General features: G+C 60.4%; 35 protein-coding genes and 4 pseudogenes (1 of these 39 only partly in view). 19 read left to right on the top strand and 20 right to left on the bottom strand.

Annotated features, from left to right (window positions below; translation table 11 throughout):
* From SxD43FB_RS11030 to SxD43FB_RS11005, 6 genes and pseudogenes are all read right to left on the bottom strand, one after another.
* Positions 1-519, bottom strand: a pseudogene (locus SxD43FB_RS11030) (IS21 family transposase); the annotation flags it as partial.
* A 213-nt stretch (positions 520-732) separates the two neighbouring features.
* Positions 733-1,542, bottom strand: a pseudogene (locus SxD43FB_RS11025) (PHP domain-containing protein); the annotation flags it as partial.
* A complete protein-coding gene (locus SxD43FB_RS11020; RefSeq protein WP_096062206.1) occupies positions 1,542-3,374 on the bottom strand; it encodes a DUF6504 family protein in 1,833 nt (610 codons plus the stop codon). The gene SxD43FB_RS11020 and the pseudogene SxD43FB_RS11025, both read right to left, overlap by 1 nt.
* On the bottom strand, positions 3,292-4,068 hold the full coding sequence (locus tag SxD43FB_RS11015) for a protein ImuA (RefSeq protein WP_096062205.1): 777 nt from the start codon (positions 4,066-4,068) through the stop codon (positions 3,292-3,294). Before SxD43FB_RS11015 ends, SxD43FB_RS11020 begins: the two co-directional genes overlap by 83 nt.
* Before the next feature lie 77 nt (positions 4,069-4,145).
* Complete coding sequence (locus SxD43FB_RS11010; RefSeq protein ID WP_096062204.1) at positions 4,146-4,583, bottom strand: DUF1810 domain-containing protein; 438 nt, start codon at positions 4,581-4,583, stop codon at positions 4,146-4,148.
* Positions 4,583-5,200 (bottom strand): SOS response-associated peptidase, encoded by a 618-nt coding sequence (locus tag SxD43FB_RS11005; RefSeq protein WP_096062203.1) that lies wholly within the window; start codon positions 5,198-5,200, stop codon positions 4,583-4,585. The genes SxD43FB_RS11010 and SxD43FB_RS11005 overlap by 1 nt, the downstream gene beginning before the upstream one ends.
* Before the next feature lie 155 nt (positions 5,201-5,355).
* Between SxD43FB_RS11005 and SxD43FB_RS11000 the strand changes: the two genes are divergently transcribed.
* The 3 genes from SxD43FB_RS11000 (at position 5,356) to SxD43FB_RS10990 (ending at position 6,933) form a co-directional block, all read left to right on the top strand.
* On the top strand, positions 5,356-5,781 hold the full coding sequence (locus tag SxD43FB_RS11000; protein WP_096062228.1) for an SOS response-associated peptidase family protein: 426 nt from the start codon (positions 5,356-5,358) through the stop codon (positions 5,779-5,781).
* 9 nt (positions 5,782-5,790) lie between these two features.
* Positions 5,791-6,405: an alpha-ketoglutarate-dependent dioxygenase AlkB gene (locus SxD43FB_RS10995; RefSeq protein ID WP_255245679.1), complete on the top strand. Its 615-nt coding sequence runs from the start codon at positions 5,791-5,793 to the stop codon at positions 6,403-6,405.
* Between the two features lie 180 nt (positions 6,406-6,585).
* The gene (locus tag SxD43FB_RS10990) at positions 6,586-6,933 is read left to right on the top strand and encodes a phasin family protein (RefSeq protein WP_096062201.1); all 348 of its coding nucleotides are present in this window, start codon (positions 6,586-6,588) and stop codon (positions 6,931-6,933) included.
* A 46-nt stretch (positions 6,934-6,979) separates the two neighbouring features.
* Here the strand turns inward: SxD43FB_RS10990 and SxD43FB_RS10985 are convergent, their stop codons facing one another.
* On the bottom strand, positions 6,980-7,588 hold the full coding sequence (locus SxD43FB_RS10985; protein ID WP_096062200.1) for a murein L,D-transpeptidase catalytic domain family protein: 609 nt from the start codon (positions 7,586-7,588) through the stop codon (positions 6,980-6,982).
* Between the two features lie 280 nt (positions 7,589-7,868).
* Here SxD43FB_RS10985 and SxD43FB_RS10980 point away from each other — a divergent pair, with 280 nt between their 5' ends.
* Positions 7,869-8,834, top strand: coding sequence for a L,D-transpeptidase (locus tag SxD43FB_RS10980; protein ID WP_255245678.1), 966 nt, complete (start codon positions 7,869-7,871; stop codon positions 8,832-8,834).
* A gap of 40 nt (positions 8,835-8,874) precedes the next feature.
* Positions 8,875-10,392, top strand: a complete 1,518-nt coding sequence (locus SxD43FB_RS10975; protein WP_096062226.1) for an acetyl-CoA hydrolase/transferase family protein — start codon at positions 8,875-8,877, stop codon at positions 10,390-10,392.
* Between the two features lie 44 nt (positions 10,393-10,436).
* On the opposite strand, the gene SxD43FB_RS10970 is transcribed toward SxD43FB_RS10975, so the two are convergent.
* From SxD43FB_RS10970 to SxD43FB_RS10955, 5 genes are all read right to left on the bottom strand, one after another.
* Positions 10,437-11,558: an AI-2E family transporter gene (locus tag SxD43FB_RS10970; RefSeq protein WP_096062199.1), complete on the bottom strand. Its 1,122-nt coding sequence runs from the start codon at positions 11,556-11,558 to the stop codon at positions 10,437-10,439.
* The gene (locus SxD43FB_RS10965) at positions 11,555-14,122 is read right to left on the bottom strand and encodes a cation-translocating P-type ATPase (RefSeq protein ID WP_096062198.1); all 2,568 of its coding nucleotides are present in this window, start codon (positions 14,120-14,122) and stop codon (positions 11,555-11,557) included. The genes SxD43FB_RS10970 and SxD43FB_RS10965 overlap by 4 nt, the downstream gene beginning before the upstream one ends.
* Positions 14,123-14,172: 50 nt before the next feature.
* Positions 14,173-14,301 carry a hypothetical protein gene (locus tag SxD43FB_RS25895; RefSeq protein ID WP_255245677.1) on the bottom strand — a complete coding sequence of 43 codons (129 nt, stop codon included), beginning with the start codon at positions 14,299-14,301 and terminating at the stop codon, positions 14,173-14,175.
* On the bottom strand, positions 14,301-16,208 hold the full coding sequence (dnaK, locus tag SxD43FB_RS10960; RefSeq protein WP_096062197.1) for a molecular chaperone DnaK: 1,908 nt from the start codon (positions 16,206-16,208) through the stop codon (positions 14,301-14,303). Before dnaK ends, SxD43FB_RS25895 begins: the two co-directional genes overlap by 1 nt.
* An 88-nt stretch (positions 16,209-16,296) precedes the next feature.
* Positions 16,297-16,884 (bottom strand): nucleotide exchange factor GrpE, encoded by a 588-nt coding sequence (locus tag SxD43FB_RS10955; RefSeq protein ID WP_096062196.1) that lies wholly within the window; start codon positions 16,882-16,884, stop codon positions 16,297-16,299.
* Between the two features lie 631 nt (positions 16,885-17,515).
* On the opposite strand from SxD43FB_RS10955, the gene SxD43FB_RS10945 reads away from it, so the two are divergent.
* The 4 genes from SxD43FB_RS10945 (at position 17,516) to SxD43FB_RS10930 (ending at position 20,013) form a co-directional block, all read left to right on the top strand.
* The gene (locus SxD43FB_RS10945; protein ID WP_096062194.1) at positions 17,516-18,160 is read left to right on the top strand and encodes an NAD(P)/FAD-dependent oxidoreductase; all 645 of its coding nucleotides are present in this window, start codon (positions 17,516-17,518) and stop codon (positions 18,158-18,160) included.
* Between the two features lie 221 nt (positions 18,161-18,381).
* The gene (locus SxD43FB_RS10940; protein WP_096062193.1) at positions 18,382-18,642 is read left to right on the top strand and encodes an FAD-dependent oxidoreductase; all 261 of its coding nucleotides are present in this window, start codon (positions 18,382-18,384) and stop codon (positions 18,640-18,642) included.
* A gap of 79 nt (positions 18,643-18,721) precedes the next feature.
* Positions 18,722-19,642, top strand: coding sequence for a DnaJ C-terminal domain-containing protein (locus SxD43FB_RS10935; RefSeq protein WP_096062192.1), 921 nt, complete (start codon positions 18,722-18,724; stop codon positions 19,640-19,642).
* On the top strand, positions 19,639-20,013 hold the full coding sequence (locus SxD43FB_RS10930) for a chaperone modulator CbpM (protein WP_096062191.1): 375 nt from the start codon (positions 19,639-19,641) through the stop codon (positions 20,011-20,013). The genes SxD43FB_RS10935 and SxD43FB_RS10930 overlap by 4 nt, the downstream gene beginning before the upstream one ends.
* Positions 20,014-20,059: 46 nt before the next feature.
* Here the strand turns inward: SxD43FB_RS10930 and SxD43FB_RS10925 are convergent, their stop codons facing one another.
* From SxD43FB_RS10925 to lptB, 4 genes and pseudogenes are all read right to left on the bottom strand, one after another.
* On the bottom strand, positions 20,060-20,707 hold the full coding sequence (locus tag SxD43FB_RS10925) for a YoaK family protein (RefSeq protein ID WP_096062190.1): 648 nt from the start codon (positions 20,705-20,707) through the stop codon (positions 20,060-20,062).
* 92 nt (positions 20,708-20,799) lie between these two features.
* A pseudogene (locus SxD43FB_RS10920) lies at positions 20,800-22,428 on the bottom strand (Na+/H+ antiporter).
* A 193-nt stretch (positions 22,429-22,621) separates the two neighbouring features.
* A pseudogene (locus tag SxD43FB_RS10915) lies at positions 22,622-24,730 on the bottom strand (copper-translocating P-type ATPase); the annotation flags it as partial.
* A 163-nt stretch (positions 24,731-24,893) separates the two neighbouring features.
* Complete coding sequence (gene lptB, locus SxD43FB_RS10910; RefSeq protein ID WP_096062188.1) at positions 24,894-25,607, bottom strand: LPS export ABC transporter ATP-binding protein; 714 nt, start codon at positions 25,605-25,607, stop codon at positions 24,894-24,896.
* 411 nt (positions 25,608-26,018) lie between these two features.
* Between lptB and tpiA the strand changes: the two genes are divergently transcribed.
* On the top strand, positions 26,019-26,825 hold the full coding sequence (tpiA, locus tag SxD43FB_RS10905) for a triose-phosphate isomerase (protein WP_096062187.1): 807 nt from the start codon (positions 26,019-26,021) through the stop codon (positions 26,823-26,825).
* A gap of 12 nt (positions 26,826-26,837) precedes the next feature.
* Positions 26,838-27,113, top strand: a complete 276-nt coding sequence (locus tag SxD43FB_RS10900; RefSeq protein ID WP_141249494.1) for a hypothetical protein — start codon at positions 26,838-26,840, stop codon at positions 27,111-27,113.
* A gap of 33 nt (positions 27,114-27,146) precedes the next feature.
* Here SxD43FB_RS10900 and SxD43FB_RS10895 read toward each other — a convergent pair whose 3' ends face one another.
* Entirely contained in the window at positions 27,147-28,148 is a 1,002-nt protein-coding gene (locus tag SxD43FB_RS10895; RefSeq protein ID WP_217988788.1) for a type I phosphomannose isomerase catalytic subunit, read from the bottom strand.
* A gap of 337 nt (positions 28,149-28,485) precedes the next feature.
* Here SxD43FB_RS10895 and SxD43FB_RS10890 point away from each other — a divergent pair, with 337 nt between their 5' ends.
* The 6 genes from SxD43FB_RS10890 (at position 28,486) to SxD43FB_RS10870 (ending at position 33,360) form a co-directional block, all read left to right on the top strand.
* Positions 28,486-29,013: a GNAT family N-acetyltransferase gene (locus SxD43FB_RS10890; RefSeq protein WP_096062185.1), complete on the top strand. Its 528-nt coding sequence runs from the start codon at positions 28,486-28,488 to the stop codon at positions 29,011-29,013.
* 147 nt (positions 29,014-29,160) lie between these two features.
* Positions 29,161-29,448: a co-chaperone GroES gene (gene groES, locus SxD43FB_RS10885; RefSeq protein ID WP_096062184.1), complete on the top strand. Its 288-nt coding sequence runs from the start codon at positions 29,161-29,163 to the stop codon at positions 29,446-29,448.
* Between the two features lie 94 nt (positions 29,449-29,542).
* Positions 29,543-31,177, top strand: a complete 1,635-nt coding sequence (gene groL / locus SxD43FB_RS10880; protein WP_096062224.1) for a chaperonin GroEL — start codon at positions 29,543-29,545, stop codon at positions 31,175-31,177.
* A gap of 140 nt (positions 31,178-31,317) precedes the next feature.
* Positions 31,318-31,893: a chemotaxis protein CheB gene (locus tag SxD43FB_RS10875; RefSeq protein ID WP_096062183.1), complete on the top strand. Its 576-nt coding sequence runs from the start codon at positions 31,318-31,320 to the stop codon at positions 31,891-31,893.
* 189 nt (positions 31,894-32,082) lie between these two features.
* Positions 32,083-32,319, top strand: a complete 237-nt coding sequence (locus SxD43FB_RS24740) for a hypothetical protein (protein WP_141249493.1) — start codon at positions 32,083-32,085, stop codon at positions 32,317-32,319.
* 114 nt (positions 32,320-32,433) lie between these two features.
* Positions 32,434-33,360, top strand: coding sequence for an aldo/keto reductase (locus tag SxD43FB_RS10870; protein ID WP_096062223.1), 927 nt, complete (start codon positions 32,434-32,436; stop codon positions 33,358-33,360).
* Positions 33,361-33,379: 19 nt separating this feature from the next.
* Here the strand turns inward: SxD43FB_RS10870 and SxD43FB_RS10865 are convergent, their stop codons facing one another.
* Positions 33,380-35,044 carry an oleate hydratase gene (locus SxD43FB_RS10865; protein ID WP_096062182.1) on the bottom strand — a complete coding sequence of 555 codons (1,665 nt, stop codon included), beginning with the start codon at positions 35,042-35,044 and terminating at the stop codon, positions 33,380-33,382.
* 176 nt (positions 35,045-35,220) lie between these two features.
* Positions 35,221-39,711: a chemotaxis protein CheB gene (locus tag SxD43FB_RS10860; protein WP_255245676.1), complete on the bottom strand. Its 4,491-nt coding sequence runs from the start codon at positions 39,709-39,711 to the stop codon at positions 35,221-35,223.
* 246 nt (positions 39,712-39,957) lie between these two features.
* On the opposite strand from SxD43FB_RS10860, the gene dps reads away from it, so the two are divergent.
* Together dps and SxD43FB_RS10850 are read left to right on the top strand one after the other, a co-directional pair.
* A complete protein-coding gene (gene dps / locus SxD43FB_RS10855) occupies positions 39,958-40,437 on the top strand; it encodes a DNA starvation/stationary phase protection protein Dps (RefSeq protein WP_096062180.1) in 480 nt (159 codons plus the stop codon).
* Between the two features lie 165 nt (positions 40,438-40,602).
* Positions 40,603-40,965, top strand: coding sequence for a response regulator (locus SxD43FB_RS10850; RefSeq protein WP_096062179.1), 363 nt, complete (start codon positions 40,603-40,605; stop codon positions 40,963-40,965).
* Positions 40,966-41,004: 39 nt separating this feature from the next.
* Here SxD43FB_RS10850 and mgtA read toward each other — a convergent pair whose 3' ends face one another.
* A protein-coding gene (gene mgtA / locus SxD43FB_RS10845) for a magnesium-translocating P-type ATPase (RefSeq protein ID WP_096062222.1) crosses the window boundary here: on the bottom strand, positions 41,005-43,115 show its 3' portion. It continues 505 nt past the right edge of the window; 2,111 of the gene's 2,616 nt are visible here — the last part of the coding sequence; the start codon falls outside the window, past its right edge; it ends in the stop codon at positions 41,005-41,007.

Genomic DNA, 43,115 nt, shown 5'->3' with positions numbered 1-43,115 from the left:
TTCTGCAAGCGCGACATAGCTCTCGCCGCCCAGAATGACATGGACGTGTTCGAAGCCCGACCATATCAGCCGAAAATGGTAGAGCCGATGATCGAGCGGCACGCCGACGATCGTTACGTGCTCATCGTTCATCTCGGTGAAGTCCGACAGGCCAAGCCGTCCCGGCTCATGCACCTGCCGGAAGATCACTTCCTGCTCGGGACCATGGATCGCCCGCCATGTTCGGATCCTTCGCTCCAATGTGCGCCGAATGCGCCCATCAAGCTCAGGGTGACGGCGACATATCTCCTCGAAAATTGCCACTGACCGCAAACCAGGCGCAGCCTGGAGCATGGGGACCACATCCTCGTCGAAGATCCCGGCTAACGGGTCCGGGCGTCGCCGCTCTCGCTGGACCTGCCTTTGCGAGGGAAGCCGAGGATCTCCCTCGATGCGATATGCGGTCGCCGTGCTGATACTGGCCTTTGCGGCGGCGATCGGAACGGCATGGGTATGTCGGAGCTTCATGTAGAGCCTCATCTGATGATCGTTGACGTGGCGGCCCGGCATGAACGACATCCCCTCTCGCGAAGTTATGCCTTTGAATACCTGACCGGCCGCAACCATCAGAAACGCCCCGGAAAGGGCGACATCGCCACCTGCTGATCCGGCTCCGGGCTACGCCCTACGCCGCATCAGCAGGTGGCGATTCTCATCTTGATTGACGCTGCTCTCTCATCCTGATTGTCGCGCGGCAGTGCGACCCGCGATCACCTGCTCATAGGGATATTGATACTGGATCTCGCCCAGATCGAACGCGCACTGGTCGGCAATATCGGCGCTTGCCTGGACCGCATCGGGAAAGGCGGCAAAGCGTCGCTCCATCTCCTGTGGTGGTTTAAGGTTGCGGTCCATGAACCGTTCGCGCCGAAAGCCCAGCGCGTCGATCGTCGTCTTCTCCCGGATGGCCGTCAGCACATCCTGCAGCGGCCGAGCCTCGGGCGCATGATAGAGGACATCGCCGGTCGCGACGCTGCGCACGCCAACGGCTCGTGCCAGACGGTCGAGGCCGTGTAAGCGGGCGGCGTCCCCAGGTCGCCGGCGGAGCGATAGCCCGAGATAGCCGCGCGATCCGAAGGTGTCGCGCAGATCCGCAAGCTGCACCGCGGTCAGCGCGTCGGGTTGGTCGGGAAGCAATATGGCGACGAGCCCCTGCGCATGCGCCGCGACATCGGCCCAGTCGAGGATGCAATGGCCTTTGCCGCCGCGCGCCTTGCCTTGGCTCAGCAGCCGCGTCAGGCGCGACCAGGCAAGCCGATCACTAGGATAAAGGAGCAGCGCCCGCCCGTCGGTGAGATCGACGCGGGTGCCCGCGATCATCCGGACGCCGGTCGCCTTCTGACCGGCCCATCCGCGCACCACGCCCGCCACGCTGCCCCGATCGACGAGGCCAAGCGCCCTATGCCCGAGGAGGCCGGCCGCCGCGAACAGCTCTTCGGGCGAGGAGGCGCCGCGCAGGAACGAAAAGTGGCTCGTGACCTGCAATTCGACATAGGTGGGCATCAGCCAAAAAAGCCGTGCATGTGCCAGGAGAGATCGCCGGTTGGCGCATCGACGCCATCGCCCCGCCGGAAGATCCAGAAGCGATCGCCGCTTGTCGTTTCCACCCGAAAATAATCCCGTACCGCCCAGAGCTCGCGCGCCGAGCGCCACCATTCGCCATGGATGCGCTCGGGCCCGTCGCCGCGGGCGACCTCGAAGGATGCTCCGCGCCACGCAAAGCGCCGGGGCGGGTGATCGGGTAAGAGCGCTATGACGTTCATAAGAGGCTCTGGCCGTAGCAGCAGACGCACCGGGCGCTTCCAGGCCGGCCATCCCATGGTGGGCCCAAGCGGCTGGGTTCGCAGCACGGCGCGTTCGGGCACGTCGCTTTCCACAGCCGTCAGGCGGAACAGGGCATTGGGCGCCACGCGTCCGGCCAGTTGGTCGATTAGCGATGCTACATCCCGAGCCTGGGGCCTATCGTCGAGCGCCGCCTCGATCGGTGTTGGGAGCAGGGTCTCGACGCGCGGCGCCCCCAGGGTCATCCGCTCTATGCCAAGGCCAGGATCGATCCGCTCGACGCGCATGCCAAGCATGCGCTTCAGATGTACGGCGTCCCGCGTCGCCCGCGCGGTGCCGAGCCCTATATTCTGCCGGACGCCGTCAACCCGCTCGCAGCCGAGCGCGAGCGCGCGGGCTCCCAGCATCCGCGTTTGCAGTTGACCCACCAGGTCGTCGACGAGATCGCCAATAACCTGATTGAGCGTTTCGGCCGTACCAATCGGTTCCAGCAGCCGTCGTTCCGCCTTGGGCTCCTCAAACGGTATGACCGGAACGATAGGCTCAGCGACGATGCCGCGCGCCTGGTCAAGCCGCAGGACGGTTTGAAGACCCAGGCGCTTGGCCAGCGGGCCGCGCGGCATCGGATAGAGATCGGCGACGCGCTCGAGGCCAAATCGCGCAGCGGCAACGAGGGCAGGGGCGTCCAACCGCAGGCAGGCAAGCGGCATGCCAGCGATAGCCTCGGCTTCCTCACCGCTAGCCACGATAGTCATGGCGTCCTTCCCGTAACGGGCGAGCGCATGCGCCGCCCCGGGAGTCCCGGCAATGCCAATGCGGGCGGAAAAGCCCAGGCGACGCAGGAAGCCGAGCAGCCGCCGGCAGAAACGCGTCTCGCCTCCAAACAAATGGGTGGTGCCGGTGAGGTCGAGCCATAGCCCGTCCGGCGCACTGGGACTGGCCGTAGGGGTCCAATGCGCTACGGCGTGAAGGGCAAGGCGGTCGAGCACCGCCTGGTCCATCTCCGGTTCGGCGTCGCGGACCTCCAGGTCGGTTACGAGGGCGCGCGCATGGGCGCCGGCCATTCCGTGATGAAGGCCAAGATCCTGCGCTTGCGGACAGGCAGCGGTCACTACCTCGCGCTGGCCGACGCGGCGTACCAGGATCATCGGTTTTCCCCACAGGGTCGCCCAGCTGAGCGCCGACGGGGGCATGAGCCTCGTCACAGCGTCGTCCGGTCGTTCCTCATTGGCCTCTCCTGCCCTGAATGGCGGCTCCGCTGCTTCGCTTCGCCGTCCCATCTCCCGCATGGTGGGGCGCTGATGCGCGGGCCGCGCGTTGATCTCTGCCTGGCGCGACCGGCGATCCGGCGTGTTGTCGCGCGCCCAGCGCGCGCCCGGACGCCAGCCGCCGCCGCGTGGCACGGAGCATTCGCCGGGGTCGTCGTCGATCGCGACCGGCAGTCCCGATCTTCTTGCGCCTTTTGATTGCTCAGGCGGCGTGACTATTCGCTCGAGCCGGCGCAGGCGCTCGATCGCGAGCTGCGGCAGATAGAGCGAGGCGACCCGTGTCATCGCACGCCTCCAGTTCGAGGGAAAAAGGATTGCCACCGCGCTGGCGCACCAGCGCGACCGACCAGCGCGATCGGCCGACGCCCGGATAGGGCATGGGCTCGGAAGGTACGCATCCGATCCGCCAGCGGGTCATGGCAGCAGAGGGCTGATCGAGCGGGCAGCGTCCGCGGGTGCGGTGCCGACGGTAGAGCAGCATCGGTGTCTGTCCGTCCGACGCGGCGAGCTGCAGGCGCCGCGTCGCGGTCTGGTCCGCAGCTTTCACCTCGGCGATGACGCAGGCGAGCGCGCCTCCTCGAAGGCTGTCTTCCGCCACCGCCAGGACGTCCGCATCGGTGCGGCCCTGTGCATAGTCGATGCGGCCAGGGCCAAGCCCCACCTGTTCGAGACCCGGCGCATAGAGATCAAAGCGCGTGACCGCCCAGACGACGGTCGAGCCAGGCATCGCTGCAAATCGGGCGGCTATGCCTGCCGCAAACAGGGTGGCCGCTGCGTCGTCACTCAAGCTTTCTGACGCGGCCGCGATTTCGTGAAGACCTCCGCCGTCCAGCCCTTGATCGGCGAGCCGTTCATCGAGCGGGGCTACTCCGAACGTCAGCACCGGGCCACGCTCCGCGCGGTGCTGCGCGAGCTCGGCCCGCAAAGCGGCCAAGCGATCGGGACGGGTCCGATCCAGAGAAGAGGGTATCAGGGACATGGGATTGCATTGACTCGTATGTTCCCTTTATGTTCCAACGGAAGCGGGCGTTCGTCAAGCGGAATGAATCGCCTGTCTCACGATGAAGCAGCTTGACTAGAGAGCATCTGCAGCGTCGCTTCGTCGCGCTCGCCTTTGAACCAGCGGTTGATCGCAGCGGCAAAGAGCGGCGCGGGGTCAGCTGCCTCGAACAGCGTGAGCGATGAATGGAGTTTCTGGGCGTCGATCTCGCCAAACACTGAAACGGAGTCGGTCTTGGCAAGGTCCTGCAGCGCCGTAACGCATTCGAAGTAGCGAGCGCCGAGCAAGGGATGTTCGAGATATGCGCGAGCTTCTTCGATGGAGGTGACGCCGTAGAACAGGGCGGTCGCACTACGACCGAGGCCCGCCAGCTGCGGAAATATGAACCACATCCAGTGCGATCGCTTGGCGCCGCGCCGAATCTCGGCAAGCACTGTCGCGTAGACTGGCGCCTGCGCTTCGATGAAGCGCGCAAGTCCGGCAGTTTGTGACATCAAAGCAGCGCTGCCTGGGCCGGCGGCGCCCCGTAGACTTGCGTCACCGGCAAACTACCGGTCGGCAGCCAGCGCAGCATGTCAGCGGCCTTCACGGCGGGATCGAGCCAGTCGGCCCAGCGATCGCGGGGGAGGGGGATGATCTGGCGGTGATGATAGGGGGCGACGTCGGCGCCAGCGTCCATGGTCAACATCGTGAAAGCCTCCCCTTCGGGCGCCTCGCGCCAGATGCCTGCGATGCAGAACCAGCGATGGTCGGCCATTGTGAACAGCCATTTGTCGAGCCGCATCTGCTTGGGATCGGCGGGATCTGTGAACTCGTAAAAGCCATCGGCCAGGATCAGGCAGCGATGCGAGGCGAAATCCCGGCCTTCGGATCGGAAATTATAGACCGGAAGACCCTTTTGTCCGGCCCAGCTCCAGCGACGGTTGACGAGCTCGCCCATTCCGCGCGCGCCTTCCACGCTGCGCACAATCGGCGCGACATCGGTAATCTTGATGTCCTCGCGCGCTGGGACATTGGGCGTGCCCTCGGGCATCTTAATCTTGATCTTGAGATCCTCAAAATCCTCGACGATCGCAGCGATATCGACCAGCAGCCTGTAGTCATTGCACATGGGAAAGCGCCTCATCGGACAGGCTTGCCTGCCCCTCATGTTCGTTATATGTTCTCATCATGGACTCGACACCCACAGTCTTTGATACGGACGCTGCGCTCGGCAGCCGGCGCGCCATCATCCGGCGAAATCCGGTCGATATGCAAGAGGTGGAGATGATCGAGGCGGCCTGGGGTTCCAATCCGCAGTTCAGCGACGGCGTCAGCTTCCGGTTTGTGCGCTCCGAAGACCGGGCCTTCCCGAGCCATCGCTGCCTGATCGCGGCATCTGAGTTTCATATCCGCAATGGTGACCGGCAGTTCCGGGTTTGCCTCGACGGCGGCAATTTCTTCTATCTCGCGGGCCTTTGGGAACCCGCCATGGGCGATTGGCCGGTGAGCTACCGGATCGTGACGGTGGATGCGAACCCTGAGGTCATGCGCTACCAGGAGCGGCATGGCGCGATCATCCACCGCCGACAGGTCATGCAGTGGCTGGACCGACAAGTGCCGGAGGCCGATCTGCTGGTAACGCCGCCCGCGCATCTGTTCACGGTCACCGAGATTGACGCTAAGCCGGTCCAGACGGCGCTGGCGCTGTAGGCGAAGTCCATGAGCATGGTCACGCAACGCTTGGAGGGTGGTCAAGTCGATTTGTTCGGTGCGCCACCATCGCCTGGACTTTTGCCGGGGCTTAGCTTCGAGCAGGCTTTTCTCTCCGAAGCGGAAGAATGTGCGCTCATCGACCATATCGGCAACGTTCCACTCAGCCCTTTCCGGTTCCAACAATGGACCGGTCATCGCCTCACCCACAGCTATGGCTGGAGTTATGATTTTCAGAACGGGGCTTTTGCGCGGGCCGAACCGATACCGGAATGGCTGTCTCTTATAAAGGAGCGAGCCGCCCGGTTTGCCGGGCTTGACCCCGACGATCTCGTGCAGGCGCTGGTCATCCGCTATGATCCGGGTGCCGGGATAGGCTGGCACAAGGATCGCCCGGTCTTCGATGATGTCGTGGGTATCTCGCTGGGCATCCCGGCCGTGCTGCGATTTCGGCGAAGGACGGCAGAGGGCTTCTCGCGTTTCCTAGCACCGCTCGCGCCGCGGTCCATTTATCATCTGAGCGGTGAGGCGCGGCATGACTGGGAGCACAGCATTGTCGCAATGGAGTCCACGCGCTGGTCGATAACCTTCCGATCCTTGCAGAAGGGAAAGGATTGGCGGTAAAAAAGGAGATGGTGCCGCACGAAAGCATTTGACCGGCCGTTCAAAAGCCACCGGACGTAGGTAGATTCCGAACCTGCGTGGTGACTGTAGGGCGTGATAATTACTTTCCCAGCATCCTGACGTTTGGCCCTTGGCAATGCCGACTGTTCCACCGAAGCGCCAAAATTCAAAGGATATATCATGGCCAGCTCAACCGTTGATCGACTTGTCGCGGATGAAATCTCTGAGCTGGAAACCATAGTTCCCGTCCGCGCGGCTGCGATCGCCGGACTGACGGAATTAGCCGAGGCCTATAAGTCCATTGGGTCCGAAAATATCGAAGCCATGAGCAGGTCGGTCCGCGCATTATCCGCTATAAAAAGCCCGTCCGATTTCTTTGGGCTCCAGCAGAAATTGATGACCGAGGGAACGGCTTCTGCAGTCCGTAATGGCGTAAAGTTGGCGGGGCTAACGACCTCACTTTTTACTTCGATGATGTCGCCGGTGCAGGCAAGGACGTTGTCCATCCTGGGTGCTGTGCCCCGTTAGGGCTTATTTAGAACCGGCTTTGAGAGCAGCGCTTTGCCGCAGGTGGCTAGGCCTTGTCGGCATAGAGCAACCGGCCAGGTCCCAGCTGAGCCAGAACGTCGCCAAGGCTTTCGTTCGACACCGCAAAACACCCCTCACTGCGTCCTAATTTCCCTGTGCTGCGGGCAACTTCCGCCGTCACGTACCTGGCGGCATGAACCACGATGGCCCGAGATTGCGCGTTGCTGTTGTCAGGATCCAGTCCCATCAGCTTCATGGAGTGCCCATGCCCCCCATTGTAGAGGGGACCAGTAGCGTAAGCGCCATCCGACGAGGCATAGGAACCCGGGTCATTGGAAAACCGCTTAACCCATCCTGTATGGGCCGGATCGGAACCGCGACCGTGCGCGACAAGATGTGCTGACGTTCTCCCATCGATCATATCGACAATGAATAGACGGGGATCGCTGGAGGGACGCGAGAAGTCCGCGATGCCAATACGATCGACGTGGAAGAAAATATTGCGATGCCGCATCAACGTTGCGTGTGCACGTGCCAATAGGCCTTTGCTCAAACGATCCGGGGTTTCTGCTATTGCCCATGCGGGTGACGCTGCCGTCAGCAGCAGAGCAGCGCCAGATTGCACAAGGAAGCGACGCGAAATTATGTGGGTCATGATTGCCACATAATAATTGTTTATGAACGTCAGATTGATAGTCGGATTACACTAAATATATTTATAATATGGTTTAAGTAGCCAAACCGGTGAATGAATAATTCATTCCGGATGTGTTGTCTGAAATTCCGGGAAAAATATCTGGTGGAATAGGTATAATCCGAGGATATGTTCGGTTGAAATACCAGTGCATCTGGATGCTGAGCCATTTTACTTCGGAAAATAGCGCAGACCAGAATGACGCTCCGTTTCATCACATGCGCATCGTTAGGGTTTCCCATTGAAAAACGCCAAGATCCTCCTCCTCGCCATGGCTCTGAGCCTTGGCAGCGCGATCCCGTTGCATGCGCAAACGGTGCCTGTAGCGGTTGATGGAGCCATCGAACAACTCAAGACCGGCGAATTTTTCTGGGCTCCCGAGGTTGCTCCAGAGGGCCCCGTCAGCATCATTGTCAGCCTGAAGATCCAGCGCGCCTATGCCTATCGTAACGGCGTATTGATCGGAGTATCCACGGTCTCGACCGGGAAACCAGGCCATGAGACCCCAACGGGCTTATTCGTCATTCTGCAAAAGGATATAAATCACAAGTCCAATCTCTATGAGAGCGCGCCCATGCCCTACATGCAACGACTCACATGGGACGGGATCGCGATGCATGCAGGCAACTTGCCAGGCTACCCTTCATCGCATGGCTGCATCCGGCTCCCCGTCGCCTTCGCCAAGCTGTTGTTTGGCATCACCAAGCTAGGACTCACCGTCGTCATCACGGATGACCCGATCGAACCTGAAACAATCTCCACACCCGCGATCCTCGAAAGCGGCGCGACCGACGGCCATGCGTCGCCCGATAGCTACAAATGGGAGCCGGAAAAGTCGCCCTCAGGCCCGGTTTCGGTCGTCATCAGCGGGCGAGACAAGCGACTGGTCGTGTTACGAAATGGCCTTGAGATCGGATCGGGCACTGTTCGTATCGATGGACCCGTTGCGGCCACGGAAGCCTTCACCTTGCGCGCGATCGGCCCGGAAGGTCCGCACTGGATGCGCTTGCCCTTGCCCGGCGCACAAACCAAAGGAACGGGCGAGATGACCGGCAGCGAGCATGGCCGCGTCCATATGTCGGATGATTTTCGCAAGCTTATTATCTCGGTGCTTCAACCCGGGGCAACCTTGCTGGTCACGCGGGATTCCTTGCGGAGCGGTGGGACGGGCAAGCGGATGACGGTTATTGTCGCTGGCACCAACTAATTCGAAGCGCTTTGCCTATGCAGGAAGACAAGACCATATGATTTCCGGAAGCCGCATAAAATCAACGCTCCTGCAGTCGCGGATTATGGGAGCCGACGACGCGGCCGCTTTCATCACGTCGGGAAGCACGGTCGGCATGAGCGGCTTTACAGGATCGGGCTATCCAAAATCAGTGCCGCTGGCACTGGCGGCAAGAATCGAAGCTGAACATGCGGCCGGTCGGCCTTTTCAGGTGCGCGTCTGGACCGGTGCTTCGACCGGCCCGGAACTGGACGGCGCGCTTGCCAAGGCTGACGGGATCGAGTTTCGCCTTCCCTATAATTCCGATCCTATCGCGCGCGACAAGATCAATCGCGGCGAGATGGAATATTTCGATATGCACCTGAGTCAGGTCGCTCCCATGGCGTGGCAGGGCTTTCTGGGGCCGCTCGATACCGCAGTCATCGAGGTTTCCGGTGTGCGGGCGGACGGTTCCTTAATTCCATCGTCCTCGGTTGGAAATAATAAGACCTGGCTGGATCGCGCCAGCAAGATCATCCTGGAGGTCAATCACTGGCAGAACCCGGCGCTGGAGGGTATGCACGACATCTATTATGGTACCGCCCTGCCGCCACACAGGGTTCCTATTCCCTTGATCCGGCCGGACGATCGCATCGGCGAGTGCTATTTTAGGTGCGATCCCGACAAGATCGTTGCAATTGTCGAAACCGATGCTCCAGATCGCAATCTGCCGTTCTCATCGCCCGATAGTGCTGCTGGCGCGATCGCAGGCTATCTCCTTGAGTTCTTCCACCATGAGGTCGCCCAGGGTCGCTTGCCGAGGTCCCTCCTCCCAATACAGTCAGGGGTGGGCAATATAGCCAATGCGGTCCTTACAGGGTTGGTCGATAGCCCGTTCACGGACATGACCTCTTATACCGAGGTGATCCAGGATGGCATGCTCGATCTGCTGGCATCGGGCAAGCTGCGCATGGCGTCGGCTACCGCCTTCTCGCTCAGCCCCGACGCGGCGGCCAGGCTGAACGAGAATATGGCCGAGTTTCGCGACAAGATGATTCTGCGCCCGCAGGAGATCAGCAATCATCCGGAGCTCATCCGCCGGCTCGGCTGCCTGGCGATGAACGGGCTGATAGAGGCCGACATCTATGGCAACGTCAATTCGACCCATGTGATGGGCTCGCGCATTCAGAACGGCATTGGAGGGTCGGGCGATTTTGCGCGGAACGCCTATGTTTCGATCTTTATGACGCCGTCCACAGCCAAAGGTGGTAGGATTTCCGCCATCGTTCCCCAGGCAAGCCATGTCGATCACATCACCCAGGATGTGCAGGTCATCGTGACCGAACAGGGACTGGCCGATCTACGGGGATTGTCTCCCAAACAGCGGGCGAAACTCATCATTGAGAATTGCGCACATCCAGATTATCGGCCGCTGCTTATCGATTATTATGAGCGCGCCCGCCTGGGATCGTACGGACAGCACTCTCCATCCCTCCCAGGAGAAGCTCTGTCCTGGCACCAGCGTTTCATGAGCACAGGATCCATGATGATCGCATAGCGACACCTTTCAGCGGCCGAGGGCTTGCGACGTGGCAGCGGGAGTCAGACTGGCGGCTCAACAATGCGAGGAGGAAGGATATCATTGCTCCCAGCTGGTGCTGAGATCTCCGGCTCTTCTGTAAATATCTGCCACACGGCCATGAACAGAGCTGCGATCACCGGGCCTATCACGAAACCGTTGAACCCCATGAGTTCAAATCCGCCCAGAGTGGAGATCAGCACGACATAGTCGGGCATTCGCGCGTCGCGGCCGACGAGGATCGGGCGGACCACATTATCGACGCTGCTGATGATGAAGAAGCCCAACAAACCTAGCACAACGCCTTGCCAGATGGCCCCGGTGGCAAGCAGATAAATGGTGACCGGAACCCAGATGAGTCCCGTACCGATCGCGGGAAACAGGGAGAAGACGCCCATCGCCACGCCCCATAGTAATGCGCCTGGAAATCTCATGGCCCAAAAAACGAGGCCTCCGATCGTGCCCTGAAGTACGGCAACGATTAGGCTCCCTTTGATGGTCGCCCGCACCACGGATATGAATTTGCCGACCAGAACTGATCGCTGACCCACGGTCAGAGGAATGGCACGCTCGATCCGCGCCGCCAGTCCGTGCCCGTCGCGCAGGAGGAAGAATGTGAGATAGAGCATCACACCAAGCGCCAGGAAAAATCCAAATGTGCCCTGACCAAGGCTCAGGATTTGTCCAGCCACCGTCTGAAAGCTGTTCGCAAATCCGGCGCTCAATTTGGAACGGAAGCCATCCAGATTGCCAAGGCCTATGTCTGCAAGCCAGCGGCTTGCCCAAGCGGGCAGATGGGTTTGTAATTCCGCGAAAAAGCGCGCGAGATCAATCTCTCCGGCGCGCAACCGCGCGTAGAAATTTGTCGCTTCGCGCAGCAGCGCAACCCCCAAAAGCATCGCTGGGACGACGACCAGGCTTGTGATGATGAGCAAAGTCGCCAACGCTGCGCCGTTCCGGCGTTGTGGCATGACGCGAAGCAAATATGCATTCAGTGGATCGAACAGAACGGCTGCGATCACCGCCCAGAGGATCGCCCCCGAAAATGGCGCGATCAACCACAAGAAGGCTAAGGTCGCGAAGATGACGAGCGAAAGGAGAAACCCACGAGCAAGGGCGAAACCCTGGTGAGAGAGTGTGCTCAAAGGGCTGCCGTCAGGACAGGTTTCATAGCAGGCGATTTCTTTGCCAGCACGCGCCTGACCACCGGTTTGCAGGCTTCCAGTATCAGCAGGAGTGCAAAACCGAGGCCGACGGCCAACGCCATATCGCTCCACCCGATCGAACCGAATTTGAGCAGGCCCTGCGCCCATGGAAAGGTCAGTATGAGCGCTGTCACGGTGACGATGGCGGCAACGACATAGCGCAGTGCGCGGTTGTGCCGTGTCAGGGCATCGCCCAGCGAGGCGTTGAACGATCGGTTTACAAGAATCAGCGCCAGGATCTCGCCAACGAGGGCGAAGAAGGTCAAAGCACGTATCTCTGTGGTCGGCATGCCAGACCACATGGAAAGCAAGAAAACGCCAGTTAACAGGCCAAAGGCAAGGCCACCTTGAAACACGCTCCACACTATCATCGGGAACGAAAACAGCGCTTCGTTCGGATCGCGTGGGGGATGTTGCATGACATCGGCTTCCTCGCCCTCGGCTTCGAACACCAGCGCGCAGACGGGGTCGATCACCATTTCGAGCAATGCGATATGAATAGGCCCGAGCAGGATCGGAAGACCAAAGAACAAGGGCAGCAGGGCAAGTCCAGCGATCGGAACATGCACCGCGAAGATGAAGGCCATGGCCTTGCGGATATTGTCGTAGATACGGCGACCCAATCGCACCGACTGCACGATGGCGCCAAAATCATCATCAAGCAAAACCATTGCCGAGGCTTCGCGTGCCACATCTGTGCCGCGCTTTCCCATCGCTATGCCGATATGGGCTGCCTTGAGCGAAGGGGCGTCGTTGACGCCATCGCCGGTCATTGCGACGATCTCGCCGCGCGCCTTGAAGGCCTGCACGATACGCAGTTTCTGCTCTGGCATGATGCGCGCGAATACGGTGACTGTCTTCAGGCGTGCCGCCAGTTGCGCATCGTCGAGCGCTTCGAGATCGCTCCCGGTCAGGAGATCGCCCTTGGCAATGCCTGCCTGAGTGGCAATCGACCGGGCGGTAGCGGCATAGTCACCCGTAATCATCACGACCCGGATGCCGGCGCTGCGGCATTGCGCGATGGCATCCGGGACGCTCGCGCGGAGCGGATCAGCAAGGCCGATCAGTCCGGCTAGCGCATAGTCATAACCCCGCTGTGAATGCGACCAGTCGCGATCCGGCGCCGTCGCGGTCGCCACGGCAAGAACGCGTATGCCTCGCTCCGCCATTGCCTCGACAGCCGCCGTCATCGCGGCAAGTGCCTCATGGGATAGATGGCAGAGACCTGCAATCGCTTCTGGCGCTCCTTTGGCACAGACATTCAGCCTGCCGCTCTCCTCCCATATGTTCGACATAGCCAAGAGTTCTGGCCGCAGGGCGAAGGCGTGGACCAATGTCATGTCCGGTTGGTCGGTCGCGGCAATAGCGGCTTGGGCGCTATGCAGCGCGATATCCATCGCGTCTGTTGGTTCGATGGCGCTTGCGAGCGCGGCGACCTTCAGGAGGGCACGGAAATCCTCCGGAACGGCGGTGTCATCCGCCATTCGCCTGGCACCGCCGGATGGAAGCCAGAGGTCGGAGACTGACATGCGGTTCTCCGTCAAAGTGCCGGTCTTGTCGGTGCAGAGGATCGTTGCCGAACCAAGGGTCTCGATCGCTGCGGTTCTCCTGGTAAGCACGCCTACCTTCCCGATCCGCCATGCGCCCATCGCAAGGAAGACGGTAAGGACAACGGGAAACTCCTCGGGCAACAGCGACATGCCTATTGCGATCCCGGCAAGCACTGCCTCGATCCAGCTGCCTCGAAAGAGCCCGAAGAGCAGTACGACCAACAGCGCGACCAAGAGTCCACCAACAGCGCACCAGGCAACAATGCGCGTCGTTTCGCGGCGCAGGCGCGGCGTTTCGGTGTCCAGCGTCGCAAGCGACTGACCGATCCTGCCAATCTCGCTATTAGGGCCGGTAGCGATGACTCTCGCTATTCCACTGCCGCGTGCGATCAAAGATCCTGAAAAAACGTAGGGTTGGCCCTCGCCGCCGGGACGACGGCGCTCGTCGATCACCTTGCCCGTCGTCGCCAACTTGCCAACTGCCAAAGACTCGCCTGTCAGCAGGGACTCGTCGGCTTGGAGGTCGGCCGCCTCGATCAGGACTGCATCAGCGGCGACCCTGTCGCCGACCTCGAGGACGATCAGGTCATCGCAAACCACTTCCCGGCCGGCGACGCGAAGGCGCACGCCGTCTCGGATGACGAGGGCCCGCGGTGCAGAAAGGTCGCGTAAAGTCTCCAGGACATGCTCGGTCCGGTTCTCCTGGATGATCGTGACGGCGATCGAGAAGGTCGCAAAACCAAGGAGTATGAGCGCTTCGGTCAGACTGCCCAGCAGCAGATACGCAATCCCTCCCGCCATCAGAAGAGCCAGCATCGGTTCGCGAAGCACCCCGATGGCAATGCGGAAAATCGAGCGTTGCCCGGTGCGGGGCAGTTCGTTGCCGCCTTGGCTGGTCAAGCGGTCGACTGCTTCCCGCGCGGTGAGACCGGATAGTCGGTCGTCACTGCTCATTGCGGTATCGCCAGGCTTAGTGCGACTGAGCGATCTGCCAAGCGCTGCTGTCACGAGTAGGGCGACGCCCTGTCGCGCACCTCGCCTCTCGCGAAGATAAAGACAGGACGGGAAGCTTCGATGATGCCGTCCTTGTCGCGCGGCGCTGACGGCACAAGGATCATGAGAGCAGCCTTCATCACCTCTTCTCGCCGCTCACATCCTCGAATTCCGCATCGACGGCATGTTCGTTGGACGGACCCGTAGATGTCTCACCGGCGGTCGCCCCCGAGGGGTGCGCTGCCTGCGCCTTATGGACAGCCTCCTCGATCCGCCCAGCGATGTCAGAGAGACGCTGTGTTGCCTGAACCAGGCCAGCTTCCTGCCCGGCCTCTACCGCCGATCGCACCACCTCGAGCGCGCTGCGGGCGTCGGTCTGATCGGCGGCGGCGACGGCGTCTCCGTGTCGGGCCAGAGACTGTTCCACCTGGTGAATCAATGTGTCCGAATGGTTCTTCGCTTCGACAAAGCTGCGCCGTACCTTGTCAGCGCCTGCGTTTGCTTCGGCCTCCTTCACCATTCGCTCGATATCGGCATCACCAAGGCCGCCATTCGCCTGGATTTGAATCTGTTGTTCCTTGCCAGTGGCCTTGTCCTTCGCCTGGACGGATACGAGGCCATTGGCATCTATGTCGAAAGTCACCTCGATCTGCGGCATGCCGCGCGGAGCGGGCTGGATGCCTGTCAGGTCGAAATTGCCCAGCGCCTTGTTGTCCGCCGCCATTTCCCTCTCGCCCTGATAGACCTTGATCGTCACCGCCGCCTGGTTCTCGTCTGCTGTCGAGAATGTCTGGCTTTTCTTGCTGGGAATGGTGGTGTTGCGGTCGATCAGGCGCGTAAAGACACCGCCAAGCGTTTCGATGCCGAGGCTGAGCGGTGTAACGTCGAGCAGGAGTACGTCTTTGACGTCCCCGCGTAAAATCGCCCCCTGTACCGCAGCGCCGATCGCCACGACTTCATCTGGATTGACGTTGCGCGCAGGCTCCTTGCCAAAAAATTCGCGAACGACATCGATGACCTTGGGCATCCGCGTCATGCCGCCGACAAGGACGACCTCATCGATATCGGTGGCCGTCACGCCAGCATCTTTGAGGGCGGCCTTGCAAGGCTCCATCGTGCGCTTGATCAGGTCGTCGACCAGCGTTTCCAGCTTTGCCCGCGTCATCCTGATCAGAAGATGCTTTGGTCCCGATGCGTCGGCCGTGATGAAGGGAAGATTGATCTCTGTCTCCTTGGTCGAAGACAGTTCAATCTTGGCTTTTTCCGCAGCCTCTTTGAGGCGCTGCAAGGCCAACTTGTCGGTTCGAAGGTCGATGCCCTGATCTTTCTGAAACTCGGAAGCGAGAAAATCGATCACGCGTGCGTCGAAGTCCTCACCGCCCAGGAACGTGTCGCCATTGGTACTTTTAACCTCGAAAACGCCGTCACCGATTTCGAGGATGGAGATGTCAAAAGTGCCGCCGCCCAGATCATATACCGCGATCCGGCCGCTGGTCTTTTTGTCGAGACCATAAGCGAGCGCCGCTGCCGTCGGCTCATTGATGATCCGCAGCACTTCAAGGCCGGCGATACGTCCGGCATCTTTGGTCGCCTGACGTTGGGCGTCATTAAAATAGGCGGGGACCGTGATCACCGCCTGCGTGACGGTTTCGCCCAGATAGGCTTCGGCCGTTTCCTTCATCTTGCCCAGAATGAATGCGCTTATCTGCGAGGGAGGATATTTCTGATCGCGCGCTTCGACCCATGCGTCGCCATTGTCGCCGCAGACGATGCCATAAGGAACGAGAGCCTTGTCTTTCGTTGCGACCGGATCGTCATAGCGGCGACCCATTAGCCGCTTTACGGCATAGATCGTGTTGGTGGGATTGGTGATGGACTGGCGTTTCGCGGCCTGACCCACTAGCCGCTCGCCCTGCTCGGCAAATGCTACAATGCTGGGCGTCGTGCGGGCTCCTTCGCTGTTTTCGATCACGCGCGCCTCCTTACCGTCCATGATGGCGACGCAGGAATTGGTCGTACCCAGATCGATACCGATGACTTTGCTCATGCTGCTATTCCTTTTGAAGAACCGGTGCGAAGGGAGCGACGCGCTAGAAGAGGGGAGAGTGGAGAGAGGTGAACGAGGCGGGGCCGCCTCATGACGGCGGTCGATGCTCATGCGTGGCTGCTTTGGCGATGATGACCATTGCGGCTCGCAGAAGACGTCCGTTCAATGTCCAAGTCGGGGACAGAGTTTGCAGAATGGTACCGGGCGCTTCGTTGTCGACGCCCTGCTCGGCCACTGCTTGATGAAAATTTGGATCAAATGCAGCGCCGATCGGATCCAGGCGCTTGATCCCGTGTCGCTCGAGCAAGGCGATGAAGCCGCGCTCGGTTTCGACCAGTCCGGCTCTTACGCCCGCGATATTGTCAGGCTCCTGATCAGAAACCTGTGGGAGCCTGTCGAGCGCGCGCCGCAGATTCTCCGCGGTCTCGACAACGTCGAGCGCGAATTTCTCAATGGCATAGCGGCGACCATCGTCGACATCCCGTTTCGCGCGGGTGCGGATATTGGCGTTATCAGCTTCTGATCGGACCCATCGCTCTCGCATCTCCGCCAGTGAGGCTTCGAGGGTAAAGATTTTCGCGTGGCGGGGATCGGCACTGCTGGGGTCAAATATTGGCTCGATCGGAGCCGTTGTGCGATCTCCAACATGATCGATATCGTCGCTGGCGCTGGTCATGGTTTTATTCCTGCAAAGGCCGTCGGGGCGAGGCGGGCAGGCATGAGTGAACCTGTGCGCAATCTATAGTGGAACGGAATATGTCGGCGGCAGGGTCGGAAACTACGCAGCATCCCAGGACAGCTCGAAAAGCGCCCGCCAACGGTTCGAAGTCCGCCGTTTTACCCGTCTCGACCGGCACCAAGTCTTCGGCCGCCAATAGTCCAAGCATCCGCTTAGTGAGCCAGGAATAGGTAGTTTCCGTCGCTACCGGGCATTGCGCTCGCACCGGTAGATGCTGGAGATCGCCCTGGCCGCCTAGACGGCGAGGGTGGCGGATATCCTAGTCAGGAACGGACTTTCCCCGATCGGCAATATTGTGGACTGCCTAATCATTGGCGGCGGCCCGGCTGGGCTTACGGCTGCAATTTATCTGGGGCGCTTCAGACGCAGTGTCGCTCTCGTGGACGGCGGCTGGAGCCGCGCGGAATGGATAACTTTGAGCCATAATCTGGCTGGGTTCCCCGATGGTATCAGTGGGCCGCTCTTCCTCGAGCATATGCGCCAACAGGCAGGGCTCTACGGATGCAAAGTCTAACCGGGCTATATCGATCATCTTCAACGCGACAGTGGGGGAGGCTTCTCTGCGCATATGAACGATGTCTCGATATCGGCGCGATCGGTCATCCTCGCAACTGGGGTCGTTGAAAACAAACCAACCGTGCCGCACCTAGCCGATGCCGTGAAACGCGGCGTCATCCGCACCTGCCCGATCTGCGATGGGTATGAGAGCATGGACAAGCGCATAGCGGTACTAGGGAATAGCGCGCACGCCGCGGCTGAGGCGCTGTTCTTGCGAACCTACACCAGTGCATTGTCGCTTCTGCTAGTCGGACAAAACATTCTTCTATCTACAGATACCCAAGCGGCCCTTGCCGAAGCGGGCATCGACATACGACATGTGGGCGCTGGATCTGTGCAATTGCAGGCCGACGGCGCCACCGCCTTCTGCGCTGAGGATGGCGCAACCTACAGGTTCGATATCCTCTACACAGCCTTTGGCACCAGCTCGCAGACCAAATTGGCAAGAGCGCTTGGTGCTGACATGGACATGGCTGGCCGGCTCTTTGTGAGCGAGCATCAGGAAACCTCCGTTAAAGGCCTGTATGCCGCAGGCGACCTCGTCCGGGGGCTGAACCAGATTAGCGTCGCCTGCGGCGAGGCAGCGATCGCCGCCACGACCGTGCACAACGCATTGCCAAGAGTGCCCGCAGCCGAAAAGTCGGTGGCCTCCTGATGACTTGCGCGAAACAGCCGTATCGCAAGAGGCTCTTTTGCTCGTCTCTATCTGTTCGATTACTTCGGGCATCGGCACGTTCCGCCGACCCTAGGTAATTTCCGATCCTTCCGAACCGTGCCTGATGACCGCATCTTTGGCGATCAGGCCGTCGATATTGTGGCTGGCGCCGATCATCGCCGTTGCCCGCACAAAGGCCCCAGACAAAAAATGGAGACGACATGATCAATGTATCCGCTTCATGGGACAAAACAGTCGATGTCATCGTCATCGGATATAGTTTTGCCGGCGCGATAGCTGCGATCACCGCCTCGGATGCCGGCGCCAGGATACTGCTTATCGAGAAGGCGCCCGAACAGCACAAGGGCGGTAACAGCCGGGTCTGGGCCAACGTCGCAAGCGAGAAAACCGCGGTCCTTGCGTGGAATCCCAAACCTGGTTCAGGCTCATCTCGGCCTGGAGGCCATCAGGCTGTTTGCTGAGCACACCCGACTTGTAGTGCGCAAGACGGCCGAGTGCCGAGCCACCCCGACGACTGCAAGCGATGAAGGATGAGAATGCGTGGACAACCCTTACAAGACCTTGGGCGTCGCGCACGATGCCAGTCAGGATGCCATCCGCCAAGCCTATCGGAAACTTGCCAAGAAGCACCATCCCGATCTCAATCCGGGGGATGCAAAAGCCGAAGAGCAGTTCAAAAAGGTTGCAGCCGCCAATGGCCTGCTGTCCGACCCCGAGAAGCGTGGGCAGTTCGATCGCGGTGAGATCGATGCGGCGGGGCAGGAGCGCGCGCAGCGTCCGTCATACAGGGATCATGCCGATGGTGATCCTGGTCGCCGCTATAGCCCTGGTGCCCAGGAATCATGGGATTCCGGTGATTTCAGCGACATCTTCGGGTCGATATTCAGGAACGGCAGACGGCCCGGTGGCGCCTTCCGTTCAGCCGGCAACGATGAGCGCTACTCGCTCACGACAGACTTTCTCGAGGCAATCAACGGCGCAACGCGCAGGATCAATCTGCCCGATGGTCGTATGCTCGATGTAAAGATCCCCGCCGGGACTGTCGATGGGCTGGTGATGCGACTGCGCGGGCAGGGCGGTGCTGGTATAAATGGTGGGGCAGCAGGCGATGCCCTCATCGAAATTCATGTCGCACCCCATCCTTTCTTCGAGCGAAGCGGCCAGGACATCAAAATCGTTCTGCCCGTGTCCCTTGCCGAAGCTGTCCTGGGCGGTCCTGTCGAGGTCAAGACGCCGCGGGGCCCTGTCAAGCTGCAGGTGCCGGCAGGTTCGGACAGTGGAACGGAGCTGAGGTTGCGTGGCCGGGGCGTGCCGCAATCCAAGGGGCATGCGGCAGGCGATCTCTACGCTACTCTACGCGTCATGATCGGCAAGCCTGATGCAGCGCTCACCAACTTCCTGAGGGATTGGAAGCCAGAGAACTCTGTTAATCCAAGGGCCAAGATGGAGACTGCGGCATGATGAGCTTCGACGTCCTGGTGACCAGGATCGACGGGTTGGACCCCGATGATCTTTCACGCTGGATCACGAACAAATGGGTTCGGCCCAAAAGCCAAAGCGGGCATTATGTCTTTGAGGAGATCGATGTTGCGCGCGTCCATCTGATCTACGAATTGCGCGAGGATCTGGACGTCAACGAGGCGGCTTTGCCGGTCGTGCTGTCCCTTCTCGACCAGCTGTACGGCCTGCGGCGCCACGTCCGTGCCATAGGCGATGCGATCGAGCAAATCGCATCGGAGGATATGCGGCGTGCCTTAACCGCGCATCTCGCAAGTCAGCAGCGCAGGAAGACCGACGAGAAGGAAGCGGATGATATTGCCGCTCGTTCGTAAACAATCGTCCAGCGTTCGATGCAGCCCTAGCCATCTTGCGACCGGGTCAGGCCTTCTCCACCTCTGACGGTGTTTGCGGGGCGAGGAGCGAGAGCAGCATAGCGAAGGCCGCCCCAACCCAGAGGCCGTTCATGCCGATATGGTGGTAGCCAATGGCGCCCGCCACGCCGCCCAAGACGAGGCCAAGCCACAGGAGAAGATAGGGGAGCCATCCCAGCCGGTTGCCCCCCAGCAGAGCGTCGGCGATACGCTGTCCGACCTTGACCAACGTTCCGGTCATATAGGTCACCCCGACGCTGACCTCGCCGTCTCGCTGAAAAACGGTATTGGCGCATCCCATGGCGACTGCCATCGCGTGAACGGCCCATCCGTCGAGGGCGACGCGATTGCAGCCTGCGGCGAGCGCGAGGAGAACGGAAACGGTCAGGAGAACAGTAGCCTTGCGTCGGCGTGCATGCAGGGTGGATAGCAAAGAACCGACTATCACGCCGCCGACAAAGGCACCGATGAGCGATGCCGCGAGCAGTACAGGATGAGATTGCGTCGCGATGCCTACGGCGAGGCGTGTCGAGTTCCCGCTCATGAACGAGACGAAGAGGCCGCCGAGCTTCAGGAAGCCGATCGCGTCGATGAACCCCGCGAGCATCGCCAGACAGATCGCCAAAATGCGCGGTCGTCGACTGTAGCGGATCATGCCTTGCTCACGACGGCGAACGCGGATCGATAGCGGCCGAGCGGTCGGTGCCGAGCTTCCGCCACGAAATGACTGGGACAGGATTGCGCAGTTCATCCGGCATAGCGCGTCTCCAGTAGATCCAGTTCACGGATCATTTTTTTCGCTAGCTCGCTCCCTAGCATGTGCGAGCGTACCATATTGAACACTTCGGCGCGCTCGGCCTTCAGGGCTGCAAGTCGCATGTCGCGTTCGATCCGCTCGGAACGGCGGCCCGACGCATTATCCTCGGCATTTCCCTGGCGGTTTTCGATGCGCTGCCGATAGGACGACATGATCTTGGACGCGACCTCGACATAGAGATCGGCGTCGCCCCGCCCTTCGGCGAGATCATGTTGCACTCGCTCAATCTCGGCGATGGCGGCCTGGGCTGCTCGGATACGGGCCGTGTCTTCCTCGGCCTGGTGCGAGGGCTCGGCCGGCATTTGGAGCCCGCTGAGCAGCCATGGCAGCGCAATGCTAGCCGCGACGAGAGAGGTGATAATGACGCCCATCGCTAGGAAAATCGCCAGATCCCGCGCCGGGAATGGCGCTCCATCGGGCATGGTAAGAGGAAGGGTTAGCACGCCTGCCAGGGTGATCGCGCCCCGCACGCCAGCAAAGGACATGGCGCCCACGATGCGCCAGTTCGGTGTCGACTGCCGCTCCTTCTGTCGAAACAGCGTGAGATGGAAGGAAACCCACACCCAGGCGAACCGGAGCGCTGCCAAGCCGATGGTGATCGCCAGCACATAGGTTATGAGCCATGAAGGGTGGTGATGGCCTGTCTGGCGGACCGTCTCGGACGCACCCGAGATAATCATGGGGAGTTGCTCGCCCAGGAGGACGAAGATGATGCCGTTCGCCGCGAACTGGATGACGTCCCAGACGGTGCTGCGACGGATCCGGGTGATGGCCAGGGCCTGACCCCCGCCTTCGACGAAGCCCATTGTCAGGCCGGCGGCAACCGCCGCCAGAATGCCTGAGCAATGGAGGCGTTCCGCCACGAGATAAGCGCCAAACGGTATCAGCAGGCTGATGAGTATCTGCGATCCGCTATCCTCTCACAGCCGCCGGCTGATCCAGTTCTTGGCGCGCGCGATCAACCAGGTCAGTCCGGCTCCTACCGCCACACCGCCTAAGGCCATCCACAAGAAATTGAGAGCGGCGGCCTGCAGTGAGAAAACGCCCGTGAGAGCGGCAGCGATGGCAAAGCGCAGGCAGACCAGGCCAGAGGCGTCGTTCAGGAGCGACTCGCCTTCAAGGATATGCATCATGCGCTTTGGAATTGGCACGCGGTGCGCGATGGCCGAAACAGCGATCGGATCGGTGGGCGAGACCACCGCCGCGAGGGCGAACGCCACTGCGAGCGGTATTGTCGGGATCAGCCAATGAATGAACAGGCCCATGCCAAGGACGGTGAACACCACCAGTCCTAACGCAAGTCCGAGGATCGCGCGTCCGTCCTTGAACAACTCTTCGCGCGGGATACGCCAGCCGTCGAGAAACAGGAGTGGCGGCAAAAGCAGGAGGAAAAAAATCTCTGGGTCGAGAGTCACCCGCCAGTTTGCGGCAAGACCGATGGCTGCGCCCAAGAGAATTTGTACGAGGGGACGCGGAACGGGGATTGGAAGGATACGGGATATGGCGCCGCTGACGACAACGGCAAACAGCAAGGCAAGGACGATCGTAATGGCTTCCAAGACTTTTCTTCCCGTTCGCTAGCGTTGCTCGCCCTGTCATGCTCAGCGTTGCGGAACCAGCCATTGTGACTCTACGGCGAGCCGTTAGAATGACGGTGGATCGCACCACTTAGCAAATACCCCTTTGTGGCGACCTTGATCTAGCTAGCTGGCCGACCGAATACCGGATGCATGCCGCATTTTGGCGCAGCCGTCATAAGGCGACCCGATTTAGCCTCAGCGCATTCATAACCACCGTGAACGATGAAAGAGCCATTGCTGCTCCCGCAAACATGGGAGACATCAGCAGTCCGGTCACAGGATATAATATTCCGGCCGCTACGGGGATGCCGACGCCATTGAAGATAAACGAAAAGAAAAGATTTTCGCGGATGTTTCGCATCGTCGCACGTGCGAGACCACGCGCTCGAACGATCGCCGACAAGTCGCCATGGGTCAACGTGATGCCGGCACTCTCGATCGCGACGTCAGTCCCGGTCCCCATCGCAATACCAACATCGGCCACAGCAAGGGCAGGGGCATCGTTGATACCGTCGCCCGCCATGGCGACTTTGGCGCCGGCCAGCTGCAACGCACCAACGATGCTGGCTTTGTCCTCGGGTTTGAGGTCCGCATGTATAGCATCGATGCCGCCTACTTGTCGTGCTACAGCATTGGCGGTCATCGGATTGTCTCCGGTCAACATCACGATCCTTAGGCCTTGCTTACGGAGCATTGCAATCGCACCCGCAGCGCTCTCGCGGACGGGATCGGCGACGGCAAGAAAGCCTGCCAGGCGGCCGTTCAGCGCTACGAACATGACGCCGGCTCCGTTCCCGCGAAAGGCGTCCACCCTCGCCTGAAACGTGCCAGGATCGAGGCCGATCCTTGCCATTTGCTGGGCGCTGCCGATCACGACCTTATGTCGTCCAACAACGCCGCTGATCCCGAGGCCGGTCTGGGATTCGAATTGCTTTACTTCCGGAAGCTTCGCTCCTGCCAGCTTTGCGGCAGCAACGATCGCCTGTGCCAGCGGATGCTCCGATTGCGCCTCAAGCGCTGCGGCGAGGCAGAGGAGCTCGGTCGGGCGCGTGCCTGCGACAGTCTCGGTGGCGATGAGACGGGGCTTTCCTTCGGTGAGGGTGCCCGTCTTGTCGATCACCAGCGTGTCGATCCGATCAAGCGCCTGCAGCGCCTGCGCTTCCTTTATGAGGATTCCCGCGCGCGCGCCCCGTCCGGTTCCGACCATGATTGACATGGGGGTCGCCAGACCCAGCGCGCAGGGACAAGCAATGATCAGGACGGCGATGGCGTTCAGCAAGGCGTGGCCAAAGCGCGGCTCCGGTCCAACGGCCGCCCATATGGCGAACGTCAAAAGTGCGATGAAAACAACGATCGGAACAAACCATCCCGATATCTGGTCGGCCAGCGCCTGGATCGGCGCCCGGCTGCGCTGAGCAGCCGCTACCATCTTGACGATCCGGGCCAGCATTGTATCTGCTCCAACGGCCCGCGCCTCGATGGCCAGGCTGCCAGCCCCATTGGTAGTACCGCCAGCTACGCTTGCGCCCGGAATTTTCCATATCGGCGTAGGCTCTCCTGTCAGCATCGACTCATCGACCGGTGAGCGTCCATCAATGACGATACCGTCGACCGGAACGCTCTCGCCTGGACGTATCCGCAGTCGATCGCCGACAAGGATCTGGCTCAGCGGAAGGTCTATCTCAGGGCCGTCTGCCTGGATCCGCCGTGCCGTCTTGGGGGCTAGATCCAGAAGCGCTCGAATGGCGTGACCCGTTGCGGCGCGGGCGCGGAGCTCGATCACCTGGCCAAGAAGCACCAACGCTACGACCACACCGGCGGCCTCATAATATACGGGCACCATTGCGTCATGCATTCGGAACGCATGGGAAAACAGGCCGGGCATTATCGTTGCGATGAAACTATAGCAGAAAGCCGAACCTACCCCGATCGAGACCAGAGTGAACATGTTGAGCCGCCAGGTCACAATCGAGATCCAGCCACGCTGAAAAAAGGGGGCGCCGGCCCAAAGGACGATTGGCGCGGCCAAGGCCAGTTGGACCCACGGTGAAACATCTGGGCTCATCAGATGAAGGTTCAGCATTTCCGACAGCATCGAGACAATTAGAAGGGGAATGCACAAAATTCCCGCGACGGTGAGACGCCGCATCAAATTAGCGAGCTCGGGGTTCGGCGCGTCGTCGCTCCGCGGCGCTTCAGGCTCCAGCGCCATGCCGCAAATCGGGCAAGGCCCTGGTGCATCATGATGGATTTGCGAATGCATTGGGCATGTCCACAAAGCAGCCTCCAGGGCACCGGCAGCAATGTGGTCGTGCTCGCCACGTAGCGCGTCGCAGTGACCCGTTCGAGCGGTGATATCACTCTTTGGAGAGAGAGCTGCCTTCCCATCCTGTATCACTGTCCTGGTCATAGCAGCCCCGATTGCCGCCGATGCGCGGATGCCTTCATGCCGAAAAATCCTCGCCGATGTAGAGATGGCGAACCTGGGGGTCGGCGATCAAATTGGCTGGGCTACCCTCAAAGAGCATGCGTCCTTCGTAGAGGACATAGGCCCGATCCACGATCTCGACCATCTCGTGCACATTATGATCGGTTATCAGGACGCCGATGCCGCGCTCGCTTAGATCGCGCACCATGGCCTTGATTTCTGCGATTGATAGCGGATCCACGCCTGCAAAGGGCTCGTCTAGCAATAGGATCGTTGGTCTAGCGGCCACGGCCCGGGCAATTTCGCAGCGGCGGCGCTCTCCTCCTGAGAGAGCAACAGCCGACATGTGGCGAACAATATTGAGCCCAAATTCCTGCAGCAACCCGTCGAGCATGATCACGCGCTTGGCCGGGTCTTCCTCGAACAGTTCGAGAACGGTCATGATATTCTCTTCGACGCTCATGCCGCGGAAGATCGACTGTTCCTGGGGGAGGTAGCCAAGGCCCAATACCGCGCGCTCGGATGTCGTCCTCTGGGTCACGTCGACACCGCCAAGCAGGATGCGTCCCCGATCAATGGCGACAATGCCCGCGATAGCGTAAAAGCAGATGGTCTTACCGGCTCCATTTGGCCCCAGCAGGCCAACCACTTCCCCGTGCGAGACGTCAAGCGATACGGCCTGCAGCACCTCGCGATCGTCGTAGGATTTTCTTACGTCGACTATCGACATATCTGGAACTGCCTTGCGATCTATCCGCGGCACGGCCGCACTTGCAAATGGTGCGAGGTCGTTCACGGCGTTAGCCTGCGTTGCCGCTGGCTCTCAATCATATAATATTTCATCCAGTGCCCATTACTTGTTGTGCGGGGAGCAGCCGGGCGGCCCGCAAGGGTAGAGATCCAAGAGGCAATCAGCCTTGTCCGTTGGCCGTGTCAGTCATTTCGATGCCCTGAATGCCCGTCCCTTTGCAGCATCGGGATATACTCAGCGCGGCGGCGCAAACGGCCTTTGAAGGGTAAAGGCCCTTGCTAGCTTGCGACACGGCGCTGGCGGCCCCCTCCTGAGTAGTTTCCGACCCAATTGTTCGATCCCTTTATGTGGCATTTCAAGGTCTGACGGACACTGAGACGGAGAGATGCAATGGGGCTGCTCATCGCTGGTAACTGGAAAATGAACGGCCTTGGTGATCGACTGGGGGAGGTAAGCGCGGTTGCGGAATGCGCGCGGACGACTTCAGGTCACAATGATGTCCTGATCTGCGTACCGAGCACCCTCATTACCCGTGCTGTCGAGGCGGGCGCTGGGCTCGTTGTCATCGGCGGCGAGGATTGCGGCGCTGGCGTGAGCGGCGCATTCACCGGCGATATAAGCGCCGAAATGCTCAAGGACGCAGGCGCAAGCGCTGTTATCGTAGGCCATTCCGAGCGGCGTCGAAATCACAACGAAACCGATGCGATGGTAGCAACAAAGGCGGTAGCGGCGCGGCGGGCGGGGCTCGCCGTCATCATCTGTATCGGTGAGACCCAAGCGCAACGGGATGAAGGCGCGGCGCTTTCAGCTTGCTCTGCGCAGATAGCGGCGAGCCTGCCAGTCGATCTCGAGTTCTCGGAAGGAAGCGCCATTGCCTACGAGCCGCTTTGGGCCATTGGCACTGGTCGCGTGCCGACGGCCGGAGAGATAGTTGAGGTCCATCAGTCCATTCGCCAGCGGCTGACGGACTTGATGGGCGATCGCAATCACGGTCTCCGAATCCTCTACGGCGGGTCGGTGACTGCGGAAAACGCCGAATCTATCCTTGAGTTGCCCCAGGTTGATGGGGTGCTTGTTGGAGGCGCCAGCCTCCGATCGCACGACTTCAACGGCATTATCCGCGCGGCGGACGCCGTTACTCGGCACTCAGGGGATCCGTTGCGCAGATTGCGCCATGCCTATGAAACGGACCGATGAAGGAGCTTGCCATTGACTAAGTTCATCCCCAACAGAGCAATGACGTTCGCTACTGCCTGGATCGCGCAGAACATAGAGATCGGACCATTTTCGTGGAACGATCCGCCGATCTATGACGGTCCGATACGGGCGTTCAGGAAAGATGCCGCGCAGGCCGGGTTCGATGAGACCCAACTCGAGCAGGGCATCGGCGCGGTTCCCCTGTTCATCGCCAACGCCTATCGGGACGCCAGTGCCAGCTGGCGCGGCGCTCACCGCTTCCGGGCCGAGGATGACCCGCAAGGCTGAAAAATAAGGCTGCAAAGCCAAGCTTTTAAGATTTCAAGCCGGGATCGTGATTTCAATAATCACGGTCCGGCAATGCGGCCTGAACCCACAGGCTCCCAAAGCTGCAGGCAGAAGAATCAGGCTTCCCTTTCCCATCCTGACATCCGTTCCTGGATGCTCGACATCGCCATAGCCCTCGAGGCAGATCAATATAGCTGGACCGGCGCGGGTGCCGATTTCAAAGGGCTCGGCTGTTGTCACGCGCTCCAGCCGAAAATAGGGGGACTCGAGCATGAGCTCGCGGCGCACTGGACCGGTCGATCTCGTTTGTACGAGTGCCGGACGGACGGCCTGGCGATCCATGGCGATAGCTTGCAGCGCCTGGTCGATCTGGAGCGGGCGGGGCAGAGATGTTTTTGCGTCGATATGGTCCCAATCATAGAGCCGGAAGGTCACATCGCTGTTTTGCTGGACTTCAAGGACGACGATGCCATCGCCCAGGGCATGCACCGTTCCCGCCTCCACGAGGATGCATTGCCCCGCCTGCGGGGTGAACCCTGCGAGCAGCCCATCCACGGTGTCCATCGATAAGGCCCGCAACGCGGCCTTCGTGGCACCAGGCTTCAGGCCAGCATAGACCTGACTGGCCGGATCGGCCTCAAGTATCAGCCAAGCTTCGGTCTTGCCGGTTTCGCCCGGCGGGACCAGATCTTGATCTTGGTCCGAGGGATGGACCTGGACAGACAGCATCTTCGCGACGTCCAAATATTTCAACAGTAAGGGAAAGCGAGAGAAGCGCGAGGCCGCCCCGCCAAGCAGCATGACCGGCGAATGCGCCATCAGTTCTGGAAGGCTCTGGCCCGCCAAAGGGCCATCAGCGACGCGGCTGGGATTGTCGATCCGGTCGCTGAGCAGCCAGGCTTCGCCGACGAGATCATCGGCGGGAAATGGTCCGCTAATCCATTCCCGCAGGCGCTGTCCGCCCCAGATCCTATATTGAAGGATGGGATCGAACCGCAGGGGGTAGGCGGGTAACTCGTCACTCTTGCAGCGCAATTTGGACCACCATCATCAAGTCGGGCTTTCTTGCCTCTCGCCATGATGCGCTTTTCCCCACGGGATGCCAGGCTCGGAAGTTACTCAACCTTGAGTTCCGGCAAGCCGATTGCAGTGGGCGCCGCGGTAATGAAACACCATGCCGTCGCGCTGTTTGGCCCCGTGAGACCATTGATCCTGGGCCCAACTGTCTCGCGGCCATAGGTATTTTCCGACGCTGGCGAAGCGAGGGCCCGACGTCCAGATATCCGTTCTAAGCCGCCCGTTACCGCGCGTGAAGTCACCTAGCCGCAACCATGGCGACAAGCATCAAACCGATGACAGCAGGAAAGACTATATGAAGGATTGGAGCCAGTTGCTAACGACCAGAACGGGGTTCCGATTTCATGTCCGCCCCGCGACGCCTGCGGATGAAGCCATCATCTCGGAGTTCTTCACCCATGTTACGCACGATGATCTGCGCTTCCGGTATTTGACCGGACTGAACGAGATTGGGCATGATCGGGTCGCAGCGCTTGCGAGGGTCGATCATAAGCGCACGGAGAATTTCCTGGCCTTTGGCGAAGATGGTGCGCCCATGATCGCGACAGGGATGCTGGCTTGCGACCCGGCGATGGAACGCGGTGAAGTCGCTATTTCGATCCGCGACGATTTCAAACGCAAAGGGATAAGCTGGGAGATTCTGGCTCACATTGCGCGCTACGCTGAAGCGAAAGGCGTCAAAACGCTGGAATCGATTGAGAGCCGTGAAAACCATGCAGCCATAAATCTCGAGCGGGACATGGGGTTTACAGCCGAGCCCTATCCCGGTGACTCCACGCTCGTGCTGGTCCGACGTACATTGGGTCATGAGACCCATGTCTAAACCAGCGCTCCTGAGGTCCGACCTGGCGTCAGGCCGAGCATCGGCACCACATTTGTTTAGAGTGCCTAACACCCGTGATCCGGCAGCGCTGGCTGCCCTTTTGCGAACGCGACAGACCATCGCTCACCAGCAAAAGGATAGACGACCATGACATTTCGTCCATTGCACGACCGCGTGCTCGTTCGCCGTATCGAGGCCGAGGCCAAGACGGCAGGTGGGATCATCATTCCTGATACCGCCAAGGAAAAGCCGCAGGAAGGGGAGATCGTCGCGATTGGAACCGGCATCCGCAGCGAAGATGGAGCGATCATTCCTCTGGACGTGAAGGCTGGCGACAAGATCCTGTTCGGAAAATGGTCCGGCAGCGAAGTGAAGGTTGATGGCGAGGACCTGCTGATCATGAAGGAGAGCGACGTCCTGGGTATCCTCAGCTGAGTTCCGGCCGCTACGTCACCAGAATTTCAGGTCTCCGCGCCAGCGTCAAAACCGGCCGAGTTCGATATCCGATAATCCAAGAAGGTATATGACCATGTCAGCCAAGGACGTAAAATTCTCCCGCGATGCGCGTGAAAGCATCACCAGGGGCGTCGATATTCTCGCCAATGCGGTTCGTGTGACGTTAGGGCCAAAGGGCCGCAACGTCGTTATCGACAAAGGTTATGGCGCCCCGCGCATCACAAAGGACGGCGTCACCGTCGCAAAGGAAATCGAGCTCAAGGACAAGTTCGAGAATATGGGTGCTCAGATGTTGCGGGCTGTCGCCTCCAAGACCCATGACCATGCCGGCGACGGCACCACCACCGCTACCGTCCTTGCCCAGGCGATCGTGCGCGAAGGCATGAAATCGGTGTCGGCAGGCGTCAATCCCATGGATCTGAAACGCGGAATCGATCTGGCCGTCATCAAAGTCGTCGAGGATCTCAAGGCCCGGTCCAAGCCGGTATCGAACAATGAGGAAATCGCCCAGGTTGGCATAATCTCAGCCAATGGCGATGAGGTCGTCGGCCGCAAGATCGCCGAAGCCATGGAAAAAGTCGGCAAGGAAGGCGTCATCACGATCGAGGAGGCCCAGGGTCTCGAGTTCGAACTGGATGTCGTCGAGGGGATGCAGTTCGACCGGGGCTATCTCTCGCCCTATTTCATCACCGACGCGGAAAAGATGCAGGTCGAGCTGCAGGATCCCTATATCCTCATCCACGAGAAGAAGCTCTCGAACCTGCAGGCGATCCTTCCCATTCTCGAAGCCGTCGTTCAATCGGGTCGACCGTTCCTGATTATCGCAGAGGACATTGAAGGCGAGGCATTGGCCACGCTGGTTGTGAACAAGCTGCGGGGCGGCCTCAAAATCGCGGCCGTCAAAGCGCCTGGCTTTGGTGATCGGCGTAAGGCGATGCTCGAAGACATTGCAATCCTGACCAAGGGACAGCTGATCTCCGAGGATCTTGGTATCAAGCTCGAGAATGTGACGATCGAGATGCTCGGCACCGCCAAGCGCGTGACCATCGACAAGGATACGACCACGATCGTCGATGGCGCGGGTGATGCCGAGGCGATCAAGGGCCGCGTCGAGGCGATCCGGGCCCAGATCGAGAATACGAGCAGCGACTATGACAAGGAAAAGCTCCAGGAGCGCCTCGCCAAGCTTGCTGGAGGCGTGGCGATCATCAAGGTCGGCGGCTCTACCGAAGTGGAAGTCAAGGAGCGCAAGGATCGCGTAGACGACGCGCTGCACGCGACGCGTGCGGCTGTCGAGGAAGGCGTCGTTCCGGGCGGCGGCACTGCATTGCTTTATGCCAGTAAAGCCCTCGATGACCTCAGGGGCGTCAATGAGGACCAGACCAGGGGCATAGACATCATTCGCAAGTCCCTTCAGGCACCGCTTCGGCAGATTGCCGAAAATGCGGGCCATGATGGTGCCGTGGTGGTTGGCAAGCTAATAGATGGTAATGACCAGAATCTGGGGTTCAACGCCCAGACCGAGCAATATGAGAATCTTGTCAAATCGGGCGTCATCGATCCGACGAAGGTCGTGCGTTCCGCTCTGCAGGATGCCGCCTCTGTTGCAGGCCTGCTCATCACCACCGAAGCTGCTGTAGCGGAGATGCCGCAAGATGCATCGGCAATGCCCGCAATGCCAGGTGGCATTGGTGGGATGGGTTTCTAATCCGTCCGCTGTGATGTTGCCTGTTTGACCCTGGGGCCAAAGTAAGGAACTTTGGCCCCAGGGTCTGGTCTGCGCATTTCGGCAGCCGTTCTATCTGCCCTCAAACTGCCCCGCCGCATGACAGGAGAGCGTTGAGCGCTATGATACCGCAAGATCTGCCCATCATATGCGTAGGCGGATCCGCCGGTGGCCTGGACGCCTATGAGCGCCTGCTTGCCAATTTGCCGCTCGATCTTGGCGCCGCAATCGTTATCGTCAATCATTTGCGCACCGTCTCGACGCTCCTGCACGAGATACTCCCCGGCTACACGCAGATGCCGGTCGAACTCATCACCGAAGGCCTCGATATTCGGCCCAACTGCGTCTTCGTCATTCCGCCACAGCGAGATCTGCATGTCCTGAATGGTGAGTTCCGGCTGGAGCCGATCTCCAAGCCGCGCGGATGGCCTGACGTCATCACCGTTTTTCTGCGTTCCCTGACAGACCATTGGCACGGCCGGCTCGTCGCGGTGATCGTTTCTGGCTATGACGGCGATGGTGCTGAAGCCCTATGCGGCATCCGCGAAGTCGGCGGCATCACCATCGCGCAGATGCCGGATTCAGCCGGCCAACCCGATATGCCCAACAGCGCTATCGCGAGTGGATGCGTTGATTTTATCCTCACTCCTGAGAACATCGCTGCCAAGATTACAGAAATCATCCAACCGGCTGGCTGAACGTCCGATATCGCGGTGAAGGTTCCCCGTTTCAATTTGGCACCACAGCTAAGCTCGGCAGTAGGTAATTTCCGATCCTTCGACAGCGGGCTCCAGCCTTCTATCGCGGAAGGAGAGGCTGATCCAACATGGATTCGATCAGCGCCCCTTCCAAAGGATCCCTCAGGGGGGAACATCAGGAGACGAACCATGCCGGTAGAAACGAAATCCTTCCTGAAAGCGCGGGCTCGAACGGAAAGCAACAACGCAGCGCGCGCGACCGACTTTCCCGCTGCCTGGTCCTATTCCCGTCTCGCGCAGCTCTATCTCGACCGGTGCGTAGAGACGATGAGCACGCCAGAAGAGTGCGTAGGGTGCGAGATGGAGGCGATCTGTCTGAGCGTACACCCGCTGGTCGAGCGTCGATCGAGCAACGCAGTTGCCTGAGGCGTTGCGGGGCGGTCGGGCGGCTGTCGAAAAGCTCGCACGAGTTGACCGGCTGGCTTTGGCGTTCATTAGCCGGACGCCGGAGCAGGCATGCGCCGCCAGGAGGGACATCTGATGAGTATCCTGCAAGAGTGCTTCCCCCTTGCAAATGGCAAACCGATTCCAAAGATCGGCTTTGGCACTTGGCAAATCCCCGATGGCGACCAAGCCTATCAAGCCATTCTGGCCGCGCTGGCCAGCGGGTATCGGCTCATCGATACCGCCCAGGCCTATGGCAACGAGGCGAGTGTAGGTCGCGCTATGCGCGACAGCGGTGTCCCACGAGAAGAGATCTTCGTGACATCCAAACTGCCGGCGGAAATCAAGGATCATGAAGAGGTTCAGGCGAGCTTCGAGGCTACCATGAAGGCGCTAGACCTTGCCTATGTCGATCTCTATCTGATCCACGCCCCTTGGCCGTGGGCACAGATGGGCGCGGATTTCTCGACCCAGAACAAAGCCATCTGGCGGGTTTTCGAGAGGATTTATGCCTCCGCGCGCGCGGAGGCGATCGGTGTGTCCAACTTCGATGTGGATCATCTACAGTCGATCCTGAACGGATGCCTGGTCGATCCAATGGTCAACCAAATCAAATTCTTCATCGGCCATACGCAGAAGGAGATTTCCAGCTTTTGCCGCGACCACGCTATCCAGATTGAAGGCTATTCACCACTTGCGACCGGCGCGATCCTTAACAACCCGGCGATCCGCGACATGGCAATTCGTTACGAGAAGTCAGTCGCACAGATGTGCATTCGTTACGTGTCGCAGAAAGATGTGGTTGCCTTGCCAAAGTCGACCCACGCAGCCCGGATCCTGGAGAATGCAGACGTCGACTTCGCCATCAGCGACGAGGACATGGCATATCTTGACGGGCTGACCGAGACAGTGGGGGGCAATCATGGCCCGAAAATGACGAGCAGGCACACCCTATCGCTCAAGGCCGCTGGCTCATGGGCTGGCGCGTTGATCCCCCGCGCAAAACACAGACGATCAAGGTGAGATCATAGCTGCGCTGCCCTCAAGCGATGAACGCAGTGTCGCTCTTGCCATGGCCTACGCCATGCAAAGCCATCAAGGCGCGGGCCAGCACGCGCACGTCGAACTTCCCCTTATAAACGGCCGGTGGCTTGCGATCGAGGCCGAGCAAGGCATAGACCGCCGTCTGTGCGGATCGGATCGAATATTCGACCGTGAACACGACATCGTCTGGCAGCTCGCAATATTGGCCCAGCAAAGCCCGATCATGCGTGCCTGTCGGGATGACTGAAGGCCGGTCGCCATGTACGCGCGGCATGAACTGGCTGGTGATGAAGGGCATCATGCAGGGAATGCAGGTCGACGTCTCGATGATAGCGAGGGCTTCGTTCTCGATACCCAAATGGCCCATGATCTCAATCATGATCTCCCTGCCGCTGCAGGCCGACAGGGGCTTTTTGACGAAGTTACCGGGCGCATCGACTGACAGCCCATAGCCCCAGCAGACGCTGACGCCCTCTGGCTGGTCGATGAAATGCGGCTGATGCGGGATCACGATCGATGCCAGCCAATTGGATTGGGGAAAGGTGATAAGGCCTCCCTCGCCGGGCACGTTGCCGGTAAAATCGCGCACCAGGCGAAGGAAAGTCGGATCGCTCAGCGTCATAGTGAACGACGTCCATTTCGACTGGTCGATATTGCCGTCAAAGGCAGCGGGGCGACCGAATTCCGGCCTGCCGTCGGCGATTGTTTCCCAAAGGCTCCAGGCTCCACCATCAGCCTTCGTCGCGAGGTCTGGCGCTGCGTCCATCGTGCCCAGGCGCGACCCTTCTGTCATGGAGCCCAGCGTCACGAGCACAAGGTCGCCTTCGGCCATGGCGATGCTCGATCCCTCGCCGGCACGATCATAGAAGATTCTCTCGACGACAGCCTTGCCTTCGCGATCGTTCAGGCCGAGGTCGCTCACCCTCGTGTCCAAAGTAAAGTTGACCCCACGCTCCTCAAGCCATTTCTGCAACGGCCGCACCAGGGAGTCATACTGATTATAGACGGTGCGCATGATGCCTTCGAGCCGTCCAAATCCCGAGATCATATGGACAAAGCGCACGAGGTAGCGCTTGAACTCGACGGCGCTATGCCATGGCTGGAAGGCGAAGGTAGTGCACCACATTTCCCAGAAATTGGTCCGGAAGAAAGTTTGATCGAACTGGTCGGCAATGCTGGTCCGGCCGAGCATCGCCTCGGGTTCAATCGCCAGACGTTCGATCGTCAAGATGTGTCGCTCGGTGAGGCCGAACCTGGGATCCACCTCTCGCTGCGCGTTTCGGACCAATCGCGACTTTGATGATGTCTTCATCGTCTTGTTCCAGTCGACAATCTCCTGTGTGACAGTGGTCCTCCCGTCCAGGGTCGGTATCGATTCAAAGAGCTCGAAGGTGCAAAGATATTTGCTTTCGAGCATGCGCCCACCGCGCAAGACAAAGCCTGTTTTGGCTGAACCCGCTCCATCAAGGCTCCCGCCTAGGCGGTCGCTTTCCTCAAGGATGGTGATATCGCATCCGCGCATATCGCCGTCGCGGATGAGGAATGCGGCCGCCGCCATGGAAGCGATGCCGCCGCCTACGAGATAGGCTTTCCTCGTTCCCGCCGTGACGGTGCCGCCCTGGCGATCATTGGGCGCTGCTTGGGCGGCGTGGCGATGGTCCATGACGATGCTCCTTGTTGCGCCGCCAGCCCATCGCCCAACTGGGCCGGCTGTGTTCGGGGTTGGAGCCGGATAACAAATCCTCGCCGCCGCCAAAGCGTCGGAAAATACTCAGCATCGAAACAGCGGACCGCCATATCGGCGCTTTTCCCTCGCCGTGTCGATATATCCCGGCCTCGCTATCCCGCTGTCTCAACGGCAATGGGATCGGCGGCCGATATCGGTCCCAGCGCCGCTTCGTTCTGATGGCCATACGCGGCCGCCGCCTGCGCGCTGCGTGCCAGTTCGGGAAGCGATTTCGCCTCCATCTTGTGCATGATGGCAGCGCGATGGTTTTCGACGGTGCGCTGACTGATTCCCAGGTCCGCAGCGATATTCTTGCTGGGATGGCCGGCGAGGACCATGTCCATGACCTCGCGTTGCCGTGACGTAAGATCCGCGACATGACCGGCCGCGATCTCCTGCGCGGCATCGATGATCCGGATGTCCCGCGACTGGTTGATCGCCCGTCCGATGCTGGCTAGCAGTTCCAGCCGTCCCACCGGCTTCTCGATGAAGTCACAGGCACCGATCTTCATAGCCTCCACCGCAAGCCCGATATCGCCGCTGCCCGTGATGAGGATGGCGGGCAGGTGGTCGCCCCGCGTTCGCAATTGGTCAAGCAAAGCAAGGCCGCTCATGCCGGGGAGATGCGCGTCAATCAACAGGCAGCCTTCTGGCCCCGGGCGATAGCTGCCCAGAAATGCCTCTGCGCTGCCGAAATCGGCCACTGTGCGGTCATGCCCCTCAAGAACGTCTCGAATGGATGCCCTGATCTCAGGATCGTCGTCCACGACATAGACCATTGGGGCCGAGCCATCGCTTGTGGCCGACTCCACGCGTCGGGAAAGCGGGACGCCTTTGGGAACGAGCCGTTCAATCGCTGAAGTAAGATCGCTGGGTTTGACCGGCTTGCTTAGCTGGATACAATTTTCCGCCGCGATTTTTGCAAGCGTATCGCTCGATATGTCGCCGGTCAGAATGATGGCGGGAAGCGGGTGCTGGAGCGTGTCGCGAAGCAGCTTCAAAAGCGCGAGGCCGTTCACACCATTGGGGAGATTATAGTCGGTCAACAGGATTTCGGGCCGAATGGCCCCGGCCGCGATCAGTTTCAAAGCATTGGGGGCGTCCACGGCGGTCCTCACGATATGTCCATCGGTCTTGAGCAGCTCCTCGAGCAGCTCTAGGACATCGGGGTCATCGTCGACGATGACGATCTTGCAGCGATGGCGGGGCGACAGGCTCTCGGGCTCCTCCGCCTCGATGTCCGACATCTCGGGCTCCTCCGCCTCGATGTCCGACCCGCTCACGATTGATCCGTCATCTAGGCATGGCACGTTGATCGCAAAGACCGATCCTTTTCCAAGCTGCGACCGAACATCTATGGCGTGTCCGAGCAGATGTCCCAGCCGTTGGACGATGGAGAGCCCGAGGCCAAGACCTTGGCTGCGTTCTCGCGCTTCGTTTCCGACCTGATGGAATTCCTCGAAGATCGCATGCAGCTCGCCTTCGGCAATGCCGACGCCCGTGTCCCAAAGTTCGATCCTCAGATCCGGACCGCGGTGGCGGCAACCCAACAGGATTTTGCCACGCTTGGTATATTTGAGCGCATTGCCGAGCAGGTTGCGCACCATCTGTTCAAGCAGTGCCGGATCGCTCTCGATCATCGCTGAGCTCGGCAGAATATGGAGTGAAAGGCCGCGCGCCTGCGCCATATAGGCGAACTCGTCACGCAGCCGATCGAGCACCTGGGCCACCGGGAAGGCAATGGGGTGCGCTTCGACGACGCCGGCTTCGATTTGATTGATGTCCAGGAGAGCGTTGAGCATGCCCGACATAGCGCCAAGCGTCTGGTCGAGCCGGGCGATCAGTTTCTGCGGCTTCTCGCCTTCGACAGTCTGCGCCAGCAGCGACTGAAGCAAGGTCAGCGACTGCAGCGGCTGGCGCAGATCATGGCTGGCGGCCGCAAGGAAGCGCGATTTTGCCAGATTGGCGCGTTCGGCCTCAAGTTTTGCCGCCTCCAACGCCTTGGAGCTGAGTTTTCGTTCGGTAATGTCGGCAAAAGTGATCACGACACCTTCGACGCGATTGTCGTGCGCACGATAGGGGAAAATCCGCCTGACGAACCAGGCCGCGTCCGGTGCGCTCACCTCCCGCTCGATCGGGGCCTCATCCTGCAGTACTTTGCGCGCATCGATCAGCAGTTCGTTGTCGGTCGCGATCGAATGAAGATCGGCAAGCGGACGCCCCACATCGCCCGGGATGACGTTGAAAAGCAATTTGATGGCAGGTGTGAAGAACCGGATATTGAGATCCATGTCCAGGAACAGGGTCCCGACATTGGTGCTGTAGAGCACATTCTGGAGATCGTCCGAGGTCAAACGCTGGCGTTCAAGGGTTTCTTGTAGCTGACTGTTGAGGGCGCTCAGTTCCTCGTTCAAGGACTGCAACTCTTCCTTGGACGTCAGCAGCTCCTCATTCGTCGATTGAAACTCCTCGTTGACGGAAAGCGCTTCTTCATTGATCGCCTTCTGCTCCTGACTTGAGGTTTCCTGGTTCTCAATCGCCGTCTGGAGCTCGGCCTGGCTCGCCTCAAGCTCGCGTTCAAGCTCGGCAACCCGTGTCGCATCGGCCTTTTTCCTGGGTGAGGGCGCCGCTGTGTCCTGGATACTGTCTTCCACAAAGCAGACCAGCAGCAGATCCTCCCCTTCGCCCGGAAGCCACTGGACGTCGATATCGAAGACTATCGTTTTCCCGTCAAAGGTAAGCCGGGTCTTCCCGGCATCGACGCGCGGCTGTGCCTTGCTTGCCTTGTCGATCGCGAGCCTGAGCTTTGTCCGTAGTGCCGGCGTAGCCATTGCGAGCAGATCGAGCGTCGCATAGCCAGGTGCGATCCGCAGATAGCGGTCGGTCGGGCCCAGCGAGTAGAGGCACTGGCGCTTACGATTGATCAGAACGGCAGCGGGCGCGTGGCTCGCGAGGACCGCCCTGCGACAGATGTCAGCCAGGGTGCTCTGCCGCGCCGGGGGAGCGGTGCCATCGGATTTCCCGAGCAGCGGCAGGGCGTCGCCAAAACTCAAGGGGAAGCCAGGCTCCCCGGGACGGCTACGGATGGCATGACGATAGATACGGTCGTCCTTCGAGATGGTCTCGAACCTGCCGTCGGCATTGCCGACCGTTTCGGAGGAGCCAAGCAGTAGGATGCCGCCCTCCCGCAGGGCAAAATGAAAAAGGGCGATCACCTTCGCCTGCGCCTCGGGATTGAGATAGATGAGCAGATTACGGCATGAAACCAGATCGATTCTGGAAAAGGGCGGGTCGGATAATATGTCCTGCACCGTGAATACGACGTCGCCGCGCAGCGTGGTGGCAACCCGGTAGCCGACCTCCTCCTTCACGAAAAAACGCGCGATCCGGTCAGCCGTGACGGCGTGGCTGATGTCAAACGAATAGAGACCTTCCCGGGCGGTCGCGATCGCATCGGGATCGACGTCGGAGGCGAAGACCTGCAGTTTGATATCGCGATTGGAAGCAGCAATAGCGTCGCGGCAAACCATCGCGATGGAATAGGCTTCCTCTCCGGTGCTGCAGCCTGCGGCCCAAATACGCAGGGGCTGATGATCGGGGAGGGTCTTGATGATGTCGGGTATGATCGATTTCGCCAGAGTCTCGAAAACCTTGGGATCGCGGAAAAAGCTGGTCACATTGATGAGGAGATCCTTGGCGAGCAGTTCGCGTTCGGCGGGGTCCTTGCGCAGCAGGTCGTGATAAGCGCCCAGATTGCCGCGCTCGATGGACAGCAGCGCCATCCGACGCTCGATGCGCCGTTCGAGCGTCCCGGGCTTATACTGCCGAAAATCGTGAGAAGTCTTGTCCTTGAGATACGAAACGATCGCGGCGAGGCCCGTAGTCGGGCTCTCGTTTGCCACGGCGTATGTTGGCTGGGCGGGTATGTGCGCTCCAAATTTCTCGAGCGCCTCCGGCATCTCCTGGACCGGCAAAATCGCATCGACCAGTCCCGTGTCGATCGCGCTGCGCGGCATGCCGTCATATTCGGCTTCTTCGGGCTTCTGGGCTATGATGAAGCCACCCTTCGCCTTGAGCTCCGCTATACCGAGACTTCCGTCCGACCCTGTTCCAGACAGGATTATGCAGGCGGTGCGGGGACCATAAGTTTCAGCGAGCGACTTGATCAGGAAGTCGAACGGCAGGCGTGCGCCGTGATGGGCCTGCGGCGCGGAAAGATGCAGCGCGCCGGCTCGTACGGACAAATAGCGCGCCGGGGGAATGATATAGATTTCGTTGGGGAGGAGAAGGCGCCCATCGGTCGCCTCCGTGACCTTCATCATCGTGTGTTCGGCCAGGAGGTCTCCCAGCAGGCTTTCATGGGTCGGATCTAGATGTTGAACGATGATGAAGGTCATTCCGGACTGCACCGGGAGTGCGCCAATCAGCTTGCAGGCTGCATCGAGGCCTCCCGCCGAGGCCCCGATTGCGACAACCGGCATGACCGGCGGAGGGCCGCGCGCTAGTAGTGGAAGCGCGGCGTCCTTGATCGAAACAGGCGGTTCGGGAGGTGCGCTATTGCCCTGCAGCGCGATGGCCGGAACTTTTTTCGTCGCCATAGACATGACCGATCTCTGCTGGTGGATGTGACAAGGGGTAGCACATGTTGAGGCATACCCTTCACGACTTCGCGAGAAACGGCACTCAGGGGTCAACGCACCATGGTCAACACACCAGCGGCTTGAGTAGTTTCCGATGCTGAGGAAATGGCGCGACCTGGGGCAGTGATAGCCGCGAACCCCCATCGCTGTCCGCGCCATCCGGCGTGCGCCAGCATCGAGCTACCGCAATGGCGGCCAGGAGAAGCGATCATGTTTCCAACGCAGAACAGTTTGCCCGAGCAGATCCGCGGGCAGTCGATAGACCTGTTGAACAAACATCTCGCAGCGGCGATCGATTTGCACGCGCAGCTCAAGCAGGCGCACTGGAACGTGCGCGGTCCCGCTTTCATTGCGATCCATGAGCTGTTCGATCGAATCTCGGTCGAGGCAGAAGCGATGTCGGACGTCATCGCAGAGCGTGTTGGCGGCCTCGGTGGGGTCGCCAAGGGCACATTGCAGGTGGCAGCCGAGCGATCTTTCCTGCCACCCTATCTGCTGGGCGTCGGCCAGGAGGAAATGCATCTTGGGGCTATCGCCGCGGCGCTCGCCGCCTTTGGGACATCGGCCCGTGGCGCGATCGGTGAAGCCACCGCCTTTGGCGATGTCGACACTGCGGACCTCTTTACAGAGGTTTCGCGCACCACCGACAAGCAACTCTGGTTCATCGAGTCGCATAATGTGCCCGCTTGAGGCTCGCCTGCCCCTTCAAGGTCGACTTCGTGACGGGAAGGCGAATCGTCAAGTCCCTGTCGAAACCCGGTCCTCGAAGGTCGCGGACCAAGGCCCGGCGGCAGCGCCGACGAGAGGTGCCATCGCCAACTGGGTCTATGAAGGCGGCGCGGGCGAAGATGTCCGATGACAGAGCGTTTGCGTATCGTCCTCGTCGAGGATGATGCCCTGATCGCCATGGACCTGGCTGACCTGTTGATCGGCATGGACTATGACGTGCTAGCTATAGCTGGCACCGAAGATGAAGCAGTGGCTGCAGCAGAGCGCTACAAGCCGAACCTGATGATCGTCGACGCCAATCTTAGCGAGGGGACCGGCGTATCTGCGATGCGGCAGATCCTTGCACATGGGTTCATACCGCATTTCTATACTACCGGGGACCCCCAGCTGATCAGGGAACAGGTGAAAGACGCGATCATTGTCGCCAAGCCGTTCAACCTCAGCGGCTTGATGGGTGGGATTGCGCAGGCGAGGCGGGCTACCGCGTAGCGCGGATCGGTCAAACTTACGGCGGCTCGCCTGAATGCGCTAATTGGCCCGATGTCGTCTCGCTTGATGCTTAGCGAAAGGTCGGATCGCCGCCTGCTTGAGCAGCTCTGCGCAGAAGAGATAGGCGATCACCAGAAGCATGATGCCGCCCGTCATCGCCAGCGGGGGGACCTGGAAGCTGAGAAGTGGCGCCGCCGGCGTGAAGGGCAGGACGACCGCAACCAAAAGCGCGCCGAGCGATGTCACGGCCAGTATTGGGCGAGGCAGATCGGCCCAGGGCCGCCCATTGGTTCGGATAATGAAGATGACCAGTATCTGGGTCGCCATCGATTCCAGGAACCAGGCTGTCCGAAACTCCGGCGGCGATGCGTCGAACAGGAAGATCAGGCCGCCGAACGTCAGCAGATCGAACGCCGACGATAGCGGACCCATGATTGCGGCAAACCGGATGAGGGCGCGCATATCCCATATCTGCGGCCGGGCTACGGCTTCCGGCCGAACGGTGTCGAACGGTATGCCAATCTCGGAGATATCGTAGAGCAGGTTGTTGAGCAGGATTTGCGTCGGCAACATCGGCAGGAAGGGCAGGAACAGTGAGGCGACCGCCATTGAGAGCATGTTGCCGAAATTCGAGCTTGCGCCCATCCGGACATATTTAAGGATATTGGCAAATGTCCGTCGGCCTTCTTCCACGCCATCGCCCACCACGGCAAGATCCTGATCGAGGAGTATCATGTCGGCGGCGGCCTGCGCTACGCCGACGGCTCCGGACACCGACAGCCCTATATCCGCAGCTTTGAGGGCTGGTGCATCGTTGATGCCATCACCAAGATAGCCCACCACCGCGCCTCCTGCTTGTAGCGCGCGGACGATCCGTGATTTCTGGTCAGGCGCAAGACGGCCATAGGCGTCCACCAAACGGACCTGCACGGCAAGCGCATCGTCGCTCAGATGCGCGATGTCGGTGCCAGAGAGGACCGTTGCGGCGTTGAGGCCCACCAGCGTCGCGAGCCTGCGAACGACGACGGGATCGTCGCCTGAAAGAATTTTCAGACCTATCCCCGCCGCCTTCAGCCGGGCGATGGCCGCTGCGGCCGTTGGCTTTGGTGGATCGTCAAACGCGCAGATGCCCTCGAACACGAGATCGGCCTCGTCCGCCGTTCCTGGATCATGCGCCGCGCCGACCCATGGCCGCGAGGCGATGGCAATAGAGCGAAGGCCATCCTTCTCGGCCAGCGCGCGGACCTGAGCAAGCGCGGCGGCGCGATCGGTCACGCTCATCGCTACAACCAGACCCTCTTGCCGGTATCCGGCGCAGAGCGCCAAGATTGCCTCGGGCGCGCCCTTGGCGATCAGCATGGTGCCCTCCGTGCCACTCGCCAGCACCGATCCCAGACGCCGGGAGAAATCGAACGCATGCCGACCCAGCGACGTCCAGCCCTCGTCAGCCTTGGGATCCCCTGCAACAAGCGCCGCGTCCAGCGCGCCCCGATCGCCGCCCAGAATGGCAGCAATAGCGCCCAGATGGGCCGGTCTCGCGTCCTCCTGGCCCGCGTGGGAAAGGCTGTGCGCGAGCGTGATTTGCGCTGAGGTCAGCGTTCCGGTCTTGTCGGTGCACAATATCGTCATGGCGCCCAGATCATGGATGGACGCGAGCCGTTTTACGATCACCTTGCGCCGTGCCATGCGCATCGCGCCGCGCGACAGGGTGACGGTCGTGATCATTGGCAGGAGTTCTGGCGTGAGGCCCACGGCAAGGGCGACGGCAAAGAGAAGCGACTGCAGGACTGGCCGTCCGAAGAAGACGCTCGTGGCGAGGACGATGACGACGAGCGCCATTGTGAGGCGCGCAGTCAGCAGGCCATAGGCGCGCAGGTCCCGTTGAAAGGGCGACGCCGTGGCGGCTGCTCCCAGCGCATCGGCGGCCGCACCGAAGATCGTCGCGCGCCCGGTCGCCACCACCAGCGCGACGGCCTCGCCGGTCTGGGCGACCGCGCCACGGAACAGCGCACCGGTGGCCTGGCTCGCCGACAGTGCCGTAACCGCTCCCGACCTCTTCTCGACGGGATAGGGCTCGCCGGTGAGCGCCGCCTCGTTGGCGGTGAAGGCGGTACTCTCTATCACAAGCGCATCTGCCGGGATGATATCGC

Origin of the sequence: Sphingobium sp. D43FB, from assembly GCF_002312805.1 — a bacterium.
Taxonomy (GTDB): Bacteria; Pseudomonadota; Alphaproteobacteria; order Sphingomonadales; family Sphingomonadaceae; genus Sphingobium.
The sequence above is the reverse complement of the archived record's forward strand: the minus strand, read 5'-3'. Positions and strand labels throughout refer to the sequence as shown.

What these genes read in the sequence shown, in the direction of transcription:
- SxD43FB_RS10990 (WP_096062201.1), top strand. Translation starts at nt 6,586, where the DNA reads ATGGCCAGCTCAACCGTTGATCGACTTGTCGCGGATGAAATCTCTGAG.
- SxD43FB_RS10985 (WP_096062200.1), bottom strand. Translation starts at nt 7,588, where the DNA reads ATGACCCACATAATTTCGCGTCGCTTCCTTGTGCAATCTGGCGCTGCT.
- groES (WP_096062184.1), top strand. Translation starts at nt 29,161, where the DNA reads ATGACATTTCGTCCATTGCACGACCGCGTGCTCGTTCGCCGTATCGAG.
- SxD43FB_RS11015 (WP_096062205.1), bottom strand. Translation starts at nt 4,068, where the DNA reads ATGTCCCTGATACCCTCTTCTCTGGATCGGACCCGTCCCGATCGCTTG.
- SxD43FB_RS11000 (WP_096062228.1), top strand. Translation starts at nt 5,356, where the DNA reads ATGATCGAGGCGGCCTGGGGTTCCAATCCGCAGTTCAGCGACGGCGTC.
- SxD43FB_RS10890 (WP_096062185.1), top strand. Translation starts at nt 28,486, where the DNA reads ATGAAGGATTGGAGCCAGTTGCTAACGACCAGAACGGGGTTCCGATTT.
- SxD43FB_RS10860 (WP_255245676.1), bottom strand. Translation starts at nt 39,711, where the DNA reads ATGTCTATGGCGACGAAAAAAGTTCCGGCCATCGCGCTGCAGGGCAAT.
- SxD43FB_RS25895 (WP_255245677.1), bottom strand. Translation starts at nt 14,301, where the DNA reads ATGAAGGCTGCTCTCATGATCCTTGTGCCGTCAGCGCCGCGCGACAAG.
- SxD43FB_RS11005 (WP_096062203.1), bottom strand. Translation starts at nt 5,200, where the DNA reads ATGTGCAATGACTACAGGCTGCTGGTCGATATCGCTGCGATCGTCGAG.
- SxD43FB_RS10995 (WP_255245679.1), top strand. Translation starts at nt 5,791, where the DNA reads ATGAGCATGGTCACGCAACGCTTGGAGGGTGGTCAAGTCGATTTGTTC.
- tpiA (WP_096062187.1), top strand. Translation starts at nt 26,019, where the DNA reads ATGGGGCTGCTCATCGCTGGTAACTGGAAAATGAACGGCCTTGGTGAT.
- SxD43FB_RS10940 (WP_096062193.1), top strand. Translation starts at nt 18,382, where the DNA reads ATGATCAATGTATCCGCTTCATGGGACAAAACAGTCGATGTCATCGTC.
- SxD43FB_RS10955 (WP_096062196.1), bottom strand. Translation starts at nt 16,884, where the DNA reads ATGACCAGCGCCAGCGACGATATCGATCATGTTGGAGATCGCACAACG.
- SxD43FB_RS11020 (WP_096062206.1), bottom strand. Translation starts at nt 3,374, where the DNA reads ATGACACGGGTCGCCTCGCTCTATCTGCCGCAGCTCGCGATCGAGCGC.
- SxD43FB_RS24740 (WP_141249493.1), top strand. Translation starts at nt 32,083, where the DNA reads ATGCCGGTAGAAACGAAATCCTTCCTGAAAGCGCGGGCTCGAACGGAA.
- SxD43FB_RS10930 (WP_096062191.1), top strand. Translation starts at nt 19,639, where the DNA reads ATGATGAGCTTCGACGTCCTGGTGACCAGGATCGACGGGTTGGACCCC.
- SxD43FB_RS10925 (WP_096062190.1), bottom strand. Translation starts at nt 20,707, where the DNA reads ATGATCCGCTACAGTCGACGACCGCGCATTTTGGCGATCTGTCTGGCG.
- groL (WP_096062224.1), top strand. Translation starts at nt 29,543, where the DNA reads ATGTCAGCCAAGGACGTAAAATTCTCCCGCGATGCGCGTGAAAGCATC.
- lptB (WP_096062188.1), bottom strand. Translation starts at nt 25,607, where the DNA reads ATGTCGATAGTCGACGTAAGAAAATCCTACGACGATCGCGAGGTGCTG.
- SxD43FB_RS10875 (WP_096062183.1), top strand. Translation starts at nt 31,318, where the DNA reads ATGATACCGCAAGATCTGCCCATCATATGCGTAGGCGGATCCGCCGGT.
- dps (WP_096062180.1), top strand. Translation starts at nt 39,958, where the DNA reads ATGTTTCCAACGCAGAACAGTTTGCCCGAGCAGATCCGCGGGCAGTCG.
- SxD43FB_RS10850 (WP_096062179.1), top strand. Translation starts at nt 40,603, where the DNA reads ATGACAGAGCGTTTGCGTATCGTCCTCGTCGAGGATGATGCCCTGATC.
- SxD43FB_RS10865 (WP_096062182.1), bottom strand. Translation starts at nt 35,044, where the DNA reads ATGGACCATCGCCACGCCGCCCAAGCAGCGCCCAATGATCGCCAGGGC.
- dnaK (WP_096062197.1), bottom strand. Translation starts at nt 16,208, where the DNA reads ATGAGCAAAGTCATCGGTATCGATCTGGGTACGACCAATTCCTGCGTC.
- SxD43FB_RS10965 (WP_096062198.1), bottom strand. Translation starts at nt 14,122, where the DNA reads ATGAGCAGTGACGACCGACTATCCGGTCTCACCGCGCGGGAAGCAGTC.
- SxD43FB_RS11010 (WP_096062204.1), bottom strand. Translation starts at nt 4,583, where the DNA reads ATGTCACAAACTGCCGGACTTGCGCGCTTCATCGAAGCGCAGGCGCCA.
- SxD43FB_RS10870 (WP_096062223.1), top strand. Translation starts at nt 32,434, where the DNA reads ATGAGTATCCTGCAAGAGTGCTTCCCCCTTGCAAATGGCAAACCGATT.
- SxD43FB_RS10945 (WP_096062194.1), top strand. Translation starts at nt 17,516, where the DNA reads ATGAACGATGTCTCGATATCGGCGCGATCGGTCATCCTCGCAACTGGG.